Here is a 54,734-nt window from a genome sequence, read left to right as displayed (position 1 = left end):
CGATCAGCCCGCGCTCTCGCTGTTGTGTTCCCAGAAGGCTGGCTGGGAGCTGACGACCGAGGATTTCGAGGGACTGGGGAGCGGCCCCGCGCGGGCGCTCGTGGCCGAAGAAGAGGAATTCCGCCGCGTCGGCTACACCGATGCGTTCGATCTGACGGCGCTGGCGGTCGAGACCGAACTCGAGCCGACCGAAGCTGCGGCCGAGCAGGTCGCTGACCTCGCCGAAGTCGAGACGAGTAGCGTCTTCCTGCTCGCGTACCGAACCGCGAGTCTCGTCGGGAGCATCACGAACGCCGCCCGGACCGCCGAACTCGCCACCTTCCGGCTCGCCGAACTGGGCTACGATCCCCTCGACATCGTCTCGGCGACCGGTCGCGCCCCGGTCGCGCCCGTCGCGGGCGACGAGCGGACGGCCATCGCGCGGACGAACGACGCGATCGCCTACGGCGGGCGTGCCCATCTCACCGTCCGGGAGGACGCCGATTTCTTCGACTCGGTGCCGTCGACCGCCGCCGAAGATCACGGTCGCCCGTTCGGCGAAGTCTTCGACGACCTCGACTGGGTGTTCGGGGAAGTGCCGTCGGATCTCTTCGCGCCCGCGACAGTGACGATCGACGTGATCGGCGGCCCGACGTACGTCTACGGCGAGACAGACGAGGAACTACTCGTCGATTCCTTCGATCTCTGAGGCGCTCGAGGCCAGATAACAGGGTCGATTATTTTGTACGATCCCGCGCCCACGCGGGCGAGGCGATAAATCAGGCGAATTGAGTGGAGAGAACCGAGACGAAAACAGAGCGTCGCTAGTTATCGGAGAGCCGACCAGGCGTCCACTCGCCGTCGAACTCCTCGTGGGTGAACGGTTTGGCGTCCTCGCCGGCGTAGGTGGCCACGAGCTGGCCGTCGCCCTCGAGGTGGTACTTGTAGGTCGTCAGTCCCTCGAGGCCGACGGGACCGCGGGCGTGGATCTTGCCCGTGCTGATGCCGACCTCGGCACCGAGCCCGTACCGGTAGCCGTCGGCGAAGCGCGTCGAGGCGTTGTGGAAGACGCTCGCCGAATCGAGGCTGCGCATGAAAGTGCTCGCGCGGTCGGCGTCTTCGGTCACGATCGACTCGGTGTGTTTGGAGCTGTGGACCGTGATGTGGTCGATCGCGGTCGTAAGCGAGTCGACGACTTTGATCGAGACGATCAGGTCGCCGTACTCGGTGTCCCAGTCGGCGTCGGTCGCGGCCTCGGCGTCGACGATCTCTCGGGTGGCTTCGTCACCGCGCATCTCGACGCCGGCGGTCTCGTAGCGGTCGGCGATCGCCGGCAGGAACTCGTCGGCGACATCCGTGTGGACCAGCAGCGTCTCGACGGCGTTACAGACCGCCGGATACTGGACCTTGGCGTCGTAGGCGATGTCTTCGGCCATCGAAAGGTCGGCGTCGTCGTCGACGTAGACGTGGCAGATCCCCTCCGTGTGGCCGAGCACGGGGATGCTCGTGTTGTCCTGGATGTAGCTGACGAACTCGGAGCTGCCCCGGGGCATCAGCAGGTCGATCGCGTCGTCCATCTCGAGCAAGGCGTTGACGTCCTCGCGGGCCTCGATGTGCTGGGCCCAGCCGTCGGGAACGTCGGCTTCGGCGGCAGCCTCCTCGATGATCTCGAAGAGGATCCGGTTGGAGTGGAGTGCCTCGCTGCCGCCTTTCAGGATCACCGCGTTGCCCGATTTCAGGCCGAGCGCGGCGATCTGGACGAGCGCGTCGGGTCGGGACTCGAAGACAGTCCCGACGACGCCGATCGGGACGGCGACCTTGTACAGTTCGAGGTCATCATCGAGTTCGCGGGCCGACAGTGTCTTGCCCAGCGGGTCGTCCTGGCCAGCGACGCTGCGGACCATCTCGGCGATGTCCTCGATCTTCGATTCGGAGAGTTTGAGCCGGTCGACGAGCGCCTGCGTGTACTCGCCGTCCTCGAGCAGCCGCTCGCCCTCGGTGACGTCTTTCTCGTTTTCCGTGAGGATCTCGTCGGTTCGGGCCTCGAGCGCGTCGGCGATCTCGTGAAGCGCCGCGCTGCGATCCTCGTCGGAAAGTTTCGCGAGCTCCAGGGCCGCGGTCTGTGCCTCCTCGACGTCGCGTTCGATATCTGTTTCAGTCATCGCTCACACCGTTGATAGGAACGAATATGGTTCCCACGGGTTTGGCAGTAGCGATCTTCTCGAGGACGTCGGGCTCGGTGGACTTCGCAATAACTGCCGGGGTGCCGTGTTCGCTGACGTCACGTGCGCCCTCGACTTTCGTCTGGATGCCGCCGAATCCCTCGGAGGTGGTCTCGGAGATGATATCCTGCACCGTGTCGTAGTTGGTCCCGACGGCCTCGATGCGCTCGGCGTCGTCGTTGCGTTTCGGGTTGCCGGTGTAGACGCCGCCGACGTCAGTCAGCGTGACCAGCAGATCGGCGTCGACACCGATCGCCGCCGCCGACGAGAGCATGTCGTTGTCGCCGATACGGATCTCCTCGGTCGCGACGGCGTCGTTCTCGTTGATGATCGGGACGACGCCCCAGTCTAACAGCGTCTCGATCGTGTTCCGGAGGTTGGTAAAGCGCTCGGGATTCTCGAGGTCGTGCTGGGTCAACAGGAGCTGTGCGACCTTCCGGTCGTAGCGGTCGAAGCTCTCGGTGTAGCGGTGCATGAGGAGGCTCTGGCCGACGGTCGACAGCGCCTGTGTTTCCTCGACAGTCCCGCTCGACTGTTCGATCCGGCCCGTCCCGGCACCGACCGCACCAGAGGAGACGAGGATAACCTCCTTGTCCCGCGAGAGGAGGTCCTCGAGGTCGTCGACGAGCTTGTCGAGCTTCTCGATGTCGAGATTCGAGTCGTCGTCGGTCAGGGAGTTCGTCCCGGCCTTGACGATCACGCGGTCAGCGTCGGCGGCGAGTTGGCGTGCCTCGTCGACGGTCGCCTCCTCGAGTCCCTTACTCATCGGTGAGCTCCCCAGCGAGTTCCGCAGAACGTTCTTCGGCCGCGTTCACCGCCGCGGCGACGTCTTCCTTGGCGTTGCTGTCCCAGAGGACTTCCATGCCTTCGATGGTCGTCCCGTTAGGCGAGCAGACGGCGTCGATCAGGTCGTCGAGATCTTCGTCCGAACGGAGGACTGTCTCGGCAGCGCCTTTGAACGTCTGGGCGGCCAGCGTCTCGGCGTCGTCAGCAGCGAGCCCGCCGTCGATGCCCGCTTCTTTCATCGCCTGAATGAGATAGAAGACGAAGGCGGGGCCGCTGCCGTTGACGGCGGTCGCGATGTCCATCTGACTCTCGTCGACCTCGGCGAACTCGCCGACGTCATCAAGCAGTTCCAGAACCTCGTCTGGCACGTCGTCTCCGGTGACGGCTGCAGCCATGTTCCCGGTTTCGGCTGCGAGGTTCGGCATGATCCGGACGACGTTCGCGTCGGTTCGCGCGCCGACGTAGTCGGTGGAGACGCCCGCAGCGATAGAGACTAGCGTCTGCTCGGGCGAGAGATCGAGGTCCTCGAGCACTGCGCCGACGATGTCTGGTTTCACTGCGACGACGACCACGTCGGCCTCGGTCGCCTCGGAAACGTCCGTCGTCGTGTGATCGACGTAGTCGGCGACCGCCTCGAGTGCGTCGGGGTCGAGATCACACGCGGTTACCGTGTGATTGCCCGACCGATGGAGGCCCGTGATCAGGGCGCTCCCCATGTTGCCACAACCGATAACGCTCGTCTGTACCATCTTATTCTAGCCCAGGAACCGAGGCGGACATACCAACTTTGGTTTCGTTCTGCCGGGGGCGGGTTAGACGAGGCCGAGAATCACGGTCGTGATTCCATCGACGATCGTCTCCCAGATCGAGAATCCGGTCAGGATCTGCAACACCGTATCGAGCCCGAAGAAGAGAAACAGCGCTGCGCCGGCGAAGTGGGCCAGCCGAGCATCGAAACGGTGTGAGAACCGGTGGAAGAAGTACGCGTTGATCGCACTCACAGGGATGATTGCGAGCATCTCGCCGGCCCAGATGGCGGGGTGGGCCCCGTACTTGACAGCGAGTCCGATCGTGACGAGCTGGGTCTTGTCACCGAACTCACCCACGGCCATCAACGCGAAAATCGGAACGAACCCGCTGAGATACGGCGGGATATCGTACCCGAAAAGCGAGATGTCCATTACGTCGCCCATCACCGTCCCGCCGTTGGTCGCGACTGGCTGGGAGCTCGTCTCGGGTGCCGACCTGATGAGCAACACCGCAAAGAGCAGGAACAACCCTGCCGTAATCGCGTCGAGATAGATCGGTGGCAGTGCGCCCCTGATCGCCGCACCGAAGAGGATCTCGAGGGCCGTCCAGCCAGCGAAGGCACTCCCCGCGGCGGCGACGACGATCCGCGGATCGTACTGTGTCGAAAGGCCGGCGATGATGAACTGGACCTTCTCGCCGGGTAGCACCGACAGCTGGAGAACGAACGCAACGATGAGGATCTCGAGCCAGCCGGTCATGGCTCGAGCGCGGTGAAAGCGCGCTGTCGTTCATACTGTCGGACAGACAGAGCGACCGCTGTTCGATCGTCTGCGTGATCGAGCAGCCGCAATGACGGATGGGAGACGATATCGATAATGCCGCCAGTCATGTTATGGATTAGCCTCGTCTAATGTATACGATTTACGGAGCAAAATACGGACGTCGATCGACGCGATCTCACAAGATCGGCGATCGCACTCGATACTATCGGTCACTCCATTGGCGAGACGTCGATGACCGTCCCGACGCCCTTGCTGCGACCCTCACGGAAGACGAACTTCTGGCCCTCCTCGATAAGATATGGGCGGAACTTGAACTCGACGGTGGTCGTTCCCGTGTCTCCTGGCAGGAGGCGGCCGTTCTCGGGGTGGAAGACGGCAGCCTCGCCGATCGTCTCGAGGTGGACCACCGGTTCGTAGCCCTCGCCGATGCGGGTGGGATGGTTGAGCACCATCACTTCGGCTTCGAACTCTCGGACCGGGTCGGGGTCAGCATCCCGTGGCAACAGGACCATGCCGCGCTCGATGGCGCTTTCTTTAATCCCTTTCAGCGCGATGCCGACGATCCGACCCGCCTGTGCCTGATCGACCCGGTGGTAGTGCATCTCGATCGAGCGGACCTCGACCTCCTGGAAGCGGCCGTCAGGCATGGGACCGATCAGGAGTTCGTCGCCAGCCTCGACCTCGCCGGCCATCACCGTTCCCGAAGCGACCGCACCGACGCCAGTCACCGAGTAGCTACGGTCGACGTACATCCGGAACTCGCCGGTATCCTGGGATGTCTTGGGGAGTCGGTCGAACAGTTCGTCCAGTGTCTCGAGGCCGTCCATCGTGATCGCGCTGGTCTCGACGATGGGGACGACGCGTTCGCTGATTTCCTCGACAGCGGCGTCGACGCCGTGGCGGCTGATCCGCAGCGGCGACTTGTCGACGTCACGGAGGAGTCGTTCGACCTCACGTTCGACTTCCTCGACGCGCTCGGCATCGACGGCGTCGGTTTTCGTGATCGCGACGATCGTCGGGAGCTCGGTCGCGAGCAACACGCCGAGGTGTTCCCGTGTGGTGCGGGTGGGACCGTCGTCGGCGGCGACGACCAGTAGGCCGTAGTCGAGTTTCTGACCAACGAGTCCGCGGATCGTCGTCCGAAGCCACGGCTCGTGACCAACGGTGTCGACGAACGAGACGAGTCGATCGGCCTCCTGGACGACTTCGGCGCGGTCTGCCTTGCGATTCGGGTTCCGAACCCGGACCGGCCCCTCGTCGTCGAAGCCATAGACCGCGTAGGACAGATCGGCCGAGAGGCCGCGTTCGACCTCGTGGGGCTGGACGTCGAGGAACGCCCGCGTCGCCCCGTCGCCGTCGTCGGCTTTGCCCGTCACGAGCGAGCCCACGAGCGTACTCTTCCCGTGGTCGACGTGGCCCGCCGTCCCGACGACGACGTGTTCGTCGTCCGTCTCGAGGACGCCACCCTCCCGTACCTGTGCGACGCCGACCAGTCCGTCAGCGATGCCCCACGTCTGGACGTCCTCGATGTGTGCGTCGGCCTCTTCGGCCAGTAACGAAAGAACGTCCATCGTCTCGGAGAAGGTGTCGGGATCGATGCCAGCGAGGCCGCCGTCGTCGGTGACGCCGACGACGTACGTCGCTTCGCCATCACCGGACAGCAGGCGGTGTCGAAGCTGTGCAGCTAGACTCTCGCGTCGTCCACCCTCGAGGTGGACGTCTCGTGACAGTCGCTCCTTGAATTCGACGTTGCCACCGTCCTGTTCGCCACGGTCCAGGGCTCGCTCGAGGAGAGCCCGGTCACGGCTCATGTGCCCCGTTAGAGGCCCACACAGCAAAAGGCTTCCCGTGGATTGCCACTGTCTGACACAGTAGGGCTCCCGAGCGGGGAGTCGACAGTGCGTGTGTTCCGGGCGCGCTTTCAAGCCCCTCGAGCGTGTACCCCCAAGCTATGAGCGTCAGCGGTCTCTGTCAGATCTGCGAATCGCGCCCCGCCCAGCAGCGATGTCCAAACTGCGGCACGCTCGCCTGCGACGTTCACTACGACGACGAACTGGGGCTGTGTGCCGACTGCGCCGCGCAGGCTCAGCCGGGACAGCGCGACGACGTTGATATCAACCGGTTTTGAGCGTCGACCGAGCCGACCGGCTCGGTGGAAAACGCGAAGAGCGGCGATCTAGCTATCGCGGTACTGGTTGAGCCGCTTCTTGAGCCGCTTTGCGGCCTGACCGCTGGCGCTGGCAAAGTCTTCGCCCTCGTCTTCGCCTGCAAAGATGATCCCGCGCGAGGAGTTGACGAGCCCGACGCCGTCTGCCAGCCCGTACTCGACGGCTGCCTCGGCGTCGCCACCCTGTGCGCCGATACCGGGGACGAGGAAGGGGAGCTCTGGAACCTGCTCGCGGAGGTCTTCGAGTTCTTCGGGCTGGGTTGCACCGACGACGAGTCCGACGTTGTCGTTTTCGTTCCAGAGGTCCGCCAGCGCCGCGACGCGCTCGTAGACGGGTTCGCCGGTTGCGAGTTCGAGGTCCTGAATGTCGGCACCACCCGGGTTCGATGTCCGACAGAGGACGAAGACGCCCGACTCCTCGTCGGCCAGGAACGGCTGCAGCGAGTCCCGACCCATGTAGGGGTTGACGGTGATCGCGTCGACCGTCTCGAGGGCTTTCGCATACTGGCGGGTCGTGTTTCCAATGTCGGCTCGCTTGGCGTCCAGCAGGACGGGTACGTCCTTGCCGTGGGCGTAAGCGATGGTCTCCTCGAGTGCGCGCCAGCCGTCGGGGTCCTCGTAGAAGGCCGCGTTGGGCTTGTAGATGGCGGCGTGTTCGTGGGTCGCGTCGATGATGCGGCGGTTGAACGCCCACCGGGGGAGGTCGTGTTTCTGGAGGTGATCGGGGATGCGCGACGGGTCAGGATCGAGCCCGACGGAGACGACGCTGTCGACCGTTCGGATGCGGTCGTGCAAGCGGTCGAAGAAGTTCATGCCGGAACTGGCCTCGGGACGGTCGAAAAGGTTGCTATCCACGGGCCGGTCGATCGGCTCGCGCCGACGCTACGACGCAGCACAATGCGAGTGAGACGGCGTCCGTCCGGTCTGCATCCAAATACCTTTGACAGTAACTACTTCATTCGTGTTCTAGTTGCCTACGGTATGGGAATCCGACGGAACGCGACGACGATCACACGCCGTCTTCACGACCAGGTCCGGTCGGCACTGTTGAACAAACGAGATACAACGGAAACCGAGACACCTCGAGACGACGGCGAAACGGGAACCAACGTCTCGACGGCAGTTGGGAATCTCTTTCACTGCTCACGGTGTCGCATCGTCTATATCGCCGCGGAAAAACGCAGGTGTTCGCAGTGTGATGGCGATGTCGAAGAAGTGAGATCGACGCTGGCCTGTCGAGGGCCGTAACACGTCTGCTCGATCAGACCACGTGTTCTCGCTCGACTCAGGCCTCGAGAATTTCGATCAGGTTCCCCTCTGGATCGCGCAGAAACATGAGTGTGGTGCCACTTTCGGTGGTCTGTGGCCCGCTGATCGTCGGCACGTCGTCGGGAAGTGACGCAGCGAACGACTCGAGGTCGTCGACCGAGAGGCCGATATGTTTCGCCCCCGGTTGATTGAGCTCCGACGCCGCCGTGTCCGTCCCTTCGGGTTCGTATTCGACGAGTTCGATCCGGACGCCGTCGGCCTCGAGGTGGGCGAAGTCGGCGCTTGCACCCTCGACCCCGACCGCGTCGGAAAACGCCTCGCCGCCGACGCTGAACCGATTCGCAACCGACAGGTCGAGCACGTCCCGGTAGAACGCGAGCGTCTCCTCGAGATCGGTGACGGTGATACCGACGTGGTGTGCGCTGAGTTCGGTCATCCGTCGTGGATCGACGCTGCACCGACGAAAAACGTTCGTCTGCGCGACGACGCCGTGTGCTCACTGTGGTTCGAGCGCCCGGTCGCGGACGGTCCGAGATCAGTTCGCGAGCAGATCGTCCACGAGGTCGGGAAAGATCTTGTCGGCGAAGTGAGTCGCGAGAACGACGACGATCGGACCGAGGAACAGGCCATACCAGCCGAACGCGAGCGTTCCGAGGAAGTATCCCAGCAGGACCAACCCCATGTGGATCCCACTGCGGGCGGACAGGAACGACCGAGCGAAGAAGTCGGGGACGGTATCGACGACGACGAACGTAAGGACCAAAAACGCGATCGGATGCCAAAGCGGCGTCGGCGTCGTCACCGCGAGCCCAAGCAAGAGCAGGCCGTACGGGACGTATACGATCTTCATTCCGACGGCCGGAATCAGCGTTCCGATCCCGATAAGCAGGGAAAGCAACACTGGTGTTCCAACGACGGGCCCGCCCGATGCGAGGAAGTTGAGACCGTAGTACGTGGCGACGGCGACGATAGCCGCCACCAGGATGACTGCGAGGTTACCGACGAAGACCGTCTCGAGGTCGTCATCGACATCGTTTGCGTAGTCGACGATCCGCTGCTCGTGGTCGATGCTATCGTAGAACCACTGCCGTAACCGGTGATCGTCTCGCAGGAGATAAAAGAGGATCGTGAGCATGAGGAAGAGCCGGGCGAGGACTGAGAAGACGAAGCCGGCGATCGACGCCAACTGCTGGACGGCACTCGGGAGGCCCTGGCGGAGTACCCCCGTAACCGAGCTACCGGCGCCGGACCTGAACGATCTGATCAGCTGCTCGATGTTTCCGTGGTGTGCCAATCGAAGGTATGGCTGGAAGGGCGCCCGATACGCCTCGAGGTTGCTCGCGGCGAGAAACTGATCGAGTTCTCTGAGCGCGACGATACCTGCATAGCCGATGATGGCCACCAGTGGGATGATGACGAACAGGATCGTGATCGTTGTCGTCACGTTCGGATGGTCGATGTAGCGGTCGAGCCAGCGGTAGAGTGGCCGCGTCGCGTAGTAGACGAAGATCGCAAAGAGGAACGTCCCGACGTACCGGAAGAGGGCGAGTCCGATCAGCGCCGCGATGACCAGCCCGAGTCCGGTCCAGACGAGGCGCTTGCCATCACGTCCGCGAAAAACACCCATGCACAGGTCCATGGGACTTGGCGGCAAAAGTGCCTGTCTTGAATACCAATGCGGTGCGATCGACGCGAGACTATCGCGTCATAGTGATGGCGATGGTTTTGTGCTGTGCTGCCGTTGACCATGCCATGGCACGAACTGCTGTCATCGCCGGCGTCGGCCCCGGACTCGGCGAATCGATCGCCAGGAAATTCGTCGCCGAGGACTGTCAGGTGGGGCTATTCGCCCGCTCAGCGGAGTTCCTCGAGTCGCTGGCAGCCGATCTCGGTGACGACGCGCTCGCCGTCCCAACCAATATCACCGATCCCGAAGCCGTCGAGGCCGGATTTCGCGAGGTTCGCGACGCGTTCGGCCCCGTCGATATCCTCGTCAATCACGCAAGTGGCGGCGCCTGGAAGGGGCTCCAGGACATCTCGCCGGACGAGTTCGAACAGACAATGCGCGTCTCGGCACAGGGGTCCCTGTTGTGTGCACAGGAGGCCGTCGACGACATGCTCGCCGATGACGGTGGAACGATCATCTTCACCGGCGCGACGTCGGCGGTTCGCGGTCGCGGCGGCGCGCTCGGCTTCAGTGCGGCCAAGTTCGCCGCCCGCGGGATGGCCGAGTCGATGGCTCGCGAGCTCGGTCCCGAGGGGATCCACGTCGCCCACGTCGTGATCGACGGCCAGATCGAGCCACCGCAACGTCGCGAGACACAGCCGGATCGGGATAGGGCCGAGTTCCTCGATCCGGACGCGATCGCCGACTCGTACTGGCAGCTGGTCATGCAGGACCGGTCGGCGTGGACACTCGAGCTCGATCTGCGGCCACACGTCGAGGAGTTCTGACCACCACGAAGTGTCCGTCTCCGATGAGAAAGACCGCTCGAACTGATCCGAACGAGCCAGTGTCTCTCGCTGGAACCAGCGGTTCGTTTATTCTCCACGGGGTTGACGGACCGATATGACGCGCATCGCACTGATCGCCCACGATCGGAAGAAGTCAGACCTCATCGAATTTGCACAGACCCACGAGTCACAGCTTCGGGAGTACGACCTGATCGCGACGGGAACGACGGGAAAGCGGCTGCGCGAGGAGACCGACCTCGAGGTCGAGCGCATGGAGTCCGGACCCCACGGCGGCGACCTGATGATCGGTGCCGAAGTCGCAGCGGGGAACCTCGATGGTGTCGTCTTCCTTCGCGATCCGCTGCGAGCCCAGCCCCACGAGCCCGACATCTCGGCACTGTTGCGGATCTGTGACGTGCGAGATACGGCGCTGGCGACGAATCTCGCCTCCGCGACGTTTCTCATCGAGGGGTTGGCCGAGTAGCGACTGACTGACCTCCAGGAACGGCCACGTCCGATAGAGTGAACGGGTCATGCCATTTATTGCCGCGCGGTCCACTCGTTGTGGTATGACCATCTACGAGAGCGACCTCCCCGGCGTCGGGAAGAAATTCGAGGTCGAACTCGAGGACGACTCTCGGCTCGTCATCGTGACCCACAACACGGGGAAACGAGAGGTGTACCTGAAACCGGACGCGGACGCTGACGGCGACAAACTGTTCGAAGTCTCGGATCGGCTCGCCCGGAAGATCGGCACGATTCTGGAAGGGGCATACTTCCAGCCGGTCCAGGCCGAGGCAGTCGAGACCATGCTGTCCGACGAGACCTACCTCGAGTGGTACACCGTCACAGAGACAGCCGAAGTCGCCGGTAAGACGCTCGCTGAGTCGGACGTCCGTGATCGAACGGGCGTCTCCATCGTCGCTATCCAGCGCGGCGATGAGTTGATCTCACCGCCAACGCCGGAGACGGTCCTCGAGGCCGGCGACACGGTCGTCGTCATCGGCGAGCAAGAGGACTGTACACAGTTCGAAGCACTGCTCGGAGACGGGTTCGAGGAGTGATCTAAACCGATGTCTCCGTCGGAGGTGAGCCATAGTGGCAACTGAGACGGCACTCGTCGACGTGGGAATACTCTTTGCCGCGGTCGCACTCGCCGGCATCGTCGCGAATCGGATCGACCAGTCCGTCATTCCGTTGTACATCATCACCGGGATGGTGCTGGGACCGAACGTCCTCGGCGAACTCCCCGACCTCGCCGGCAGCGAGGTTGCCGTCGGCGGCGTCGACCTCCTGGCGGCGCTCGGGGGGCTCGCACTCGGCGACACGGACTTCGTCGTCGTCGGTGCGGAGCTCGGAATCGTCCTCCTGTTGTTCTTCCTCGGTCTCGAGTTCAATCTGGAGCGGCTACTCGCGAGCAAGGATCGGATCGGCAAGGCGGGCACGATCGACCTCGCGCTCAACTTCGGGATCGGACTGCTGTTCGGCTATCTCGTCTTCGGGAGCGCACTCGCGGCCATCCTCACTGCCGGCGTCGTCTACATCTCCTCAAGCGCGATCATCACGAAGTCGCTGCTCGATCTGGGCTGGATCGCTAACGCCGAGTCGGAACCGATGTTGGGGACGCTCGTATACGAGGACCTGTTTATCGCCGTCTACCTGGCGATCGTCTCCGCGCTCGTCCTCGGCGGGGGCGATCTCGGGGCGGCCGCGGGCCAGATCGCGATCGCGATCGTCGTCATCCTCGCGCTGCTCGCGCTGGTCACGTACGGGACCGACTTCTTCCAGCGCTTTCTCGAGGCCGACACCAACGAGTTCGTCGTCGTCCGAGCGCTCGGCGTCACGGTCCTCGTTGCCGGCATCGCACTCGCGTTAGGCGTCAGCGAGGCCGTCGCCGCCTTCTTCGTCGGCATGGCCTTTTCGGGAACCGATCACGTCCACGACCTCGAGCGGCTGCTCGAGCCGCTTCGGGACGCCTTCGCGGCGATCTTCTTCTTCTGGATCGGGCTCGTCACCGATCCGGGGCTGTTTACGCTCTCGGTCGTCGGGATCATCGTTGCCGCTGTGATCGTGACGACGCCGCCAAAGCTCGTCAGCGGCTACCTCGGAGGTCGGATCTACGACCTCGACGAGCGCCGGTCGCTGCGCGTCGGGCTCGGCATGGCTACCCGCGGCGAGTTCTCGCTGATCATCGCGAGTGTCGCGCTCACCGGCGCCGGCAGCGGGATACCCACAGAGACCGCCGAGACGATCTACGCCGTCGCCGTCGGCTACGTCCTCGTCATGAGCATCCTCGGCACGTCACTCATGCAGTACTCGAGCCGGCTCGAACCCGTCTTCGTCTCGCTGCTCGAGCGGGGACGCAGCCGAACTGGCCGAGCGAGCGACGACTAAGTCGACCCGGCAGAACAGAAAGCTTCAACCGGCTCGAGCCCCCTCTCATGGCTATGCCACAGGCGGTCGTCTTCGATCTCGATTACACGCTCGCCGTTCCCCAGCGGGATCGGGCGACCATCCTCGAAGAGGCCACGGCCACCACGGGTGCGCCATCGCTTACACGCGAGGCGTATCTCGCGGCCCATCGGCGAAACCTCACGACCGAAACGCGCGAACCCATTTTCGCCGACCTGCTCGCGGACACCGACAGCAACACCGACCCGGCCGCCGTTGCAACAGCGTATCGCGAGACGATCGCCGACGCCCTCAAGCCCCTGCCCGGCGTCGAAGCCATGCTCGCGGACTTACGCGGCGAGTATCGAGTTGGCCTGCTTACGAACGGCCCCGTTCGCGCCCAGCGAGACAAACTCGAGACGCTGGGCTGGGAGGGGGCCTTCGACGCCGCCGTCGTCACCGGCGAACTCGAGGCGGGGAAACCCGACCCTCGTGCGTTCGAGGCGATCACTGACGAACTGAACGTCACACCCGCCGAAGCGGTCTACGTCGGTGACGAGGTCGAGGCCGACATCCAGGGCGCGACCGAGGCCGGATTGACCGCGGTGCAGGTGCTGCTCGAGGACGGCCCCGACCCCGATCCGCGCGCCGTCGCACACGTCGAGCAAGAAGCGGTTGCGACGGCTGTTCCGGCGGTTGTCGCCGGGCTCGAGTGAGACGGGCACCTATCAGTTAGTTCCGGCGCACCCGCGACCTGTCCTGCGGGTGCACCGGTAACCAGTGATAGCAGACCGTATGAGACGATAACTCGATATTTGAAAGACAGCAGTAACGCTTGCGTTTACCTGCCGAACGAGTGCTCGACTGGGCGATATCCACACCCGATCACGGTAGTTCTCAGAGCGACCGGCTCACAGCCTGAACCACGTCCGTCACCCGCTTGACTTCCGCGCCGCTCTCGACGAAGACGAGCGTTCGCGGCGGCGTCGTCGCCTTCGGTCGAACTCGGAGGTCGGCGTCCGACGCGGCATCGGCTGCGACATCTTGGCCCGTTTCGAACTCGAGGTGTGCCCGGTCCTCGTGAAGAAAGACACGGGCGATTCGCTCGTCGCTGCAGGTGACGTCGTAGGCACGCGCGCCTTCGGCCGTCGGTTCGACGTCGCGGTCGGCGTTCGTCACGGCAACGGCTGCGAGGTCGCCGTCCTCGCGACCGTCGAGTTCGCTCGAGAGCAGTTCGGCGATCCGTCGACCGTCGGTGATCCGATCTTCGACCATACGCGTGGCTCAGGCCGTCGAGACTAACTGTCTTCGGTGTCGCGGAGGGCCGCGCGGGCGATCGGGACGAGCTCGTCGACCTCGAAGCCCTCGCGGCGGGCGTAAACGACTGCTGCGGCCTCGATCGTGAGCCCGAGTTCCCCTTGAAGGGTGTTGATCGCGCCGACGGCTTCGTGTTTTTCCATCCCCTCGGCGACCAGCGAGTCGAGGACGCGTTCGAACGCCGACCGCTCCCGCAGGAGGTCCTCGTCGGGCATGAACTCCTCGGGTACCGTCACCTCGGCGGGATCGAACGTTACGTCGAGCCCGTCGTCGGTTCGCTCGAGCAGCCCCTCTTTCGTCGCGACATCGATCAGTCGCTTCGATTGGTCGGGCGAGAACCAGTCTCGGTCGAGCGAGAGGGCAACGACGAACTCGTTTTCCTTGAGGCGACGCGTGCCGTGTTGGATGAACGGGGCGGCGACCGCGACGCGGAGACTCATCGGGGAGGAGTTGCTCGAGCGGTGAGAAAACGATGACGGTTCGGGCCGGCCCTCGCCGCCGGATACGGCTGCCGTCGAGCGATCAGTCCGAGGCACGACCGCCGCCGGGGCCGTTGCGGTCGGCTCGAGACGGTGGTGGGAATTCGGTGGCAGCGCTCGGCTCCGGCGTCTCGGGGAGGACACATCGATCGGACGTTCGGTTGACGTGGCGGTACTGCTCCGGTGCGTTCGCAAGCGGGTGGGCAGGGTTTTGATCGCTGTCGATGCGAGCGGCCCGGACCTCGTCGAACCCACAGAGACGGGCCTGAATGCCCCGCCAGTGATACCGTGTCGCAGCCGGGACTGAAATCGGGCGGGGTGATTTCCCGTCGGGGTGTTGAGCTGCGAGGATGGCGTTGTTGACGTTGCTGGCGAGCGCGTCGTGGTCGATCAGGACGCCGACGGCGGCGTCTCGTGGCGCTCGCGCGGCGAGCACGTCGAGTCCGAGATGCAGCGCCCGATACTCGGCGACGTTGTTGTCCGGCGGCGTGTCCGTCGTCGCGACGCGTGCGACGCGGGTGCCGTCGCGCGTTTCGATAACAGCGCCCAGTCCACCGCCCGACTCCCGGAAGGACCCGTCGGTAGCGACGTAGAAATCACGATGGTGGGTCCGAGGGGGATGGGCAATGTGGGGTGTGGGCGACTCGTCGAACAGGTCCCGCAGTGCGGACCGGCCGTGAGCGGCCATACACCCGAGTATGTCGGTCCACCACTTAATTATGTCGTCTGAGATAACATATGTCACAGTACGTCTCGGGAGCCCCTCGGTCGGCTCCCGAGTGGGTTGGTACCCCACCGGAATACACCCAGCGTGAACCGTCATTTGTGCTAACGGTATCTGCTCAGACGGCATCGACAGACGCTAACTCGACCAGCTTCGACAAATATCGATCTCTGAGAGGCAGGTCGATCGATCGGGACCCAATCTGTGTTGGCAGTAGGTGTAATACCACTGGGTGCTTGGTCGATGTATGAGCCCGACGAACGCCAGTCGGATGGAAGCGGCCTGTTCCCTGCTTGCCGAATCCGAGCGGCGGTTTCTGCTCTACGAGTTAGCGGACAACCGGACCGCCAACCTCGAGGACCTCGTCACCCAGATCGCCGCCTGGGAACTGGACGTCAGTACCCACGCACTCGAGAAGGAAACCCGACAGCGCGTCTACGTCTCCCTCGTCCACAACCACCTGCCACGGCTCGCTGATTACGACATCATCGAGTACGACCTCCGAAGCGGTGACATCGTCCTGGCGGAGGGGTTCGACGACATCAAACCCTTACTCGAGCAGTTCCGGACGACGGAGGACGAGCCCGAGCTCCGCGGACGACCGCCGCTCTGAGAGGGAGAGGGCGGTCCACAACCGACGACGTGCAGTCGTACTGACCGTCGTGGCGCGCTCTACCGCACGCTGACGTGACAGTATCACGCTCGAGTCCGATTCAGGTCGGATAGTCTGAATCGAAATACAAAGGGTGGCTCACCTCCGAGAGAGCCGCTGTGAACCGGTATCGAAATCTCGGGCTGTTCGTGACGCTCGCGACGCTGTGGGGCGGTGCATTCGTTGCGATCAGTGCAGGGCTTTCGTATTTTCCGCCGCTTCTGTTTGCGGCGTTTCGATACGATATCGCTGGTGTCGTGATGCTTGGCTATGCAGCGATGGTCGTCGAGCCGTGGCGGCCTCGAAACCGAGCCGAGTGGGGACAGGTCGCCGTCGGTGCCATCCTGTTGATCGCGGCCTATCACGCGTTCCTGTTCGTCGGCCAGCAGCGCACGCCGGCAGCTACCGCGGCCATTCTGGTGAGTCTCTCACCGGTGTTGAGCACCGGCTTCGCGCGGCTGCTCGTTCCGACCGACGCCCTCTCGCCGGTCGGCGTGATCGGTGTCCTCGTCGGCCTCGCCGGCGTCGCAGTGATCGTCCAGCCGACCCCGTCGAACCTGCTCGCAGCCGACGCCGTCTCGAAGGGACTCGTCTTCTGTGCAGCAGCGGCGTTCGCACTCGGCAGCGTCCTCACCCGCCGCCTCGATGCCGCGTTGCCGATCGAGACGATGGAAGCCTGGTCGATGCTCGGCGGCGCGGTCGTTCTCCATCTCGTGAGCCTCGCGATCGGCGAACCGCTCGAGCCGACCGCGTGGACTCACCCGGAAGCGATCGGGGCGCTCGCCGTCCTCGCATTCGGCGCGAGCGCAGTCGGTTTTCTCATCTATTTCGACCTGCTCGAGCGACTGGGTGCCGTCGAGATCAATATGGTCTCGTACGTGGCCCCGATCGTCACCGCGATCGTCGGCTGGCTCTATCTCGACGAAGCAATCGAGACCGTGACGCTGGTCGGGTTCGGACTCATCGCGGTCGGCTTCGTCCTCGTCAAACGACGCGCGATTCGTCGGGAACTCACCTGGGGGCTGTAAGTCGAGAGCGCGAATCAACCCGACGGGCTCGTCGATCGGCGAACGGCAACCCTGCCCGAAACCGATGTGAAGCGCCTACTGGTGATGCGGGTGGCCGACGTACAATGCGAGGCAGTTCCCGACGACCAGACAGACGAACAGGATGCCGTCGAACGAAGACGACAGCCCGGTCGCGAGCAGCGGCAAATAGAGAAACGGCATGGCGATCGCTGTCCAGAACCCGACCGCGCGGATCGAGGTGACGAGTTCCGGTGTCACTCGCTCGAGGACGCCATGAGCGTCGTCAGCGGACTCTGTCGTCGAACTCGAGCCAGCGGATCCCTGGTCGGAGATCGAAGGTGGACTGGCCATCGGAATCAGTGGACGGCGTTTTGTTCGTCTGCCAGCAGCAAATAGCGACGCGACCGTTTCGATCGGTTACGGCGGATTCAGCGGAGTCAGCCGCACTGAACGAATCGTTTATCCGTCGAAACGGTCGGCTGTCGGCCAGAGCAGCGGGGATGGGCGAGAACGAATGACCGAGCGCGAAGCTTACTGTTCGTGACCGGATCGATCGGTCGTTGGCTGGGGCGACGACTCGAGGACGACGGTTTCTCCGGCAGTCATCGAGTCGCCGATGTCGACAGCGACGTCCTCGCGGTCGACCGTCGGCGGAAAGAGCAGATCGACGCGGCTGCCGAAGGCGATGTGACCGATGCGGTCGCCACGCGAGACGTCGTCACCGGGGTCGGCGTAGGGATGGATGCGACGGGCGAACGCGCCGGCGATCAGTGTGACCGCAGCATCGTGGCCCGGTCCGTCGACCGCTGTCGTGGAGTCGTCTCCGGTCGTCGCTGCCTCGGCAGGTGCCGACGGCAGGTTCGCGGAGTCCGACGCGAGACGGACGTGCACGCGTTCGTTTCGGTCAGATTCCTTCGAGAACGCGGGTCGATTCGCGCCGGGGACGTGTTCGACGCCGGTCACGTGGCCCGCGAACGGAGCGCGAACGACGTGAACGTGCCAGACGTTCATAAAGACGCCCAGCCGGACCCGATCGCCTTCCTCGCGAAGGACGGAGACGGTCCCGTCGGCCGGCGAGACGACACCGGTCGCTGGCGGCGTCCGCTCCGGGTCGCGAAAGAACGCGAGGGTTCCCGCGCCAAGCGCAAACGCGACGAGCCCGACGGTGGCGCTATAAAGAAGCGCAAACGGCGCGGCGAGCAAAGGGACGATGGCGTACTTCCAGGCCCCCGGTGCGAATTTCATAGCGGGGATGACGAGAGCAATCCGTATGGCCGTTACGGATCGGCAACTCGCGCCGATAGGCGCTCGAGCGCTCACACTGCCGTTCACGGGACACGACAACCTCGACCTACAGGTCTCGTACGGCGAGGGTTACGAGACGCAGGCACGGTGCCTGCAGTCAGTCCGAACTCACTACTCGATACGGCGGCCCTGTAACCCGTGTATTCGAAGACTATGTGGAACGGCAGCGCCCGATCACGGAAGCCGATGCGTTCCCGGCGTGCATGCGATGTGTGCCGTGTTTTCCCGACTCTATGACGTATAACACGCTGTTGACAATCGAGAATAACAATATACTGCACCGTGGCGCAAGCGGTCGCCAGCAATGAAACGACGAACGTATCTCAGCGCCGCTCTCGTAGCCGCTCTCGCCGGCTGTTCGACGTCCGAAGAATCGGGCGACGGCCCCAGCTCTGACCAGCCGACGACCGAACAGTTCGACGATTTCGAGAACGTGGACGCGTGGGACGTGCCACTCGGGACGCTCACCGCCGATCAAGAGCGTGCGTACACCGGCTCGCAGTCCGCACGGCTCGAGTCGGGATCCGACAACCAGTTCCGGATCGTCCGGAAACTGGACGAGCCACAGGATTTCACGGGCGTGCGACCGACCATGGCGATGGCGACGGAACACGAGGCTGACATAGTCATCCAGTTACTCGACGGGGACGAGAATCGGATGATCTTCAGGCAGCGAATGCACAAGGACACGCCGCTCGTCCACAATAATTTCGGCGTCGACAGCGTCGACGGCGAGCCCGACCTGACCGCGATCACCGAGGTCCAGATCATCCGCTGGACCGCCGACGACGACAAGGGGTCGATCTGGATCGATGACCTGCGGTTTGCCCCCACGCCGGACGTCGGCAAGGTCATGGTACACTTCGACGGCGGCCACGAGTCCATCTACACGCACGGATTCCCGATTCTCGACGAGTACGGGTATCCCGCAACGTCGTTTATCGTCCCGAGCCGGGTTCGCGAAGACGAAAGCGCGACGGGCAACCACCTGCTCTCCGACCAGATCACGGAGCTGTCCGACGCCGGCTGGACGATCGGGAGTCATTCGATGCACGGCCAGAATCTCACCACCCTGTCGGGACGCGACCCGGAAACGGAGGTCAGCGACGCGAAAGCGTGGCTCGAGGACAACGGCTACGAGGAAGGCGCGCGCTACTTCTCGTATCCGGTCGGCCAGTACAACGGGGAGGTCCTCGAGGCCGTCTCAGAGAACCACAGCCTCGCGTTCGCCGGTCGCTACCCATCACAGGGTGCCGCGATGAATCCACAGCTCTGCTCGCGAGTCACCGGCCTCAGCGCCGAGGAGGCGCGGACGGCGCTCGATCTCACCGCGGAGCTAGGCGGTATCACGTCGCTGGCGTTCACCCGACTCGACGGAAGTTCCCAGTCGGAGCTTCGAGAGACGGTCAGCTACCTCAACGAACTGGAATCCGCTGGCGAGCTCGAGGTGATCACTCCCACGGAGATGGAAGAGTCGTTCGTCGCCCAATGACCGGTCAATCCCAGAACGACTGGGTCCGGGCGTACTCGCGTTCTTTCGAGAGGATGTCCCGGTAGAACTCAGCCTCGTCCTCGCGGAGCTTGTTGATGATCTGGGCAGCGTTGTGTGGGCCGACACCGCGGGCAGCCATCGCGATCACCGCCTGCTTACCGTGGCTCTGGACGAGACTCGCGGCCCGGAACGCGCGCTCGGTCATGTCCCGTTGCTCGTCGTCCTTTTCCTCGGCACGAACCGCCTGAACGACCTCGTCAGCCCACGGATTCAGCGACGCGATTCTGGTCGAGCCACACTCGGGACACTCGGGCTGGTCGGGGACGCGCTTGACTTTCGTCTTCACTTTCCACTCCGTGCAGTGGGTACAGAGCAGAATGACCCGGTCGTCGTGAATTCGATCGCGAACCGTCTCGATGACGCTCGCGTCGGCGTTATCGGGTGCGAGCAGTTCCTTGCCACCCGATGACCGGCCACCCTGTCCGACCGGCGTCCGCCCGCGGTGGGTCACTACTTCGAGTTCGCCCGACTGAATCGTTTCGAGTACCGCACTCGCACGGTTGATATCCAGATCCTCGTGGAACACCTCTCGAATCGCCTCCTCGTACATCGGGGTGTCCTCGAGCGCTGCCAGCAACCGGTCGTTGGAGATCCGACCCGAGCCCGTGTTCTGCCAGCGCTTGAGCGCGCCGAACTTCGCCGAGACCTGTGCGAGCCGAAACGCGAGCGCGTCCGAGCGCTTGAGCCCGAGTTCGACGATCGCCTCGACGTGGTCGGGGTCGGTCTCGGAGAGCACGTCCAGCACATCGCTGGTCGCGATCGACGTCGGCACCTCGAGTTCGATCCGGTAGGGGTCGGTCTCGAGGCCGACCGACGAGCCGGCCCGCTGGCCCAACAGGGCAGAGAGCAGCCGCCCGAGTGTCTCGTTTGCCATGTGGCCGAACGGTGCATTCAGGACGATCGTCCGCCCCTGGCGCTCGAGGACGAGCCGGTCGGTCGTCGGCATCGGCGCGTCGGCGTCGACCTGTCGCTCGAGTTGCGTGCAGGCCTCGGTCAGCGTGTACTCGTCGCTCGGGTACCGGCCAGCGAGTTCGCGCCCGACTGCGGCGGCGTCGGCTCCCGACTGAAGCTGTGGCTCGGCGACGGCCCGGAGCTCGCCGACCTCGCCGGCGACCGCGGCAGGGACGGGTATCTCCTGGCCGATCCACGACGGCACCTCGCCGGCGGGATCCTCGATCGGGCTCACCTTGACCCGGGCCTCGTCGTCGTCGATCTCGGCGATCCGCCACATCTCGCCGCGCTGGATGAACACCTCGCCCGGCTGGGCGAAGTTGACGACGAACCGCTCGTCTAGGGTCCCGATCTGGCCGCCCGAGGCAATGTCGTGGACCTCGTAGGTCTCCTCGTCGGGGATCATCGAGAGATTCGAATAGACATACTGCCAGGTGCCGCCGGTGGTCTCGATGCGGTCCTCGCCCTCGTCGAACCAGATGATCCGGTTGCGGTCCAGCTCGGAGACGATCTCGCGAATCGTCTCCGCAGACACATTTCGAAACGGGTACGCGCGCGTGATGGTTTTGACGGCTTCGTCGACGTCCGTATCGCCGCGACTCTGCACGATCGCCGGCAACTGATTCGCCACCACGTCCAGACTTCCCTCGTGGATCGCTGCCGGTTCGACCTCGCCGTCGCGGGCCCGGCGGGCGATCGCCAGTGCCTCGAACGTATCGTCGGGGCGGGTCGTGACGATCGTCCCGCTCGAGACCGCATCTTGGCGGTGGCCCGCCCGCCCGATCCGCTGGAGGAGCCGCGTGACCTGCCGGGGGCTCTTGTACTGGACCACGTGATCGACCTGGCCCACGTCGATGCCCAGCTCCATCGATGACGTACACAGCAGGCCGTCGAGGTCGCCGGCCTTGAACCGGTCCTCGACGTCGATCCGGGCCTCCTTCGAGAGCGAACCGTGGTGGACGCCGATCGGCAACTCGAGCTCCTTGAATCGCGAACCGAGCGCCTCCGCGGTCTGGCGCGTGTTGACGAAGATCAGCGTCGACTCGTGGGTCGCGACGAGGTCACGGATCAGCCGGACGTGACTGGCCGTATCCGGCTCGGTCATCAGTTCCCCCGCCAACCGCTCGTCCTCGTCGGTAATCTCTGGCTGGCGAACCGTTACATCGACATTACTCCCCACATCGATCTCGCGAATCTCGCATGGCCGCCCGCCGGTGAGGAACTGCCCGACTTCGCCGGGGTCACCGACGGTCGCCGAGAGGCCGATCCGCTGGAACGGCCCCGCGAGATCGCGGAGTCGCTCGAGGCCGATCGCTAACTGTGCCCCTCGTTTCGAGGCTGCGAGTTCGTGGACCTCGTCGATCACGACGTGGGAGACGTCCGCCAAGGCCTCGCGCAGGCGTTCGCCGGTGAGCATCGCCTGGACGGTCTCGGGTGTCGTGATCAGCACGTCCGGCGGATCCTCGGCCTGTTTGCTCCGCTGGTACTGGGTCGTATCGCCGTGGCGGACGTCGACCGCGAGGTCGAGGTAGTCCCCCCACCACTCGAGACGCTCGCGCATGTCGCGGTTGAGCGCCCGCAACGGCGTGATATAGAGCGCGCCGAACCCCTCGGGTGGCCCGTTGTCGGAGGACCCCTCCGACGTGGATCGCTTCGCTGTGCTCGCCTCTCCCTCGTCAGCGACCAGGTGATCGAAAACGGGCAACATCGCCGTCTCGGTCTTGCCGCTCCCGGTCGGTGCGATCACGAGCGTGTTCTCGCCGGCAGACAGCGGTGGGATCGCCAGTCGCTGCGGTGCCGTCGGCTGCGAGAAGCCGCGTTCGGAGAGCGCCCCGCGAACCGTTGCGCCGAGGTGGGTAAACGCCGCGACGTCCCCGTCAGTCATGGAGCCAGGGTAGGGACGAACGGCGCATAAGGGCCACGTTTCCGGCGACCTCGAGGCACGTTCGGCTGTCACTCCGCGATCGCGTCAGGGGTCAACCGACGGCGTCAGACGGTCTGCTGTCCCGAGTGACCGGTGGGCCCGCCGGACGGTCGCGGTCCCACCAGCACTGACCGACAGGAGGCCGTATCAAGCCTCGAGATGTTCGACCCGGGCGTAGCGACCGGCCCGCCAGCCGGCGACGACCGCGACGATGGTCCCAGCGACGAACGCGAGTGCGAACCCGCCAGCGTAGATATCGGGTGGTGTCTGCAGGAGTTGCTCGAAGCCGAGCACCGACGCCGAGAACCGGTTCAACCCGAGGACGGCCAGTGGCGTCGCCGCAACGGCGAGAACGCCACCGAGCAGGCCGATGACGAGTCCCTGCGTGCCGATCGTGCCGGCGAGCAGGCCACGCGAGAGCCCGATCGCCCGCAGCGCCGCGAGCTCCTCGCGTTGCTGGTGAGCCACGAGCGCGAACAGGTTGGCCGTCAGAATGATTCCGCCGAGGATAGCCAGCCCGACCAGCGTCGCGCCGCTTGCGAGCAGGGCCGTGCGTTCCTCGAGCATCGACTGTACCTGGTTGTCGCTGGTCCGGACATCGTACTCGGGGTACTGCTCGCTGAGGTCTGCTGCGACGGCGTCGCGGTCGGCGTCTGCGGCCACGTCGGCGGTGATGAACGTCGCCCGATCGGTGCCCGATGTCCCGGCGACGGCCTGTAAGTCGCCGAGCGGGACCGTCACCGTCGGCGAGCCCAGATACTGCGAGTAGTACCCCGAGATGCCGACGACAGTGAACTCGTTGTTCGCTGCCGTGTGCCGGCTGGTCCCGATGTAAATCGTCTCACCGACCGACACCCCCAGTTCGTCGGCGACCCGCGGATCGAGTACGAGCTCACGGCGCTGGGGATCGTCCGGTGGGGGACTGGCGGCAGCGTCGTCGTCGATGTCGAATCCGCGCCCCGCCTGGAAGTCGAACCCGTCGTGGGTCGCCTGGACACCGACTGCGGGCCGGCGCTCGAGGTCGGATGGACTCGAGCCGACGTAGACATCGTACATCGCGATCGGAGAGGCCGACGCGATATCGTCCCGTGCGGTGAGTTCGGCAGCCACGCCGTGTGAGCCGGCGATCGGGTTTTCCGCGCCACTGGCCGCCGGATCGACCGGTGATCGAGAGATCCAGATGTCTCGGTTGGCGTTGTCCAGCCCCTGTTCGCTCTTTTCGATGACGCCCGCGCCGAGGCTCGCAAGCACCGTCACCGAGAGCACCGCCAGCGTGACCGCGAGCACAGTCAGGACGGTTCGTCCGGGCGATCGGCGCAGCTGTGCGAGTGCAAGCCCGATGACCGCACGCAGCCGCACGACCGCTCGGCTCACACTCATCGGCCCACCTCCGACAGGACGGACGTTCGCGCGGCCACTGCCAGGGGATAGGGAACGGCGACGAGCCCCGACAGCACGGCGACGGCGATCCCGTAGGGCACGAACAGCGGATGGAACTGTGCGACCGCGCCCGGCGCGACGGTCGCGCCCGCGACCGCGTTGACACCGGCGATTCCTGCCGCGCCGAGCCCGACACCCACGACCGATCCGACGAGCGTCGTAATTCCCGTCGAAATCGCGATCACGGCGAGACGGCCCCGCGTGGGGACGCCGATCGACTCGAGGACGGCGAGCGTCCGTCGATCCTCGTCGACAGTCATCCCCATCGTCGTCGCGACGAACGACGCACAGATCGTCACGCCGACGATCAGCGCGATCGCGCTGGTCGCAAACGCCAGCCCGTCCTCGAACAGCGCGGTGGGATCGGTCGTACCAGAGACCGTGACCGACGCCTTTGGATAGGCATCGGCGGCAGCCGACTGCGCGATCTCGGCGTCACCCCAGACCACCACCCGATCGGCGAGTTCCCCGTCGGCGGCTCCGGACAGCGACTGGAGTTCGCTCGCGTGGACGAGCGCGACCGGTGCGCCGTCCTCGCCGCCGTCAGTATCCGCGACCGCCGTCACCGTCACCGAGAGGTCGCTCGACCGAATCGGTCCCATGGAGACAGTCACCTCGTCACCAGCGGACGCACCGAGCCGGTCTGCAGCGGTGCGCGAGAGCACGATCTCGCCCGCTCGTGGGCCGTCATACGAGCCGTTCGCGTAGTGTGGATCCCCTTCCTCGAGGCGGTCCAGCGGAAGCCCCGCAACGGTCCGCGACGTGCCATCCGGAACGACGCCGATGAGTTGGACGGTCTGTGGGTCGCCACCTGCCTCGAGACGGCCCGTTTCGATCAGTACCGGCGAGGCGTGTGCGACGCCGTCGTGTGCGCGAAGCTGTCTGGCCCGCTCGTTGGTCGCCCCGAGGCGCGGTCCCTCGACCCCGTCGACGGACGACAACGTCTGCTGTTCGTCCGGTAGAATACGGACGGTCGCGTCGTCGGTGGTCGTGACGCCGCCGTCGGCCAGCGCAAGCGCGATCCCTGTCACCACCAGCAAGAACGCAATCGTCAGCGCGACGGCGGCGACAGTCGAGACGATCCGGCCCGCCGTCGTCCCCGTCGCTCGCTGCCACCACCGCGAGACCGTCAGGGAGACCAGCCCAGTCCACCGCCTGCGTCGCCGCGTCTCGAGGTCGTCGGACGGGTCGTCTGACTCATCGGACATCGTCCACCCGACCGTCACAAAGCGTGATGACGCGATCTGTGACCGACAGCGTGGCCGCGTCGTGTGACGCGACCAGCACCGCCCGATCGCGGCCGATGTCGGTGAGCAACTCGAGGACGTCCGTCCCAGTTGCCGTGTCGAGTTCGCCCGTCGGCTCGTCGGCGACGATCACGTCCGGATCCGTCGACAGCGCCCGGGCGATCGCGACGCGCTGGCGCTCACCGCCGCTTAATTCGCCGGGTAAGTGTGTGCCGCGATCCCCCAGTCCGACCGCCTCGAGCAGCGCCGTCGCACGTGCTCGCCGGTCGGAACGCGAGATGCCGGCCTGCACGAGCGGTAACGCGACGTTCGCGCGAGCAGACAGCGACGGCAGAAGGTGAAACCGCTGGAAGACGATGCCGATGTGACGCCGCCGCATCCGGGTCCGCGCCGCGTCGGACAGTGTCGTGAGGTCGGTCCCGCACAACAGCACGCGACCCTCCGTCGGCACCAGCAGCCCCGCGACCGCGTGCAAGATCGTCGACTTTCCGCTCCCGCTTGGCCCCTCGAGTCCGACGATAGCGCCCATCGGCACGTCGAACGACACGTCACGGAGCGCAGTCACCGTTCGCTCGTCGCTCGAGCGGAGCCGACCACCACTCGATCCGTACTGGTGGGTGACAGCCTCGAGACGAACCGCCGTCGTCGAGTCACGAGCGTCCGCCTCGGTCGCCGACGAGTGCGAATCCTGTGCTGATCGGTTGAACATCTTCACGGGGTCTCACGACAGGCGACGGCACACCGACTCATTGTTTCGACCCGGTTTACCCACACAAGACGGCTGTTACGTGCGACTGGGGACGGATAGGCTGACACAACAGGCGGGATTCAACGGCTGTCAGGTCGGTCGTGTGGAACTCACGGACTCGAGAGACTAGCAAGCAGTAGGGACGGCTTGTCGACTCGTCGGCGACTGAAACGGCCACGTACAGGTTAGTGCGAGAGCAGGTCACGAAATCGTGACCGATTCGCGTGCCCGAAACGCGCTCGAGCCATGTGTTCGGAGCAGGCCGAGGACGTTCACCGCACTCCCACACCCTCCGTGAGAGACCCGACCAGCGCCAGACGGCCCGGGACTGCGATCGCCGCCTCCAATCACTGCCCACTGCAGCTTTTTGTAACGACACTGTGCTAGTTCTGGTATGGAATCCGTGTCGCTCCACGGTGTCAACGTTCCAGCACTCGGCCTCGGCACCTGGCCGATGACGGGAACGCAGTGTACCGAGGCCGTAACGACCGCACTCGAGTTCGGCTATCGACATGTCGATACCGCCCAGATGTATGACAACGAAGACGCGATCGGGACAGCAATCGCCGACTCGAGCGTCGATCGGGACGACGTCTTCGTGACGACGAAACTCCTCCGAGAGAACCTGCGACGCGACGACGCACTCGCGTCGTTCCAGCGATCGCTCGAGCGTCTCGGGACGGAGTACGTGGACCTGCTGTTGATTCACGCGCCGAACCCGGACGTCCCCATCGACGAGACGATCGCGGTCATGAACCGACTGCAGGACGAAGGTTCGGTTCGGCATATCGGCGTGAGTAACTTCTCGATCGCGCACTTGCAAGCGGCGGTGGCCGCCTCCGAGACGCCGATCCTGACGAATCAAGTACTGTACCATCCCTACCGTGATCAGTCGGCCCTGCTCGAGTTCTGCCGGGACAACGAGATCATGCTGACCGCCTACAGCCCGCTGGCTGAGGGGCAAATCGCGACCGACGAGACGCTGGCCGAGATCGGCGCGACATACGACAAGACGGCAGCACAGGTCGCGCTCCGCTGGCTGCTCCAGCAGGAGCAGGTGTCGACGATTCCGAAAGCCTCGTCCCGCGAGCACCTCCGCGAAAACATCGACGTCTTCGATTTCGAGCTGACCGACGCGGAGATGGATCGTATCTTCGCACTCTGAGTCACTCTCAGCTAGTCATACAGCATCGGTGTCGGTGACGCTCCGGTGCTCCCATCAACGACCGAAAAGACGAGAGCGACCTCGAGCCGATTATGTAGCGGTGAACCCGAGGTCGTTGATCGTGTCGGCCAGGTTCTCGAGATCGAGATGGTCGTCGCCCTCGATTTCGACTGTTCCCTCAATGTGGTTTGCGCTGACTCGTTTGACACCGTCGGCGTGGCGCAGCTCGTGCTGTATCGTGTCTTCGCAGCCGTTGCACATCATGTCAGAGACCTGTATCTGGTGGGCTTTTGCTGTTGCCATGAGCGCAGGACCACACGCTAAGCGTCGATATAAAGCTATCATACTACATAAAATTAACACAATTGGACGACGGCCAGTGATGGACCACGGAATCAGCTCACATGCGACGGAGGTGTCTGTCAGACGATGTCACCCGTATCATACGGCCACGGCAGCCCGGAGAGTGACGACTCACGTGCCACGTCTCTGCTATGGAATTCGCCAGAGGGCGCGGACCCCCAACAAGATCCTTGTTCCAATCAGAATTTGCGGTCGTCTCGAGCGGGGTAAAATCGCAAGACGGCGGGCTATTCGGTGTCTGCTGTACTTCGACGAGAAAGGAAGTCCGCCCTCCCCGATTTGAACGGGGGACAAGTCGATCTACAGTCGACTGCTCTACCAGTCTGAGCTAAGGGCGGGCACTTCGCACTCAAACGTAGCCGCCGTAGTGCACATAAGGGTTATTATTCGAAGCGGCGAGAACGTGTTGGAAATGGCAAACAGCAGCATGATTGATATAGGTGGCGTGACAACACCAACGTAATTCGCCGATGAGTAAGATCACGTTCCGTGCCGACGACGACCTCGTCGCGCAACTCGAGGCCCTCGAGGCGTCCAAGAGCGAAGCCATGCGGGAGGCACTTCGCGCATATCTCGAGGACGAGGTGACTCGGGGGAGTGACACACGCTCCGATGCGGAACGGGAGCACGCGGGTGCGATCGACGACCTCGTGCGTGATCGCGTCGACGACCGACTCGATACGCGATTACGGGAGTTAGGACTCGATCGCGCGAGCACGCGAGCGCGCGATTCGCCATCACCACAGGACGTCACCATCTCGATCTCGCTCGACAGTCCGACAGACGCGTCGGACGAACTGAGTGCGGTCGATGTCGACCGGACCCGTGAGACAGCGGGTGACGACCAGCGACCAGATCAGTCACACGAACGGACAGCGTCCCAGCCACGTGACGACGGTGTGCAGTGCAACCAGTGTGGCGACCACCTTGAGGGCGACCACGTCTACTGTCCCAACTGCGGCGAAAAGGCGTCGCGACGATTGTTCTGTGAGTGTGGCGACGAGATCCGGTCCGACTGGTCGTTCTGTCCCAGCTGCGGTCGTCGGACGCCCGCGGCGGACGTTCTCGAGTCGGACAGTACGCAGTACTGACCGGTGTAAGACACAGAAAATAAATCTCGGCGAAAACTTTATTGTCCAAGACAATCATCGACTTATTTGCGTAAGACGGATTGTCTTACAGCCGTCGACAGGACGGAAAACCGCCCGCTTGCGGTCGGTTTGGATGTAAGACACACTGCGTCTGACAGGGGCGCGGGACCGTCTTACCCCAACGGGGAATACAACCATGGAGCGTGTGACACTGCGAATCCCAAAGCAGCAGATCGAGGAAGTAGAGCAACTGGTCGACTCGGGCGAGTTCCCGAACCGGAGCGAGGCGATCCGGTCGGCAGTCCGTGAGATGATCAACGAACAGGCCGACGGCCCCACCGAGCAGTCCGGCAAACGCAACTGGGCGAAGGTGTAACGATGCAGGATATCGTCCAAGACGCCTTAGAGAACGCGGAAGAGGAGGCCCGAGAGATGGATGTCTCGATGGACGATGACGAGTTCGGGGACCCCCGAATCGTGATCGTCGGCTGTGGCGGTGCGGGTAACAACACCATCAACCGGCTGTACAACATCGGCGTCGACGGCGCCGACACCGTCGCGATCAACACGGACAAACAGCACCTCAAGATGATCGAGGCCGACACGAAGATCCTCGTCGGCAAGTCGCTCACGAACGGGCTCGGTGCTGGCGGCGACCCGTCGATGGGCGAGCGTGCGACCGAGATGGCCCAAGGCACGATCAAAGAGGTCCTCGGCGACGCGGACCTCGTGTTCGTGACCGCCGGGATGGGTGGTGGCACCGGCACGGGTGCCGCCCCCGTCGTCTCGGAGATCGCCAAAGAGCAGGGTGCGATCGTCGTCGGCATGGTCTCGACTCCGTTTAACGTCGAGCGTGCCCGTACGGTCAAAGCCGAAGAAGGCTTAGAGAAACTGCGCGAGCAGGCCGACTCGATCATCGTCCTCGACAACAACCGGTTGCTCGATTACGTCCCGAACCTGCCGATCGGCAAGGCGTTCTCGGTGATGGACCAGATCATCGCCGAAACCGTCAAAGGCATCTCGGAGACGATCACCCAGCCCTCGCTGATCAACTTGGACTACGCCGACATGTCCACGATCATGAACCAGGGTGGCGTCGCCGTCATGCTGGTCGGCGAGACCCAGGACAAGAACAAGACCGACGAGGTCGTCAAGGACGCAATGAACCACCCACTGCTGGACGTCGACTACCGCGGCGCGTCGGGCGGACTCGTCCACATCACCGGCGGCCCCGACCTCACGCTCAAAGAGGCCGAAGGCATCGCCGACAACATCACCGAACGCCTCGAGGCCTCGGCGAACGTCATCTGGGGAGCCCGCATTCAGGACAACTACAAGGGCAAAGTACGCGTCATGGCGATCATGACCGGCGTCCAGAGCGCGCAGGTGCTCGGTCCGACGACCCAGAAACAGGCCGACAAATCCCGTCAGAGCATCGAGGGCGTCAGCGATACCGACTTCGACGCGAGTAACCACATCGAGGACGGTGGCACCGGACGCGGTGCCCACAGCGACGGCGGTCGCAACGAACTCGAGCGACAGAACGGCGTCGACGTGATCCGGTAACCCGCACGCGGCATCTGACACACCACCGCCGCACGCGGCATCTGACACACCACCGCCGCACGCGGCATCTGACACACCACCGCCGCACGCGGCATCTGACACACCACCGGATCTCCGACGACCCGCCGTTCACCGATCGGATCCACTTTTTGCGCGACCTGATACCGAAACCCCCCGTATCAGCATCAGCTGTATCGATCCACCGACAGTCGGACTGATGATGAACGCATCTTCGATACCTGCCGAGAGCCATGTTTACGGACGTATACAGGCCAGACTCGGTTATACCGTCTGTAGAATACTCGAGGACAAAGGCGGTGTGTCCGACAGCGCGTCACGCCCCAGTGTTGGCGTTCCGACGAATTAAACGAGCGACTCGAGCAGCGTACACTTCCGACAAACCTCGCGAGTAGTCGTCGAGCCACACTCGACACACTCCTGGAGGTCGGCGCCATCGTCGCCGCTGAATTCCTTGGAGAGGATGCCGGCCAGTTCTTCGTATCCCGAGAGAATCGAGTGGCGTGTGCCGGGGTGGTTCTCCTCGAGTCCGTAGAGGAGTTGCTGGATCTCGCCGCGGTAGGCCTCGCTCGAGTGGGGACACTCCGTAATGTGGGCAGGAAGGTCGTTGACGTGGGCGTAGAGCGCGACTTCCTTTTCGGGGATGTCGCGCAGCGGTTTCGCACGCGGGACGAACTCGTCCTGTTCGTCCCGCTCGGAAAGCGGGCCGAGGCTGGCATCGAAGTGTTTCGCCATCTGCTCGACGTCGCCCTCAAGGAAGTTCATCAGCGCCGACTGAGCCTCGTCGTCCAGATTGTGGCCCGTCAACAGGAGGTCGGCCTCGAGTTCGTCGGCGTATCTCGAGAGCAAGTCTCGGCGAAAGACCCCACAGTAGGCACAGGCGGCCATGTTTTCGGGGTCGTCCTCGACGACGTCGTCCATCCGGACGCCGAACTCCTCCTCGTAGCTGACGACTTCGTGGCGGATGTCGAGGTCGTCGGTGAGGTCCACGCAGGCCTCGAGGCTCTTGTCGCGATAGCCTTCGATCCCTTCGTGGATCGTCAACCCGACGAGTTCGATGCGGGGATCCTCAGCAAAGGTGTCGTGGAGAATCTGCGTGAGGACGACGCTGTCTTTGCCCCCGGAGAGGCCGATCACCCAGGTCTGTGGGTTCTCGGGCGTCGCGTCGTGTGGGACGAGATCGTCTCGGCGCACGCGGCGGCGAACCCGCTTTTCGACCGATTCGCTGAAATGATCCGCACAGAGGTGGGCCCCGGAGTAGGCGGCATGCATGATCGCCTCCTCGTCACACCGGTTGCAGTCCATCGCAAAAGCGTTGCCGTCGGACGCGTATGTCCGTTTCGTCTCCCAGACTCCAGCGGCACCGTCGGCTCGAGAAGGCTGCGAACCCCGCCCGTCGGCGTCAGGCAGGAACCGTCGGTCGCTCCTCGACGGCGTCAGACCCGTTCTCGAGGGCGTCAAGGACGAGATCAACGTACCGATCGCGGGCGACAGTGGAGAACAGCTCGTGGCCGCCGTCGTAGAGGACGACGTGATCGGCGGGGACGCGCTCGCCGATCGGTCGGAGGCTGATGACGGGATCGCGAAGCGAGCAGAAGACGACGGCGTCGTGGTCGATCGTCAGCAAGTCCTGCTGTGCGCGACGGGTTTCCCGGACGAACGCCGGCGAGACCCACGAGGGCAGCGTCGCGAGCTGGTGGTCGGTCGCCCGCTCGCCCAGCGCCTCGCGGTCCATTCCGCCGACGGGCAGACACGGGTACGTGGTCGGTACCAGCGAAACCGCCTCGAGCACCGGCTCCGGGAACGCGTCGCCGTAGCCCCACCACGGACTCATGTAGACGTGGTTGTCCGCGCCATCGAGGGCCTGGGCGATGAGTGCACCCGCGCTGTGACCGAGCAACTGGTACCCCTCAAGGTCGCGGACGTACTCGGCGACTGGCTCGAGCCAGTCGGCTTTGAAGTCATCGATATCCGTGGGGAGCTCGAATGCATGGACCCGATAGCCGGCCTCGGTCAGCTGTCCGAGGAGCCAGCTGACGTTCTCGTGGGTCCAACGGTTGCCCCAGCCCATGACGAAGACGAGGTCCTCGTCGCCGTCGTCGTTGAAGATCCGGTGTCGCATACGGGTCCGTACATCGGGCGGTGGTAAAAATCTGCATGCGTGACACGATGGCAGCCAGCGGGGCGACGCCCGGGGCCGAATGTGCCATCGATCACGACGGCACGACGCCCTCGTCGCCACCGACAGCCCACTCCCGGGCACGACGCCGACAGACGGAAAACCGTTTTGCGACTCGAGCGCCCACCACCGCACGATGAGTGGATTCGCCCGGGACGCCGCGGTTGACCGCCTCGAGCGACTGGTCGACACCGTCGAAGACGAGCGGCTACCGGTCCCCGTTCGCGAGGTGTGGGCTGTCGGCGACGTAGCGCTGGGACTCGACCCTGTCGAGCGACTAGATGTCTACCTCACGAAGGACATCCTCATGCGTGACGACAGCGAGTCGGTGACCGTGAACGCAAGCGATGACGACGCGGACCCGGACAGCCAGTTTCGCGAGTCTCACGGCATCAAAGGCGTCGGCAAGACCGTCCGGGCCGACTGGGCTCGCGAGTACCCACACTATCTCCGGGCCAACGCCAACGGCCACGCTGCACCCGAGAAGTGTCTCGCCGCCCACCTCCTCGAGGACGACGAACCGATCCACCTCGAGGTCTGTAACGCGCCGTTCGAGGACAACGTCACCCAGCGGCTCCGCGGGGCACAACTGCGTGAGGACTACACGCAGTTGCTCGATCCCCGTGGGGTCTGTCTCTGGGCCGACGGCACCAGAAGCGACGACGCGTTCCGAAAACTCCGCGACAGCGAGTTGGCGCTGCCGACGCTGTCTGCCGCACTCGAGATGCTCGGACTGGACGCCGACGAGGCCACGGACGCTGCCCGGGAACTTCACGCCTGGCGAGACCGTCAGAACGGCGTGACGGTTCGTGGTGACGTTGTCTGAGACGGGCTGCTGTACCGAGTGACCGGCCCGACCGCAGGGCGGTCGCGGTCCCACCGGCATCCACTGACAGGAGTCTGTATGACGCAGTCGTTATCGGTCGCTCTGCACCTCTAGAGTAGATCTTCGATCATCGATTGCACCGCTTCAAGCCGTGCCGCAAGCGTCTGAGAATCGATGTATACGTGTCCCCCTTGCGGATCGTAATCGACGGGCTCGAGACCGTCCAGTTTTGGCAGGTGAACGTGGCGAAGTTCCATCGCAACGCCCTGCCGGTCGGACACCTCGTCGACGACACTCGAGTCGCGCTCGATGACGAACTCGACGAGGGTCTCGTGTGTCACGATGTCCGCATCCGTTTGCATCATGTACCGACAGAGGAATCGTCGACGCGGGTGGCTTAAAACGTCGAACCACGCGTCGATCGAGTTAGATCCCAGATTCCCCTCCGCATTCCGGTTAGACATTGTCCTATAGTGGACTAGTCTGTCGGATAGGTGTGTGGCGTAAGTATTCACGTCCTTTATATAGTTTATAATGATTATTGATTAGGGCCGTACCAAAACGCGCAAAGGGAGCGGGTTCGTATCGGTACCAATCATTGGCATGCTGCTCACGACATTCCGGATCGACTATCCTATTTTACGAACGGCGCTCACGCATGCATCCGACATCGAAATCACGTGGGAACGATCGGATCTCATTGGCGACGGAACACATCGAATGCTCGTCTGGGCTGATGGTCCCGCGTTCGGCACGTTCGAATCCGGGCTCGAGGCAGATCCCACCGTCAAGTCGCCGACGCGGGTGATCGAATTCGACGAACGACGGCTCTACCAGCTCGAGTTAACGGCCGAAGGACGCCGCGCTAGCGTCTATCCAACCGTGGTCGAGACGGGAGCGATCTTACAGGATGCAACGGCGACCGACGAGGGATGGGACATCCGCGCTGCGCTCCCGGACGAGGAGACACTCGATCAGTACCATACGTTCTTTATGAGTCGTGATTTCGACGTCGAGCTCAAGCAACTGTACGAAGACTGGAAACCGAGCTACTGTTCGCAGCCGCGATTCGGGCTGACGGATCGACAACACGAAATACTCGTTGCGGCCGTCGACGAGGGGTATCTCGACATTCCGCGCTCGTGTTCGCTCGCCGAACTCGGAACACAGTTCGACATCTCGTCGAACGCAGCATCGGAGCGGTTCCGCCGCGGCACCAAAGCACTCATCGAGAACACGGTGTATCCGAACGACCACCCAACGTAACCGTGATCGAACGACCGCGCTTGCAGTCATACGGTCTGCTGTAACGAGTTCCCGGTGCACCCGCAGTGCGGGTCGCGGGTGCACCGGAACCGACTGACAGGAGTTCGTATCACGCGATGTCGGTACGTGTAAACCACAGCTGGGCAGCAACGAAGAGGGCAACGGTCATCGCAACGAGGATTCCCGCGTCGGCGACGTTATACGTTCCCTCGAGCAAGATCGCGTTTGGATCGTAGTAGCGCATGGGCGCGATCGCGCCGACCGCTTCGGCGTCGGTCCCGGTCAACAGCGACTCCGAGAGAAACAGCGCGAACGTCACACCGAGGGCGACTCGCTGGGCGATGCCCGCTCGATCGAAGCCGACAGACGCAAGCAGGCCGATGCCGGCACAGGCAAACAGGTAGGGGATCGAGAGCAGATGGACCGCAAGCACGTCCGTGGCAGCGAGTGACTCGTCGATCAACTGCGCGCCAACGTAGACGACGACCGGTGGCAAGATGTTCGCCCCGACGATCGGGACGGCCATCGCAGCGAAGCGCTCGCCGAGCAGTCGCCGGCGGGAGATCGGCAACGACAACAGCACGTCCATCCGACCGCGGTCGACGTCGTCGGCGATCGTCCCCGCAGTACTGTAGGCCAGATAGAGGCCAAGCAGGATGATCCACCCGAACGTGTAGAGTTCGAACGAGAGAAAGCCGTCAAGACTCGCCATCGTCTGGACCCCCATCACCTGCACGATCGGCTCCGGATACGCGGCGATGAGCTGATCCAGATCGACCTCGGTCCTGAACGATGGATACACCCAGATAACCATCGCAGCGAGCAGCGACAGGCCAACCGAAAGGTAGAGACTGCCGCGAACCCGGTGGTGGGCGTCGTAGCGTGTCAGCTCAAACACCGTCGTCACCTCCTGTGCCCCCGGCAACCACGCGATTGGCCCCGTTGCTGTCGGTGTCACTATCAAGCCCCTCACCATCGTAAAACCGCATGAAGACTTCCTCGAGCGGCGCTTCCTCGAGCGACAGATCGAGAAGTCGGTACTCCCGCAGTCGCTCGAGCAGCTCGTTGACGTCGCCGGTGAAGGTAAAGACGTACTCGGTTCCGCCACTCGGCCCTGCGCCGGCGTCGGCCTCGAGGTCGTGGACGCCGTCGAGTTCGAACGCCTGTCTCGGGATCGACTCCGCAGCATGGAGGCGGACGAACTTGCCGCTCCGGTCGAGTAACGACTCGACCGGCTCGACCGTGACGAGTCGGCCATCGCGGATGATGCCGACGCGGTCGCACAGCTTTCGGACCTCACTGAGAATGTGCGAAGAAAAAAACACCGTCAGCCCCTGGTCCCGTTCGGCCCGGACGAACTCGTTGAATCGCTGTTGTAACAGCGGATCGAGCCCGCTGGTCGGCTCGTCCAAGATCACGAGGTCAGGATCATGCATGAACGTCGCGACGAGCCCGAGCTTCTGGACGTTCCCCCGCGAATACTCTCGAATCTCCCGGCCGAGCGGCGGGTCGAACAGCTCGAGCAACTCCTCGCTTCGCTCGTCGCCTTTGATCGCGGCGTGTAACTCGAGGACCTCCCGGCCAGTCGCCGTCTCATCGAACGCCGGCGTATCGGGGAGATACCCGAGCCGGCGCTTGGCCTCGAGCAGTTGCCCCTCGTCGGTGATCTCCTGGCCGAGCACTCGCGCCGTCCCCGCAGTCGGTGATAGCAGGCCGAGTAGCGTCCGGATCGTCGTCGTCTTCCCCGCCCCGTTCGGGCCGAGATAGCCGAAGATCTCGCCCCGTTCGACGTCGAACGTGACGTCGTCGTTGGCGAGGACCTCGCCGTAATCTTTCGTCAACCCCTCGAGTTCGATCGCGGCCATACAGGGACTTGATGGTGGAACTACAAGACGATAGTGGCACTTTTCGCCGCGTCACGGAACACGACCGACCGTGACGTGAAACGGCACCGCTTCCTCACGGCGGTACTCGCGGGCCTGCATCTGCTCGATCACGTCTCGGCCCATCTCGCGCCACGAGCCCCGAAGATCGTCGTACTCGCGTTCGGTCAGCGATCCCGACAGCATCGTCTCCCGATCGTCGGCCAGCCCGTCGCCGGTCGCCTTCCGACGAGCGGCCCGTAACGCGGCGTCGCTGTAGGGCGGTTCGACCGTCCGCACGTGATCGTAGCGACGCGTCGCGAGCACCTCGAGGCCCGCCTCTGCGAACGCCTCGCGGGCGTCGGCCCCAAGCGCAACGTCTGTGCTGGCACCGTCGAGGTAGGCCCGCCGGGCCCGGCGCTCAAGGGGCCCTTCAGCGTTGACGCTCGAGTCGATCTCGACCGCGGCGTTGTCGGGTTCGACGGCTGCGACGAGATCGGTCGAGACGCGGGCGAACTCGGTCAGCGCGACCGCGGGCTCGGGCAGGTTGATCAGCAAGGCCTGACAGACGACGAGATCGAACGTCTCATCGGGAAACGGCAGCTGATAGGCATCACCAGCGACGGCGGGGACGTACTCGGCGGCGGTCGCAAGCAGATCGGGGTCGGCGTCACACCCGATCACCTCGCCGGGCGACTCCGCGGCGAGGACGCGGCTCAGTTCGCCAGTGCCACAGCCCACGTCCAGAATCCGGTCACGCGAGTCGAGGGCCAGCGGCTCGAGTGCGTCACGAGAGTCGGCCCACATCCCCTCACGGGTCCGGCTGAGGTAGTCTTCGGAGAACTCGCGCACGACCTCCGATAGCGGCGTCTCGAGTAAAAACGAGTCGATCTAGACCGCTATTCGTCGTCGCGCAGCGCTTTGACCTTCTGGATGTTCCACGCGAAGCCACGCCCGTCTTCCGTCGGCGTCTCGAGTGCGAAGGGCAGGTCCCGCAGCTCCGGGTGGTTGACGATCGCCTGCATACCGTCCTCGCCGATATAGCCCTCGCCGATGAGGGCGTGTTCGTCCTTGTGGGTCCCGACGTCGTGTTTCGAGTCGTTCAGATGAATGTACTCGAGGTACTCGAGCCCGACCACGTCGTCGAACCGACCAACGGTCTCGTCGACCGCTTCGGGCGTCGTGAGGTCGTTGCCCGCGACGAGCGTGTGTGCCGTGTCGATACAGATCCCGATGTCCGTCTCGGTGCGGTCGATAATCCCCGCGAGGTGGTCGAACTCGCCGCCGAGTTTCGTGCCGCTGCCGGCGTCGGATTCGATCAGGATCTGAACGCCCTCGGGCACCTCGAGGTCGTCGATGACGCCAGCGGCGTTGTCGAGTCCGCCCTCGACGCCCGCACCGGTGTGGGCTCCGAGGTGAACGTTCACGTATGGAACGCCCAGCGTTTCGGCGGCGTCGAGTTCCGCCTGCATGCTCTCCTTTGACTTGCGGCGCAGGTCCTCCTTCGGGGTACAGAGATTCACCAGATACGAGGAGTGGATCACCCACGGCCCCTCGAGTTTGGCGTCGCTTTCCTCACGGAAGCCGTCGGCGGCCTCCGCGGAGATGTCGGGCTGGGCCCAGACCTGTGGCGACGTCGTAAAGATCTGCCCGCAGTTCCCACCGAAGGCCGTCTGTCGGCAGACGGCGTTGCGGATGTCGTCGTACGGCGGCGTTTCGTCGTCTGAGGAGACGCGCGAGCCGGAGATCGAAACGTGTGCGCCGACCTTCATCGTCATGGATTCCCGTCAGTACCGGGCCGTGATAGGTACTTCGGAGCGTCTCGAGTAGGTGTCTCGCTGCCACTCGATTACTGCTCGTCCGCCGCGAGTACCTCCCGGTCGCGAATCCACCCGTCGCTTCCGAACTTCCGGGCAGCCAGCTCGCGGGCGGCGTCGAGTTCGCCGTCGCGCCACGTCGATTCCGTAGCATCCGACCAGTCACCCAGCGCTCCCGCGATCGCATCGACGGCGTCCTCGCGGTCGATCCCCACCTCGTCGCGGATGCTCGTCACCCGATCGGTGAACGTCGACGCCTCGAGGTCGGCATCGAAGACGCCAACGTGGTTGTGCGGCTCGAGGTCGTAACTGATCGATCCATGCTGGATGACGACGTCACGCTGGCGGTACTGGGCGTTGCCGCTGATCTTCTGGGCATCCACGCCCGCATCCGCTGACGCGACGATGTCGTGTGCCGGATTGATATCGCGTAGATAGCACGACGGCTGATAGATCGCCTCCTGTTCGGCCGAGGCGAATGCGGCGTCTACCTCCATCCTGTCAAAGGCTTCGAGGATCGGCTCGCAGAACAGCTCGTAACAGTCCATCAGGTCGCCCGGCACCTCGTCGGCTGGCGCGACGATCGTATACGAGATGTCTGCGTATCGGTCGTGATAGATCCCACCCCCGCCGGTCTGGCGGCGCGTAACGTCGATTCCTTCGCGTTCGCAAAAGTCCCAGTCGACGGTGTCGGCGTCCTGTCGATACCCAAGCGAGAGCGTGCTCGGTTCCCACGAGTAGACGCGGACGGTCCGCAGGTCGTCTTCGAGTGCCGTTCGTGCAGCGATCTCCTCGAGCGCCATCTGCGTCGCGCCTGCGCGCGGGTCGTCCCGAATCAGTCGCCAGTCCCGATCGGCAAGCGTTATCATGTACGACTCAACACGGACGAGACGCAAAGCGATTCCGGCATCGGCACGATTCTGTATATCGATATGTGATTCACGAGGGGTTGAACGAGCGTCTCGAGTCGACACACGCCGGTCGCGACGGCGCATATCGCTGGTATTCGGTCGGAGTCTCACGACGACCGGGATCGACCGCCGCTGTCCGTCACGCCGTTTTTACGTACTCACTGGTTATCGATGGCTATGGTGCGAAACGTCGCCGGATTGCTTCCGGAACTCGAGGACGAAGACTTCTATCTCCTCTCGGGGGTCGAACAAGGGATGCGCTTTTCCGAGTGGGTCCAGCGCGAAAAGCTCCCGAAGTTCGCCAATCTGACCGAAGAGGAGGTCGACTATCGCCTCGAGCGCTGTCTCAAACGCGGACTGATCGAAAAGAAGACCATCCAGTACGAGGGCTACACCCTGCAGTTCGAGGGCTACGACGTCCTCGCGTTGCGGGCACTCGTCGAACAGGACACCATCTCGGAGTTCGGATCGCCACTTGGCGTCGGCAAGGAAAGCGACGTCTACGAGGTCAAATCGTACAAACCGCTCGCGCTGAAGTACCACCGCGAGGGCTATACGAACTTCCGGGAAGTCCACAAAGAGCGCGATTACACATCGGACAACGAACACGTCTCCTGGATGTACACCGCCCGAAAGGCCGCCGAACGCGAGTACGACATTCTCGAGGAACTCTACCCCGACGTCGCGGTCCCCCAGCCGATCGGACAGAACCGCCACGCCATCGTCATGGAAAAGATGGACGGCGTCGAACTCTCGCGAACCCGACTCGAGGACGATCAGGTGCTTGGGGTCCTCGATCTGCTCGTCTCCGAAATCGATCGCGCGTACGCACACGGGTACGTCCACGCAGACATGAGCGAGTACAACGTCTTCGTCAACGAGGCGGGTGTGAAGATCTTTGACTGGCCCCAGGCCGTCCCGACGGATCACGAAAACGCCGACGAGTTCCTCCGGCGGGATCTGACGAACGTCGTGGGCTACTTCCGCCGCAAGTACCCCCAGCACGTGCCCGACGACCTTCCGATCGACGAGGTGGCCGACGCGATCACTGCCGAGTCGTTTGAAACGGTTACCGAGTTCGTGTGACCACCAGCTGGTTCGTCAGTGTCGTCCGGGTCGGTCGCCGACCGATTTGATTCGCAGTCGCACTCGCGCTCGAGGTGGCTACTCACCGTGTCGCTTCCGAGCAGCGTAGTCACCGGTTTCGCCACCGCTAGATACGTTTCTGATTGAATTCGACGGTAGCGGACTCGAGACGTGTCGTGAACGCCACACGGACGAAACCGATATCCGACCATCATACATTACATACCGATATACGGAATTGGAACGACGGTGGGAGTGTCGTTCGCAGTGGAACTCAGGCAGGCATGCCGGCAGAGCCCGGTCGGGCATCGGCGTCGGCGGGTGGCTCGAGGCTGCGAAGCTGGTCGTATGCGCGGGCGGTGGTCGCGAGCGTGTACACCGTGACGACCGCGGCGACGAGTTGCGTGAGCACGGGGCCGGCAACATCGCCGAGGAAAACCGCCGGAATCCCGGCGGCTCCAGTGACGGCGATACCGACGAACAGGACAGCCACTCCCAGTCCGAACAGCCGAAGGCGGCGACCGCGGGTCAGCGTCCAACTGCTGCGAAAGCCCTGCAGGAAGTTCTGGTCGTCGACCGCGACGAAGACGCTCCAGTAGTAGAGGCTGACGAGCACGAACAGCCCCGGCACGAGCAGGAAGACGCTACCGACGGCGACGAGCAACACGTAGACGATCGTGCCGACGAAGACGTTGAGCGTGGCGAGGCCGATCCGTCGGCGGCGGAACTCGCGGGGGATCGTCTCGGTTTCCGCCGACGCGAACGTCCGGAGTGCGACGATGGCTGTCGCGATCGTCACGATTCCGACCACTAGCGAAACGAGTCCGGCAGAGAGGACGATAGCTCCGGATACAGGCACCGTCCCGGTAGCAGGATCGAATCCTATGGCAGTCACGAGTGCGTTCAGGACTGCGAGAACGGCGAATACGGCGATGAAAACGAGTCCGTTTCGCTCGGTGGTGCGAGAGAACCCGTCGGACATCGCGTCAATGATGCTGAAGGCCATACTGTAGCAGACGCGCTCGAGGTAGATATACTCGCACTGTCATGTGGGTTTACGAAGCGGAATGTCACGGCTTAGAAGCAGTTTAAAATACGCATTCGAAGTTAACAGAATAAGAGTATGTCTCATAATGTCGGCCACGTCGACGGTAGTATGGCAGACGGTTGAGAATCCGCATTCGTCCAGTGGTCGATCCAACTGGGTGACGATCGGTCACACTGATGGAACTAGTGCCACACGCTACTCTCACTGACACCGGTGAATGCTTGAATTAATCAGCCTTGCATCCGTAGCTCCATTCATGAGTGTTAGCACTGAACACGAGCTCGACGGCGTCGGCGTGTGGGGCGGTGGCGTTACGGGCGGGTTAGTCGCCGGTATCGCCATGGGGCTGGTGCTTCACTTCGGCGGAGACCAGATCGAACTGCTGGGTGGTCTCGCAGTCGAACCCGAACTCGCAGTCGGGGCTGGCTGGGCGATTCACCTGATGATAAGCATCGCGTTCGGGCTGGTGTTCGCCGCCCTCGTCTCGAGGCCAGCAGTCCAGCAACTGGTGACCGATTTCAGCGACTATATTATCGCGGGGCTCGCCTTCGGTGCCGTCATCGGTCTCTTCGCCAGCGGCGTCCTGTTCCCGTTCGCGATGGAACGCGTCGGGGTGGCCACGTTGCCAGTGCCGTTTCTGTCGGTCCCGGGGCTCACAGCGGAGCTGTTCGGTGCACTCCTGTTCGGGTTCGGCCATCTCGTGTACGGGCTGGTGATTGGGGCCGTCTTCGCGACGATCAACGGCATCGCACCGAGCGGCGTTCGCGAGCGCGTTCCAGTGCGGTAACGCGCTCACGGAGTTCGAAGCCCTTATACTCGAGAGTTGGGTAGGTCCGGTAGACTCGCTGGTTCGCGGGCATCAGCGGGCACCTGCACGGTATCGGGCCGCAGGTCGGGATGTGATCCGCGGGGCATGTGCCCCGGTCGGGATTGAACCAGAAAACGCCCGCGGGTGAATACGATGGCAAAAAGCTTCTATTCCCACATCAAGGACGCATGGAAAGACCCCGACGACGGCAAGCTCGGGGAGCTGCAGTGGCAGCGCAAACAGGAGTGGCGCAAGCAGGGTGCGATCGAGCGAATCGACCGCCCGACGCGACTCGACAAGGCGCGCGAACTCGGCTACAAGGCCAAACAGGGCATCATCGTGACCCGGGTCTCGGTCCGTAAAGGGACCGCCCGGAAGCAGCGACACAAGGCCGGTCGGCGCTCGAAGCGTCAGGGTGTCAACCGCATCGGACGACGCAAGAACATCCAGCGCATCGGTGAGGAGCGCGTCTCCCGGAAGTACCCCAACCTGCGCGTGCTCAACAGCTACTGGGTCGGGGAAGACGGCTCGCAGAAGTGGTTCGAGATGATCCTCGTCGATCCGAACCACCCCGCGATCGAGAACGACGACGACCTCAACTGGATCTGCAGCGACGACCACCAGAACCGCGCGTTCCGCGGGCTCACCAACGCCGGCACGGCAAACCGTGGGCTCAACAACCGCGGTAAAGGTGCCGAGAAGGTCCGCCCGTCCAACACCGGCGGCCAGGGCCGCGCGAAGTAACACGCGGCGACACAACAGTCGATTTCACGCCGATTTTTCTGCGACTCGAGTCGAGAGCGGCGCGTACGACAGCCGCAGCTGGCCCACGCGACGCTCATCGATCACGACTTACCGTCTGCCAGCCTGCGGGCGCGTTCCCGCGGGGTTGCCCCAAGAGGTGGACTTATTCCACGGGCAGACGTACCGCCGCGTATGGCACGGCACGTTCTCGTGGCAGTTGACGACTCGGCGCAATCGACTGACGCGCTCGAGTTCGCCTGCTCGGAGTATCCGGACGCGACGATCACCGCGCTCTACGTCCTCGATCCGGGTGATTTCTACGCGGTAAGTGGCGTCGAAGGGACAGCGATGGCCAACTACGAGGAGGTACAGCGCCACCACGAGGAGCGCGCCGATGAGATCTTAGAAGAGGCTCGCGAGCAGGCCGCCAACCACGGCGTCGAGATCGAGACGGACCACGTCGTCGGCAGCGTCTCGCGGTCGATCGTCGACTACGCCGACGAACACGATGTCGATCATATCGTCGTCGGCAGCCACGGTCGGACCGGGGCGAGCCGAATTCTTCTCGGCAGCGTCGCCGAGACGGTGGCTCGCCGGTCGCCGGTACCGGTGACGATCGTCCGGTGACTGCCAGCCAGTATGCGGTATCGGTTACGATCAGCAACTGCTACTGCTGGTCGATAGAAAACGGCGAAAAGCAGCGGCGTCGCGGCGATTACGCCGAGACGGTCTGGCTTTCCTGTTCGGACTCACTCGAGCGCATGTCCAGATCGGCCCGCAGGGCCTCGATGGCATCTTCGGGGTCGGTCTCGGAGTCGAAGACTCGGTCGAAGCCCAGTTCGCGGAAGAACTTGCGAGTCTCCTCGAAGTCGTCCTGCCCGACGGCGAGATTGCCACCGATGTAGGTCGTCACGTCGAGATCGGAATCGGCGATGCGCTGGTGGAAGCCCTCACAGTCCTGTTTCGCATGACCGTAGAGTGACGAGACGAGTACAGCCTCGGCGTCGTTGGCAGATGCCGCTTCGATGAACTCTTCCTGGGAGGTCTGCACCCCGAGGTTGACGACATCGAATCCAGCTGCCTCTAGTGCCTGTTCCAGGATGGTAATCCCGACAACGTGAGCGTCCGAGCCGATCACGCCGAGGATGACTGTCTTCGTCATGTGCGTACCACCACAAACTGCGGGCACCACCATAAACCTAATGATTAATAATGTGGCACTGATTCACATGGTGATCCCAGGCGGGAGTTACACGCGAGCAGCCGTAGACGAGTCGCTCGCTGGAATACGCTGGCGGTTACGATCGTTCCTCGAGGAGAGACTGTCGGAGAGAACTGGTCGACTCAACAATTAAACGGTCGTCAGCGCGCCGACCGGCGCGTCGGTGTGGTTGCGGGCACGCTGAATCCCGTCTTCGCCGGCTGCGATGAGCGCGAAGACGCCTGCAACGTCGGCCTCAGCGGTGTGAGCGATGTCGAGTAGCAGTTCCTGTGTCTCACCCGATCGGATGAGGTCGTCGACGACGAGCACCGACTCGCCGGGGTCGATCGCGGAGGCGGGCAGGTAGTAGGTGAGTTCGATCCCCGACTGCAGGCGCTGGCGGGCCTCGATGAACTCCTCGACGGCGGTCTCCTTGCGCTTTTTCGCGTAGGCACAGCGGACACCGTAGTAGCTCGCGAGCGCAGCCGCAAGCGTGATGCCGTCGGTCGCGGCGGTGAGCACGACATCGGGGCGCTCGAAGTCGAAGCCGTTGGCGACGACCGGCGCGGCCAAATCGAGAAACGGCTGATCGAAGACGGTCGCGGAGTTGTCGACGTACCCATCGTCATCGACGCGAATGCGTGCGTCGAGTTCCTCGGCCAACGCCTCTCTACCGAGGTCTTCGACGACCTCTCGCGCGCGGTCAGTGCCGGGGAGAACGTGCCCGTTGACGTACCGATTGAGATCGCCCGCCGGCAGCCCTGTCGTCTCAGCAAGTTCGTCGTAGGTCCGGGTTTCTTTCAACATTCGCAACACGTCGACGGCCCGCAACTGGAGGGCTGCCTTCTCGGCTCTGTTCATACAGATATGCACGATTCCGCAACCATGGCTATTACGATCGGGTTTGGACCGCAGAATCAGCACGAACATGGTGTAATCCCGCACGACGATTGGCGAACCCGAAATCAGGCGTTGGTCAGCGCGAAAACAGGGGTCGAAAAAGGTCTAGTCCTGCAGGAAGTCCGGCTCCGTCCGCTGTTCGTCGCGTTCGGCCTCGAGGTGGGCGCGGAAGTCCTCGATTTCGACGTCGTACTCCTGATCCTCGAAGCGGTCGCGAACCGAGATGTTGCCGTCTTCTTCCTCGTTGTCGCCGACGATGATCTGGTAGGGCACGCGGTCGTCGTGGGCCGCGCGGATCTTCCGCTCGAGCGTCGAGTCGCGGCCGTCGACCTCGACGCGGAAGTCGTCGAACTCGTTTGCCACGCGGTGGGCGTAGCCGAGGTTTGCGTCGGAGATCGGCAGCACGCGGACCTGTTCGGGCGCGAGCCACAGCGGGAACCGGCCCTCGTAGTGCTCGATGAGCATCATGAAGAACCGCTCGTAGCTGCCATACAGCGCGCGGTGGATCATGACCGGGCGGTGTTCCTCGTTGTCCTCGCCGACGTAGTTCAGGTCGAACCGCTCGGGCATGTTGAAGTCCAGTTGCACCGTGGGGCCGTCCCACGAGCGACCGATGGCATCCTCGAACGCGAAGTCGATCTTCGGCCCGTAGAACGCGCCGTCGCCCTCCTCGATCTCGTACTCGTGGCCGTGGGCCTCGAGCACGCTCTCGAGTTGCTCCTCGGCGCGCTCCCAGATTTCGTCGGAGCCGACCGACTTCTCGGGGCGGGTTGCGAGGGCCATCTCGTAGTCGAGATCGAACGTCTCGAGGACGTCCGTGATCATGTCCATGATCTCTTCGACTTCGCGTTTGATCTGGTCGGGGCGGATGAACAGGTGGCCGTCGTCGATCGTGAAGGCCCAGACCCGCGAGAGGCCCGAGAGCTCGCCGCGTTGCTCCTTACGATAGACTTTGCCGTTCTCGGCGTACCGGATCGGGAGGTCGCGGTAACTCCAGGAGTGATCCTGGAAGATGGCGGCGTGGCCAGGACAGTTCATCGGCTTCAGGCCGAACTCGTCGTCGCCGACGTCGAAGATGAACATGTCATCCTGGTAGTTCTCGTAGTGGCCCGACCGGTGCCAGAGATCCGTCTTGAAGACGTGGGGCGTCTCGACGTAGTCGTAGCCCGCCTCCTTATTGAGGGTCTCGACGAAGTCCTCGAGTTCCTTCAGGACCGTCTTCCCGGCGGGGTGATACAGCGGCAGCCCGGGGCCAGTGACGTCCTGAATCGAGAAGAGATCCATCTCGTTGCCGATCCGGCGGTGGTCGCGTTTTTCGGCTTCCTGCTTGCGCTCTAAGAAGTCCTCGAGATCGCTTTCGTCCTCGAAGGCCGTCCCGTAGATCCGGGTCTGCATCGTGTTGTCCTCGTCGCCGCGCCAGTACGCGCCGGCGATCTCGAGCAGTTCGATCGCGCCGATCTCGCCCGTCGAGTCGACGTGCGGGCCAGCACAGAGGTCTTCCCACTCGCCCTGGCTGTAGAACGTGACGGTCTCGTCTTCCTCGGCGAGTTCCTCGAGGAGTTCGAGCTTGTAGGGCTCGTCTGCAAGCCGCTGCTCTGCGTCCTCGATCGAAACCTCCTCGCGCTCGATCTCGTAGTCTTCCTCGATTATCTCCTCCATCTCGGACTCGAGGTCGGCGAGGTCCTCCTCGTCGACGTCGAGATTGTCGAAGTCGTAGTAGAAGCCCTCGTCCGTCGGCGGGCCGATCGCGAGTTTGACCTCCTCGGCGTCGTACAGCCGTTCGACGGCCTGTGCGAGACAGTGGGCCGCGGAGTGGCGCATGACGCGGAGATACTCGTCGGACTGGTCCGTGATGATCTCGAGTTCAGCGCCGTCGTAGGCCGGCTCTTCTTTGGCGACGAGGTCGCCGTCGAGTTTGCCGGCGATCGTGTCGCTGCCGAGGCCGGGGCCGATCTCGTAGGCACAGTCCTCGACCGTGGCATCGGCGTCGACCTCGAGTTCCGATCCGTCGGGCAGTACGACCGCTATCTGCTGCTGTGAATCTGATTCTGACATGGCTGTGGATGTGGTGAAAATCCCGGTGGCGTGTCCGCGCCGCGTCCCGCACACTGGTCGACCGGAGCCGACACAATACACGGTAGGTGGGAGTTAGAAACGGGCAAACGCCCCTGTAAAGCGGACACCTACCATCGTAGCTACGCGTAGTCTCGAGCGGAATAAAAGCATTGTGATGGGGCGCCACCGGCAGAACGGTTTTCGCTCCGAACCGGCTACGTCACGTCGTGGACTTCGATCCGCCGGGAGACGACGATCCGCTCGAAGACCCGTTCGGTGATGACCCGCTCGAGGATCCGTTCGAGAGCGATCCACTCGAGGACCCGATCGGAGACAGGAGCGGTGACGACGATCTCGAGCGGACGTTCAGCGAGATTTCGCGATCGACGCTGCTCGCGTTCGTCGTCGTCGCGGTGCTCGTTCACGCCGGTCTCTTCGGCGCGAGCCTCGGCGTGATGCTGATCGGATTCCGGAGCCAGTGGGTCGGCGGCGGCGCGCTCGCGATCGGCGGGACCCTCGCGCTGGTCGTCGCTGTCGTGGTGTACCGTCGGTACAGTGCCCGCACGTGAGTCACGACGCGGTGACTCAGTCGTCAGTCCTGATCGGCCAGCAGCTCCTCGGCGGTGACGAGCGCCTCCATCTCGACGTCCGCGTCCTCGACGTTCTCGCGACCGCCTTCCTGCCGATCGACGACGACCAGCGCGCGCTCGACGGTCGCGCCGGCGTCACGGAGTGCCTCGATCGCGTCGACGAGACTCGTCCCCGTCGTCACGATATCCTCGAGAACGACGACTTCTTCGCCCTCCTCGAGCCGGCCCTCGACCAAGTTCGCGGTGCCGTAGTCCTTGCGCTGCTTGCGCGCGATGACGTAGGGAACGTCGGCTTCGACGCTCGTCGCGGCGGCAAGCGGGACGCCGCCCAGCGCGACGCCGCCGAGTTTGTCGTCGCTCTCGAGTTTGTCGGCGAAGGCTTCGGCGATCAACTCGAGACAGCCCGGATCGGTCTCGAAGAGGTATTTGTCGACGTAGTACTCGCTGGTGCCGCCGTGGGAGAGTTCGAATTCGCCAAACTGGACGGCATCGGCCCCACGCAGGGCGTCGATGAGCGCTTGGTTCGTCATTACTCGAGAACGCGGCCCCGACTGAAATAAGCGGTGTGAAACGGGACGCCGAACGCGCGCGTAGTAATTTGCTACCAGGGTTCGTTCTTCAGACCGAGCTTGTACGCGATCACGTTCGTCGTCACGTGCAGAATCGGCGTCACCACGACGACGACGAGGATGACCTCGAGCGTAAACCAGGTCAGGAACCAGTCGGTCGCCAGCAGCGCGGTCAGCGGCAGGGAGACGACGACGAAATCAAGCTGGTCGAGGCCGGGAAACATCGCGCCGCGCTGGCGGCCGCTGCGGCGCTTGAGAAACGAGGCGAGGATGTCACCGAACATCGCACCGCCGGCGAGGCCGAGCGCCGCGAGGGGTTCGAATCGCGGGACAGCGAAGCCGAGGGCATCACTGACAGTTGGTTCGATGACGGTCAGGACGACCGCGAGTGCGACGCCAGCGACGATTCCCATCGCCGTCCCACGCCACGTCTTGCCGTCGCCCAGCACGCGCCTGTCGCCCCACGTCCGACCGCCGTCGATAGGCCGACCACCGCCGGCCAGTACCGCGGCGTTGTTGGGAACATAGGCGGGCAACATCGCCCAGAACGCGATCACGATAGTCTCGAGTATTGCCATATCCGGCGGGACGAACCGACGTGTCTTAACCGCCGGTGGTTCGGCGGAACGACGGCGGGGTTGCGGAGTCAGACGACATGCTCGGCGTGACTGCTGTGTGCCCGCTCACGACGGACGCCGCACATCTGTAAACAGTATCTGTTCCCAAGATACACGAAAAGCTTTTGCCTATTCTGGTTGATGCGTTTCGGAGAGGGCTTGTTAGCATGCCACGAGAGCATATTTTCGACGAAGCCGAGTACGAGCGACGGGTCACCCGGACCAAAGACCGACTACGCGAGGAGAACCTCGACGCGATCGTCGTCGCCGATCCGGCGAACATGAACTATCTGACGGGCTACGACGGCTGGTCGTTCTACGTTCATCAGGCCGTCGTGGTCACGCCCGAGCGTGACGAACCCGTCTGGATCGGGCGCGAGATGGACGCCAACGGCGCGCGCGCGACGACGCATCTCTCCGAGGCGAGTATTCGATCCTACAGCGACGACCACGTCCACTCACCGTACGACCTCCATCCGATGGACTACGTCGCGGGCGTCTTAGAGGACCTCGAGGTCGCCGACGGGCGGATCGGCCTCGAGATGGACGCCTCCTACTTCACGGCGAAGTCCTACACCCGGCTGCAAAAGAACCTCTCCGAGGCCGCGTTCGAAGACGCGACGCTGCTGGTCGGCTGGGTCCGGATCAAGAAATCAGAGCAGGAACTCGCGTACATGCGCGAGGCCGCTCGCATCTCCGAGCATGCGATGCAGGCAGGGTTCGACGCCATCGAGGAGGGCGTCCCCGAGTACGAGGCCGCGGCCGCGATCTACGACGCGCTCATTACCGGCACCGAGGCGTACGGCGGCGATTACCCATCGATCGTCCCGCTGATGCCGTCCGGCGATCACACCGGCACGCCACATCTGACCTGGACCGATCGGCCCTTCGAGGACGGCGATCCCGTCATCATCGAACTCTCGGGCTGCCGTCACCGGTATCACTCGCCGCTGGCTCGCACGACGTTCGTCGGCGATCCGCCCGCGAAACTCGCAGAGACTGCCGAGATCGTCGTCGAGGGGCTCGAGGCGGCGCTCGACGCCGCCGAACCCGGCGTCACCTGCGAGTCCGTCGAGAAAGCGTGGCGCGAGACGATCGCCCAGTACGGCCTCGAGAAGGAGGATCGGATCGGCTACTCGATGGGGCTTGGCTACCCGCCGGACTGGGGCGAACACACTGCGAGCCTGCGTCCGGGCGACGACACGGTGCTCGAGGAGGACATGACGTTCCACATGATTCCGGGCATCTGGACCGACGAACTCGGCGTCGAGATCAGCGAGACGTTCCACGTGACGAGCGACGGTGCTGAAACGCTGGCCGAGTTTCCGCGACAACTGTTTACGACGTAACGTCGTCAGGGATACACATGAGCACGCCACCAGCCGCGGACGAGGCGGTATCGGACGACGAGCTCGACTCGGCGCTGACCACCGCTCGCCGGCAGTTAGAGCGCGCGGCGACCCACGTCGACGTCGATCCCGGCGTCGTCGAGCGGCTGAAACACCCCACGCGGGTCCAGCAGGTGTCGGTACCCTTAGAGCGCGACGGCGGCTCCGTCGAGGTGTTTACCGGGTATCGGGCCCAACACGACGACGTGCGCGGACCCTACAAGGGCGGGTTGCGCTACCATCCGGAAGTGACTGCCGACGAGTGTATCGGTCTCTCGATGTGGATGACCTGGAAGTGTGCGGTGATGGACCTCCCTTTTGGCGGCGGGAAAGGCGGCGTCGCCGTCGATCCCAAGTCATTGAGCGGCGACGAAACCGAACGGCTCACCCGCCGGTTTGCCGAGGAACTGCGCAACATGGTCGGGCCGACGAAAGACGTTCCGGCCCCGGACATGGGCACCGACGCCCAGACGATGGCCTGGTTCATGGACGCCTACTCGATGCAACAGGGCGAGACCATCCCCGGCGTCGTCACCGGCAAGCCGCCGGTCATCGGCGGCTCCTACGGTCGCGAGGAGGCACCCGGCCGGTCGACCGCGATCATCGCCCGTGAAGCCGTCGACCACTACGATCGCGAGCTCTCGAACACCACTGTCGCCGTCCAGGGCTTCGGAAGCGTCGGGGCCAACGCCGCCCGCCTGCTCGAGGACTGGGGTGCGACCATCGTTGCCGTCAGCGACGTCAACGGCGCGATCTACGACCCCGACGGGATCGATGTCGACGCGATCCCGTCCCACGACGAGGAGCCGGAAGCCGTCACGAGCTACGCGACCGAGCTCGCCGACGGAGACAGCGCTCGCCGACTCTCGAACGCGGACCTGCTCGAGTTAGACGTCGACGTCCTGATCCCCGCGGCCGTCGGCAACGTCATTACTGCCGACAACGCCGACGCGATCCAGGCCGACATCGTCGTCGAGGGCGCGAACGGTCCGACGACGTTCGCCGCCGACGCCATCTTAGAGGAGCGAGACATCCCGGTCGTCCCAGATATCCTCGCGAACGCGGGCGGCGTGACGGTGAGCTACTTCGAGTGGCTTCAGGATATCAACCGCCGCCAGTGGTCGCTCGAGCGCGTCAACAGGGAGCTCGAAGAACACATGCTCGATGCCTGGAACGACGTCCGTGCGGAGGTCGAGGACGGCGGGTTGACGTGGCGCGACGCTGCGTACGTGGTAGCGCTGTCCCGGGTCGCCGAGGCGAAAGAAACTCGCGGGCTCTGGCCGTAGCCGGTCGCGACACCCGACTCGAGCGGGTCACCGTCACGCCGATCGCTGAGCGCAGACTGCCGGACAACACGGCGGAGGGCGTCGCTGCCGATCGCACTCGAGACGCGATGGGGTCGTTCCGGACTGTTGTCCAGCGGGAAAGGAAAGGGCTCATGTCCCACCGACTATATGATCGGATAATGGCGTCGTGGAAGCGAGTCTTCGCAAGCGGGCTGATCCTCATCGGGCCGATACTCGTCACGCTGTACGTCGTGTATCGAGCCTACGCGATCGTAGCCGGGCTCACGCCGACAGCCGTGGTCGATGCACAGGCCCTGCAGGGTGTGATCGCCCACGAGCCGACCCGCTCGCTCGTCACCCACGTCCTCCGGCTCGCGCTCTCGCTGTCGGTCTTTTTGCTTGTGACGATCGTGATCGGCACCCTGACCCGAACGACGGTCGGTGATCTCTTCGCCCGCGGCGTCGACGGCGTCGCGAACCGCCTTCCGGGACTTCGAGTCCTCTACAACGCGTCGAAGATCGCCGCCGAAACCACGATCGGCGAGGAACAGGCCCTCCAGGAACCCGTCAGAGTCGAGAGCTGGGACGGGAAGGAGATGCCGGCGTTCAAGACCGGCCACACGACCAGCGACGGACGGACAGTACTTTTCATTCCGACGGCACCGAACATCTCCTCCGGATTCGTCGTCGAAGCCGAGGACGATCGCATCACCGAAACGGACGAGCGTGTCGACGAAGTGCTCGCGCGGGTCCTGAGCGGCGGGTTCGGTGAGTCGACACATCCACAGTTAGCCAACCGATCGGACCGATCCGAGATAGCCGACGAGGAGTGATCGGCCCGCCGACCTCAGTTCGAGTCGGGCCGGACCACCGCGTTCTCGAGATCGCCGTCGGCCTCGAGCGCCTCGACGTTGTGTGCGACGATGTCGGCCAGTCGATCCCAGTGTTTCGGCGTGTGACCGCCGGTGTGAGGCGTGATCAGACAGTTCTCGAGATCCCAGAGTGGGTGATCGTTCGGCAGCGGTTCGGGGTCGGTCACGTCCAGAGCGGCCCCGCGGATGCCGTTGAACTGCAGCGCCGAGACGAGCGCGTCGGTGTCGACGATCCCACCGCGGGCCGCGTTGACGATGACCGCGTTCGGGGGAAGCGTCGCTAACTCGTCTTCGCCGACGAGCCCGCGGGTCAGGCCGTTCAGCGGACAGGCGAGGACGACGTAGTCGCTGCGGGAAAACGCCTCGTGGACGTCGGCCTCGTCGAAGCCGAGCACCTCGTCTGTCGGGCCACCCTTGGACGGCGTATACCGGATGCCGATCGTTTCGACCTCGAACCCCTCGAGTCGTTTGATGACTTCCTGGCCGATCGAGCCGAGGCCGACGATCGTGACGGTGCTATCGGTGAACTCCGAGGACTGGAAGTGGCGCCACTCGTCGTGTTGCTTGCGTCGCCAGCCCTCGTGGAGCCGGCGTGCGAAGACGAGCATGTTGCCGATCGTCTGCTCGGCGATGCCGGGCGCGTGGATGCCGCCGGCGTTCGTCACGGCGACGCCGTGGTCGGCCAGTTCGTCCACCGGCACGTGGTCGGTGCCGGCGAAGGTACACGCGAAGAGTTCGAGCCGATCGGCACGCTCGAGGAGGTCCACCTCGATCGTGATGCCGGTCACGACCTGCGCCTGCGGGACCAGTTCGCGCTCTTCGTGAGGCGTCCGCGCGAGCGCGACGGTGTGATTCGGCAGCCGCTCGCGCAGCGTGTCGGCGTACGACTCCATCGACAGCCCTTCCGTCCCCTCTCGCAGAACGACGATATCTGGATTCGTGTACATGTGGATCGTCCTCGCGCCACAACGGCGCGTTGTGCGACGATTGTCAGCAGCTGACTTATCCTTTTTGTGTATCCATCGTCAACGACAACTGTGTATAGTTAAGGGAGTTGGCCACGTCAATGATACACATGCACGAACCAGTACGGGATCGCCTCGTGTCGCTGCGACGGAATCTCCACCGCCACCCCGAACCCGCGTGGCGCGAGTTTACCACCACCGCCCGGCTCGTCGACGAAATCCGTGCGATCGGCGTCGACGAACTCGCCGTCGGTTCGGAGGCCTACGACCCTGCCGACCGAATGGCCGTCCCCGACGCCGATCTCGAGCCCTGGCGCGAACGCGCCCGCGAGCGTGGCGCCGACGAGGAGCTGCTCGAGCGGCTGGCCGGCGGCACCACCGGCGCGGTCGCCGTCCTCGAGCGCGGCGACGGGCCGGCGATCGGCCTGCGCGTCGACATCGACGGGCTGTTCATCGAGGAGTCGAGCGACGCTGACCACGACCCCGCAGCCGGGGGCTTTCGCTCGGAGATCGACGGCACGATGCACGCCTGCGGCCACGACGCCCACATGACCTGGGGACTGGCCGCCCTCGAGGCGATCGCCGAGAGCGACTTTTCGGGACGCCTCGTCGTCTTCTTCCAGCCTGCCGAGGAGACCGGCGGCGGCGGTTGTCCGATGGCCAAAAGCGAGTACGCCGACGGGCTGGACTACCTGCTCGCGGTCCACGTCGGCCTCGATCATCCGACCGGCGAAGTGGTCGCTGGGATCGAGAAGCCGCTGGCGATGTGCCACGTCGACGCGACGATCGAGGGGACGTCCGCACACGCGGGCAAAGCACCGAACGAGGGGGCAAACGCCATGCACGCGATGGGAACGGCGATCGAGAACGCCTACGGCATCCCTCGCCACGCCGACGGGATGACCCGCGTGAACATCGGCAAAGCAGAGGCCGGCACCGCGAGCAACGTCATCGCCGAGCGCGCCCACATGGAAGCCGAAGCCCGCGGCGAGACGACCGAACTGATGGAGTTCATGAAACGACGCCTCGAGCGCACGATCCGATCGGCGGCGGAGCTACACGGTTGTCGGGCCGATGTCGACGTGGTCAGCGAGTCGCCCCGCGCCGACAGCGACCCCGAACTGCAGTCGCTCGTGAGCGAGGTCGCCGGCGGCGTCACGGGGATCGAACGCGTGCTGCCGGCAGCCGACTTCGGCGCGAGCGAAGACGCGACCTTCCTGATGGAACGCGTCCAGGACGACGGCGGCCTGGCCACGTACCTGATCGTCGGCACCGACCACCCGACGAGCCACCACACGCCCACCTTCGACGTCGACGAGCGCAGCCTCGAGCATGGCGTCGACGTGCTCGTCGAGACGATCCACGAACTCGAGC

Annotated in this window: 59 protein-coding genes and 1 tRNA gene (2 of these 60 cut by a window edge); 26 read left to right on the top strand and 34 right to left on the bottom strand. The window is 64.0% G+C overall.

Translation table 11 applies throughout. The features are described 5' to 3' along the window. On the top strand, positions 1-688 hold the 3' portion of the coding sequence (gene mch / locus ACERI1_RS14860; protein ID WP_373619178.1) for a methenyltetrahydromethanopterin cyclohydrolase. The gene continues 245 nt to the left of window position 1, outside the view; the window shows 688 of its 933 coding nt (coding positions 246-933); its start codon lies off the left edge, out of view; the stop codon is at positions 686-688. 115 nt (positions 689-803) lie between these two features. Here mch and ACERI1_RS14855 read toward each other — a convergent pair whose 3' ends face one another. The 5 genes from ACERI1_RS14855 to ACERI1_RS14835 all read right to left on the bottom strand — a co-directional run bounded on the left by ACERI1_RS14855 (position 804) and on the right by ACERI1_RS14835 (position 6,330). Beyond that, positions 804-2,141 (bottom strand): glutamate-5-semialdehyde dehydrogenase, encoded by a 1,338-nt coding sequence (locus tag ACERI1_RS14855; protein WP_373619176.1) that lies wholly within the window; start codon positions 2,139-2,141, stop codon positions 804-806. After that, positions 2,134-2,967 carry a glutamate 5-kinase gene (gene proB, locus ACERI1_RS14850; RefSeq protein WP_373619174.1) on the bottom strand — a complete coding sequence of 278 codons (834 nt, stop codon included), beginning with the start codon at positions 2,965-2,967 and terminating at the stop codon, positions 2,134-2,136. The genes ACERI1_RS14855 and proB overlap by 8 nt, the downstream gene beginning before the upstream one ends. Then, positions 2,960-3,736 (bottom strand): pyrroline-5-carboxylate reductase, encoded by a 777-nt coding sequence (proC, locus tag ACERI1_RS14845; RefSeq protein ID WP_373619173.1) that lies wholly within the window; start codon positions 3,734-3,736, stop codon positions 2,960-2,962. The genes proB and proC overlap by 8 nt, the downstream gene beginning before the upstream one ends. Positions 3,737-3,799: 63 nt before the next feature. Continuing rightward, a complete protein-coding gene (locus ACERI1_RS14840) occupies positions 3,800-4,495 on the bottom strand; it encodes a TMEM165/GDT1 family protein (RefSeq protein WP_373619172.1) in 696 nt (231 codons plus the stop codon). Between the two features lie 233 nt (positions 4,496-4,728). After that, positions 4,729-6,330 carry a GTPBP1 family GTP-binding protein gene (locus tag ACERI1_RS14835; RefSeq protein ID WP_373619170.1) on the bottom strand — a complete coding sequence of 534 codons (1,602 nt, stop codon included), beginning with the start codon at positions 6,328-6,330 and terminating at the stop codon, positions 4,729-4,731. A gap of 140 nt (positions 6,331-6,470) precedes the next feature. On the opposite strand from ACERI1_RS14835, the gene ACERI1_RS14830 reads away from it, so the two are divergent. After that, the gene (locus ACERI1_RS14830; RefSeq protein WP_171052365.1) at positions 6,471-6,647 is read left to right on the top strand and encodes a hypothetical protein; all 177 of its coding nucleotides are present in this window, start codon (positions 6,471-6,473) and stop codon (positions 6,645-6,647) included. A gap of 48 nt (positions 6,648-6,695) precedes the next feature. Here the strand turns inward: ACERI1_RS14830 and pyrF are convergent, their stop codons facing one another. Beyond that, the gene (gene pyrF / locus ACERI1_RS14825; RefSeq protein WP_373619168.1) at positions 6,696-7,499 is read right to left on the bottom strand and encodes an orotidine-5'-phosphate decarboxylase; all 804 of its coding nucleotides are present in this window, start codon (positions 7,497-7,499) and stop codon (positions 6,696-6,698) included. Between the two features lie 168 nt (positions 7,500-7,667). On the opposite strand from pyrF, the gene ACERI1_RS14820 reads away from it, so the two are divergent. Next, positions 7,668-7,934 carry a hypothetical protein gene (locus tag ACERI1_RS14820; protein ID WP_373619166.1) on the top strand — a complete coding sequence of 89 codons (267 nt, stop codon included), beginning with the start codon at positions 7,668-7,670 and terminating at the stop codon, positions 7,932-7,934. Between the two features lie 37 nt (positions 7,935-7,971). On the opposite strand, the gene ACERI1_RS14815 is transcribed toward ACERI1_RS14820, so the two are convergent. Further along, entirely contained in the window at positions 7,972-8,391 is a 420-nt protein-coding gene (locus tag ACERI1_RS14815; protein ID WP_373619165.1) for a VOC family protein, read from the bottom strand. A gap of 99 nt (positions 8,392-8,490) precedes the next feature. After that, the gene (locus ACERI1_RS14810; protein WP_373619163.1) at positions 8,491-9,582 is read right to left on the bottom strand and encodes an AI-2E family transporter; all 1,092 of its coding nucleotides are present in this window, start codon (positions 9,580-9,582) and stop codon (positions 8,491-8,493) included. 125 nt (positions 9,583-9,707) lie between these two features. On the opposite strand from ACERI1_RS14810, the gene ACERI1_RS14805 reads away from it, so the two are divergent. From ACERI1_RS14805 to ACERI1_RS14785, 5 genes are all read left to right on the top strand, one after another. After that, positions 9,708-10,409 (top strand): SDR family NAD(P)-dependent oxidoreductase, encoded by a 702-nt coding sequence (locus ACERI1_RS14805; RefSeq protein WP_373619162.1) that lies wholly within the window; start codon positions 9,708-9,710, stop codon positions 10,407-10,409. Between the two features lie 115 nt (positions 10,410-10,524). After that, complete coding sequence (locus ACERI1_RS14800; RefSeq protein WP_373619161.1) at positions 10,525-10,893, top strand: methylglyoxal synthase; 369 nt, start codon at positions 10,525-10,527, stop codon at positions 10,891-10,893. An 85-nt stretch (positions 10,894-10,978) separates the two neighbouring features. After that, positions 10,979-11,473 (top strand): cation:proton antiporter regulatory subunit, encoded by a 495-nt coding sequence (locus ACERI1_RS14795; RefSeq protein WP_373619158.1) that lies wholly within the window; start codon positions 10,979-10,981, stop codon positions 11,471-11,473. A gap of 34 nt (positions 11,474-11,507) precedes the next feature. Next, positions 11,508-12,803 (top strand): cation:proton antiporter, encoded by a 1,296-nt coding sequence (locus ACERI1_RS14790; RefSeq protein WP_373619156.1) that lies wholly within the window; start codon positions 11,508-11,510, stop codon positions 12,801-12,803. 53 nt (positions 12,804-12,856) lie between these two features. Next, entirely contained in the window at positions 12,857-13,516 is a 660-nt protein-coding gene (locus tag ACERI1_RS14785) for an HAD family hydrolase (RefSeq protein WP_373619154.1), read from the top strand. A 181-nt stretch (positions 13,517-13,697) separates the two neighbouring features. Here the strand turns inward: ACERI1_RS14785 and ACERI1_RS14780 are convergent, their stop codons facing one another. From ACERI1_RS14780 to ACERI1_RS14770, 3 genes are all read right to left on the bottom strand, one after another. Continuing rightward, complete coding sequence (locus ACERI1_RS14780; RefSeq protein ID WP_373619152.1) at positions 13,698-14,075, bottom strand: hypothetical protein; 378 nt, start codon at positions 14,073-14,075, stop codon at positions 13,698-13,700. A 23-nt stretch (positions 14,076-14,098) separates the two neighbouring features. Further along, complete coding sequence (locus tag ACERI1_RS14775) at positions 14,099-14,557, bottom strand: DUF2240 family protein (protein WP_373619151.1); 459 nt, start codon at positions 14,555-14,557, stop codon at positions 14,099-14,101. A gap of 82 nt (positions 14,558-14,639) precedes the next feature. After that, entirely contained in the window at positions 14,640-15,284 is a 645-nt protein-coding gene (locus tag ACERI1_RS14770) for a ribonuclease H (protein WP_373619150.1), read from the bottom strand. Between the two features lie 283 nt (positions 15,285-15,567). Here ACERI1_RS14770 and ACERI1_RS14765 point away from each other — a divergent pair, with 283 nt between their 5' ends. Then, the gene (locus ACERI1_RS14765) at positions 15,568-15,933 is read left to right on the top strand and encodes a hypothetical protein (RefSeq protein WP_373619149.1); all 366 of its coding nucleotides are present in this window, start codon (positions 15,568-15,570) and stop codon (positions 15,931-15,933) included. Between the two features lie 158 nt (positions 15,934-16,091). Then, the gene (locus ACERI1_RS14760) at positions 16,092-17,000 is read left to right on the top strand and encodes a DMT family transporter (RefSeq protein ID WP_373619148.1); all 909 of its coding nucleotides are present in this window, start codon (positions 16,092-16,094) and stop codon (positions 16,998-17,000) included. Positions 17,001-17,075: 75 nt separating this feature from the next. Here the strand turns inward: ACERI1_RS14760 and ACERI1_RS14755 are convergent, their stop codons facing one another. Then, a complete protein-coding gene (locus ACERI1_RS14755; RefSeq protein ID WP_373619146.1) occupies positions 17,076-17,351 on the bottom strand; it encodes a hypothetical protein in 276 nt (91 codons plus the stop codon). A gap of 180 nt (positions 17,352-17,531) precedes the next feature. After that, on the bottom strand, positions 17,532-18,245 hold the full coding sequence (locus ACERI1_RS14750) for a protein sorting system archaetidylserine decarboxylase (RefSeq protein WP_373619144.1): 714 nt from the start codon (positions 18,243-18,245) through the stop codon (positions 17,532-17,534). Positions 18,246-18,609: 364 nt separating this feature from the next. On the opposite strand from ACERI1_RS14750, the gene ACERI1_RS14745 reads away from it, so the two are divergent. Beyond that, complete coding sequence (locus tag ACERI1_RS14745) at positions 18,610-19,797, top strand: polysaccharide deacetylase family protein (protein WP_373619142.1); 1,188 nt, start codon at positions 18,610-18,612, stop codon at positions 19,795-19,797. A gap of 4 nt (positions 19,798-19,801) precedes the next feature. On the opposite strand, the gene ACERI1_RS14740 is transcribed toward ACERI1_RS14745, so the two are convergent. From ACERI1_RS14740 to ACERI1_RS14725, 4 genes are all read right to left on the bottom strand, one after another. Then, positions 19,802-22,693 (bottom strand): DEAD/DEAH box helicase, encoded by a 2,892-nt coding sequence (locus ACERI1_RS14740; RefSeq protein ID WP_373619140.1) that lies wholly within the window; start codon positions 22,691-22,693, stop codon positions 19,802-19,804. Positions 22,694-22,879: 186 nt separating this feature from the next. Then, the gene (locus ACERI1_RS14735; protein ID WP_373619139.1) at positions 22,880-24,112 is read right to left on the bottom strand and encodes an ABC transporter permease; all 1,233 of its coding nucleotides are present in this window, start codon (positions 24,110-24,112) and stop codon (positions 22,880-22,882) included. Further along, positions 24,109-25,380: an FtsX-like permease family protein gene (locus ACERI1_RS14730; protein ID WP_373619138.1), complete on the bottom strand. Its 1,272-nt coding sequence runs from the start codon at positions 25,378-25,380 to the stop codon at positions 24,109-24,111. Before ACERI1_RS14730 ends, ACERI1_RS14735 begins: the two co-directional genes overlap by 4 nt. Beyond that, a complete protein-coding gene (locus ACERI1_RS14725; protein WP_373619136.1) occupies positions 25,370-26,128 on the bottom strand; it encodes an ABC transporter ATP-binding protein in 759 nt (252 codons plus the stop codon). Before ACERI1_RS14725 ends, ACERI1_RS14730 begins: the two co-directional genes overlap by 11 nt. Before the next feature lie 433 nt (positions 26,129-26,561). Here ACERI1_RS14725 and ACERI1_RS14720 point away from each other — a divergent pair, with 433 nt between their 5' ends. Beyond that, positions 26,562-27,332 (top strand): aldo/keto reductase, encoded by a 771-nt coding sequence (locus ACERI1_RS14720; protein ID WP_373619135.1) that lies wholly within the window; start codon positions 26,562-26,564, stop codon positions 27,330-27,332. 90 nt (positions 27,333-27,422) lie between these two features. Here the strand turns inward: ACERI1_RS14720 and ACERI1_RS14715 are convergent, their stop codons facing one another. Together ACERI1_RS14715 and ACERI1_RS14710 are read right to left on the bottom strand one after the other, a co-directional pair. Then, the gene (locus tag ACERI1_RS14715; RefSeq protein WP_373619134.1) at positions 27,423-27,635 is read right to left on the bottom strand and encodes a heavy-metal-associated domain-containing protein; all 213 of its coding nucleotides are present in this window, start codon (positions 27,633-27,635) and stop codon (positions 27,423-27,425) included. A gap of 324 nt (positions 27,636-27,959) precedes the next feature. Continuing rightward, positions 27,960-28,033 (bottom strand) — tRNA-Tyr (locus ACERI1_RS14710). Between the two features lie 132 nt (positions 28,034-28,165). Here ACERI1_RS14710 and ACERI1_RS14705 point away from each other — a divergent pair. From ACERI1_RS14705 to ftsZ, 3 genes are all read left to right on the top strand, one after another. After that, positions 28,166-28,786 (top strand): zinc ribbon domain-containing protein, encoded by a 621-nt coding sequence (locus ACERI1_RS14705; protein ID WP_373619133.1) that lies wholly within the window; start codon positions 28,166-28,168, stop codon positions 28,784-28,786. Between the two features lie 196 nt (positions 28,787-28,982). Continuing rightward, on the top strand, positions 28,983-29,162 hold the full coding sequence (locus tag ACERI1_RS14700; protein WP_008011422.1) for a ribbon-helix-helix domain-containing protein: 180 nt from the start codon (positions 28,983-28,985) through the stop codon (positions 29,160-29,162). 2 nt (positions 29,163-29,164) lie between these two features. Next, positions 29,165-30,352, top strand: coding sequence for a cell division protein FtsZ (ftsZ, locus tag ACERI1_RS14695; RefSeq protein ID WP_373619131.1), 1,188 nt, complete (start codon positions 29,165-29,167; stop codon positions 30,350-30,352). A gap of 363 nt (positions 30,353-30,715) precedes the next feature. Here ftsZ and ACERI1_RS14690 read toward each other — a convergent pair whose 3' ends face one another. Both ACERI1_RS14690 and ACERI1_RS14685 read right to left on the bottom strand, forming a co-directional pair. After that, on the bottom strand, positions 30,716-31,675 hold the full coding sequence (locus ACERI1_RS14690; protein ID WP_373619129.1) for a TIGR00269 family protein: 960 nt from the start codon (positions 31,673-31,675) through the stop codon (positions 30,716-30,718). A 97-nt stretch (positions 31,676-31,772) separates the two neighbouring features. Next, on the bottom strand, positions 31,773-32,492 hold the full coding sequence (locus ACERI1_RS14685) for an alpha/beta fold hydrolase (protein WP_373619127.1): 720 nt from the start codon (positions 32,490-32,492) through the stop codon (positions 31,773-31,775). Positions 32,493-32,685: 193 nt separating this feature from the next. Here ACERI1_RS14685 and ACERI1_RS14680 point away from each other — a divergent pair, with 193 nt between their 5' ends. After that, complete coding sequence (locus ACERI1_RS14680; protein ID WP_373619126.1) at positions 32,686-33,375, top strand: hypothetical protein; 690 nt, start codon at positions 32,686-32,688, stop codon at positions 33,373-33,375. Positions 33,376-33,485: 110 nt separating this feature from the next. Here ACERI1_RS14680 and ACERI1_RS14675 read toward each other — a convergent pair whose 3' ends face one another. Then, positions 33,486-33,839 (bottom strand): hypothetical protein, encoded by a 354-nt coding sequence (locus ACERI1_RS14675; RefSeq protein ID WP_373619125.1) that lies wholly within the window; start codon positions 33,837-33,839, stop codon positions 33,486-33,488. A 139-nt stretch (positions 33,840-33,978) separates the two neighbouring features. On the opposite strand from ACERI1_RS14675, the gene ACERI1_RS14670 reads away from it, so the two are divergent. After that, the gene (locus tag ACERI1_RS14670; RefSeq protein ID WP_373619123.1) at positions 33,979-34,641 is read left to right on the top strand and encodes a helix-turn-helix domain-containing protein; all 663 of its coding nucleotides are present in this window, start codon (positions 33,979-33,981) and stop codon (positions 34,639-34,641) included. 109 nt (positions 34,642-34,750) lie between these two features. Here ACERI1_RS14670 and ACERI1_RS14665 read toward each other — a convergent pair whose 3' ends face one another. The 5 genes from ACERI1_RS14665 to ACERI1_RS14645 all read right to left on the bottom strand — a co-directional run bounded on the left by ACERI1_RS14665 (position 34,751) and on the right by ACERI1_RS14645 (position 39,189). Beyond that, positions 34,751-35,539: an ABC transporter permease gene (locus ACERI1_RS14665; protein ID WP_373619122.1), complete on the bottom strand. Its 789-nt coding sequence runs from the start codon at positions 35,537-35,539 to the stop codon at positions 34,751-34,753. Further along, positions 35,532-36,506 carry an ABC transporter ATP-binding protein gene (locus tag ACERI1_RS14660; RefSeq protein WP_373619121.1) on the bottom strand — a complete coding sequence of 325 codons (975 nt, stop codon included), beginning with the start codon at positions 36,504-36,506 and terminating at the stop codon, positions 35,532-35,534. The genes ACERI1_RS14665 and ACERI1_RS14660 overlap by 8 nt, the downstream gene beginning before the upstream one ends. 51 nt (positions 36,507-36,557) lie before the next feature. Beyond that, positions 36,558-37,355, bottom strand: a complete 798-nt coding sequence (locus tag ACERI1_RS14655; protein ID WP_373619120.1) for a class I SAM-dependent methyltransferase — start codon at positions 37,353-37,355, stop codon at positions 36,558-36,560. A gap of 47 nt (positions 37,356-37,402) precedes the next feature. Then, positions 37,403-38,275, bottom strand: coding sequence for a deoxyribonuclease IV (locus ACERI1_RS14650; RefSeq protein WP_373619370.1), 873 nt, complete (start codon positions 38,273-38,275; stop codon positions 37,403-37,405). Positions 38,276-38,352: 77 nt separating this feature from the next. Further along, entirely contained in the window at positions 38,353-39,189 is an 837-nt protein-coding gene (locus ACERI1_RS14645; RefSeq protein WP_373619117.1) for a biotin/lipoate A/B protein ligase family protein, read from the bottom strand. A gap of 219 nt (positions 39,190-39,408) precedes the next feature. On the opposite strand from ACERI1_RS14645, the gene ACERI1_RS14640 reads away from it, so the two are divergent. Further along, positions 39,409-40,317 (top strand): serine/threonine-protein kinase RIO2, encoded by a 909-nt coding sequence (locus ACERI1_RS14640; protein WP_373619116.1) that lies wholly within the window; start codon positions 39,409-39,411, stop codon positions 40,315-40,317. Between the two features lie 274 nt (positions 40,318-40,591). Here the strand turns inward: ACERI1_RS14640 and ACERI1_RS14635 are convergent, their stop codons facing one another. Then, a complete protein-coding gene (locus ACERI1_RS14635) occupies positions 40,592-41,323 on the bottom strand; it encodes a hypothetical protein (RefSeq protein WP_373619115.1) in 732 nt (243 codons plus the stop codon). A 298-nt stretch (positions 41,324-41,621) separates the two neighbouring features. Here ACERI1_RS14635 and ACERI1_RS14630 point away from each other — a divergent pair, with 298 nt between their 5' ends. From ACERI1_RS14630 to ACERI1_RS14620, 3 genes are all read left to right on the top strand, one after another. Further along, complete coding sequence (locus ACERI1_RS14630) at positions 41,622-42,152, top strand: hypothetical protein (protein ID WP_373619114.1); 531 nt, start codon at positions 41,622-41,624, stop codon at positions 42,150-42,152. A gap of 174 nt (positions 42,153-42,326) precedes the next feature. Next, a complete protein-coding gene (locus ACERI1_RS14625; protein ID WP_373619113.1) occupies positions 42,327-42,917 on the top strand; it encodes a 50S ribosomal protein L15e in 591 nt (196 codons plus the stop codon). A gap of 192 nt (positions 42,918-43,109) precedes the next feature. Next, positions 43,110-43,544 carry a universal stress protein gene (locus tag ACERI1_RS14620; protein WP_373619111.1) on the top strand — a complete coding sequence of 145 codons (435 nt, stop codon included), beginning with the start codon at positions 43,110-43,112 and terminating at the stop codon, positions 43,542-43,544. A gap of 88 nt (positions 43,545-43,632) precedes the next feature. On the opposite strand, the gene glmS is transcribed toward ACERI1_RS14620, so the two are convergent. The 3 genes from glmS to thrS form a co-directional block, all read right to left on the bottom strand. Continuing rightward, positions 43,633-44,079 (bottom strand): methylaspartate mutase subunit S, encoded by a 447-nt coding sequence (gene glmS, locus ACERI1_RS14615; protein ID WP_373619110.1) that lies wholly within the window; start codon positions 44,077-44,079, stop codon positions 43,633-43,635. Positions 44,080-44,268: 189 nt separating this feature from the next. Then, positions 44,269-44,979: a phosphoribosyltransferase family protein gene (locus ACERI1_RS14610; protein ID WP_373619109.1), complete on the bottom strand. Its 711-nt coding sequence runs from the start codon at positions 44,977-44,979 to the stop codon at positions 44,269-44,271. 144 nt (positions 44,980-45,123) lie between these two features. Next, a complete protein-coding gene (gene thrS / locus ACERI1_RS14605) occupies positions 45,124-47,073 on the bottom strand; it encodes a threonine--tRNA ligase (RefSeq protein ID WP_373619108.1) in 1,950 nt (649 codons plus the stop codon). 227 nt (positions 47,074-47,300) lie between these two features. Here thrS and ACERI1_RS14600 point away from each other — a divergent pair, with 227 nt between their 5' ends. Then, complete coding sequence (locus ACERI1_RS14600; RefSeq protein WP_373619107.1) at positions 47,301-47,642, top strand: hypothetical protein; 342 nt, start codon at positions 47,301-47,303, stop codon at positions 47,640-47,642. A 23-nt stretch (positions 47,643-47,665) separates the two neighbouring features. Here the strand turns inward: ACERI1_RS14600 and pyrE are convergent, their stop codons facing one another. Together pyrE and ACERI1_RS14590 are read right to left on the bottom strand one after the other, a co-directional pair. Then, complete coding sequence (gene pyrE, locus ACERI1_RS14595; RefSeq protein WP_373619106.1) at positions 47,666-48,193, bottom strand: orotate phosphoribosyltransferase; 528 nt, start codon at positions 48,191-48,193, stop codon at positions 47,666-47,668. A 71-nt stretch (positions 48,194-48,264) separates the two neighbouring features. Further along, complete coding sequence (locus tag ACERI1_RS14590; RefSeq protein ID WP_373619104.1) at positions 48,265-48,810, bottom strand: CDP-2,3-bis-(O-geranylgeranyl)-sn-glycerol synthase; 546 nt, start codon at positions 48,808-48,810, stop codon at positions 48,265-48,267. A 206-nt stretch (positions 48,811-49,016) separates the two neighbouring features. Here ACERI1_RS14590 and ACERI1_RS14585 point away from each other — a divergent pair, with 206 nt between their 5' ends. From ACERI1_RS14585 to ACERI1_RS14575, 3 genes are all read left to right on the top strand, one after another. Continuing rightward, complete coding sequence (locus ACERI1_RS14585) at positions 49,017-50,198, top strand: M24 family metallopeptidase (RefSeq protein ID WP_373619103.1); 1,182 nt, start codon at positions 49,017-49,019, stop codon at positions 50,196-50,198. Positions 50,199-50,215: 17 nt separating this feature from the next. Further along, positions 50,216-51,523: a glutamate dehydrogenase GdhB gene (gene gdhB, locus ACERI1_RS14580; RefSeq protein WP_373619101.1), complete on the top strand. Its 1,308-nt coding sequence runs from the start codon at positions 50,216-50,218 to the stop codon at positions 51,521-51,523. Positions 51,524-51,702: 179 nt separating this feature from the next. Further along, complete coding sequence (locus ACERI1_RS14575) at positions 51,703-52,356, top strand: DUF502 domain-containing protein (RefSeq protein ID WP_373619099.1); 654 nt, start codon at positions 51,703-51,705, stop codon at positions 52,354-52,356. 14 nt (positions 52,357-52,370) lie between these two features. Here ACERI1_RS14575 and ACERI1_RS14570 read toward each other — a convergent pair whose 3' ends face one another. Further along, positions 52,371-53,342 carry an NAD(P)-dependent oxidoreductase gene (locus ACERI1_RS14570; RefSeq protein WP_373619098.1) on the bottom strand — a complete coding sequence of 324 codons (972 nt, stop codon included), beginning with the start codon at positions 53,340-53,342 and terminating at the stop codon, positions 52,371-52,373. A 128-nt stretch (positions 53,343-53,470) separates the two neighbouring features. Here ACERI1_RS14570 and ACERI1_RS14565 point away from each other — a divergent pair, with 128 nt between their 5' ends. Beyond that, positions 53,471-54,734: the 5' portion of an amidohydrolase gene (locus ACERI1_RS14565; RefSeq protein ID WP_373619096.1), read on the top strand. 47 nt of this gene lie beyond the right edge of the window; only the first 1,264 of its 1,311 coding nucleotides appear in the window; it begins with the start codon at positions 53,471-53,473; the stop codon falls past the right edge of the window.

Source organism: Natrinema sp. HArc-T2, from assembly GCF_041821085.1.
Taxonomy (GTDB): Archaea; Halobacteriota; Halobacteria; order Halobacteriales; family Natrialbaceae; genus Natrinema.
This window is presented reverse-complemented; position numbering and strand designations above follow the sequence as displayed.

Excerpts from the sequence above, each read along its gene's own strand:
- ACERI1_RS14680 (WP_373619126.1), top strand. The coding sequence starts at position 32,686 with ATGAGTGGATTCGCCCGGGACGCCGCGGTTGACCGCCTCGAGCGACTG.
- ACERI1_RS14645 (WP_373619117.1), bottom strand. The coding sequence starts at position 39,189 with ATGATAACGCTTGCCGATCGGGACTGGCGACTGATTCGGGACGACCCG.
- thrS (WP_373619108.1), bottom strand. The coding sequence starts at position 47,073 with ATGTCAGAATCAGATTCACAGCAGCAGATAGCGGTCGTACTGCCCGAC.
- ACERI1_RS14745 (WP_373619142.1), top strand. The coding sequence starts at position 18,610 with ATGAAACGACGAACGTATCTCAGCGCCGCTCTCGTAGCCGCTCTCGCC.
- ACERI1_RS14630 (WP_373619114.1), top strand. The coding sequence starts at position 41,622 with ATGAGTGTTAGCACTGAACACGAGCTCGACGGCGTCGGCGTGTGGGGC.
- ACERI1_RS14780 (WP_373619152.1), bottom strand. The coding sequence starts at position 14,075 with ATGGTCGAAGATCGGATCACCGACGGTCGACGGATCGCCGAACTGCTC.
- ACERI1_RS14740 (WP_373619140.1), bottom strand. The coding sequence starts at position 22,693 with ATGACTGACGGGGACGTCGCGGCGTTTACCCACCTCGGCGCAACGGTT.
- ACERI1_RS14770 (WP_373619150.1), bottom strand. The coding sequence starts at position 15,284 with ATGGCCGCTCACGGCCGGTCCGCACTGCGGGACCTGTTCGACGAGTCG.
- ACERI1_RS14835 (WP_373619170.1), bottom strand. The coding sequence starts at position 6,330 with ATGAGCCGTGACCGGGCTCTCCTCGAGCGAGCCCTGGACCGTGGCGAA.
- proC (WP_373619173.1), bottom strand. The coding sequence starts at position 3,736 with ATGGTACAGACGAGCGTTATCGGTTGTGGCAACATGGGGAGCGCCCTG.
- ACERI1_RS14585 (WP_373619103.1), top strand. The coding sequence starts at position 49,017 with ATGCCACGAGAGCATATTTTCGACGAAGCCGAGTACGAGCGACGGGTC.
- ACERI1_RS14725 (WP_373619136.1), bottom strand. The coding sequence starts at position 26,128 with ATGTTCAACCGATCAGCACAGGATTCGCACTCGTCGGCGACCGAGGCG.
- ACERI1_RS14660 (WP_373619121.1), bottom strand. The coding sequence starts at position 36,506 with ATGGCCGCGATCGAACTCGAGGGGTTGACGAAAGATTACGGCGAGGTC.
- ACERI1_RS14805 (WP_373619162.1), top strand. The coding sequence starts at position 9,708 with ATGGCACGAACTGCTGTCATCGCCGGCGTCGGCCCCGGACTCGGCGAA.
- ACERI1_RS14610 (WP_373619109.1), bottom strand. The coding sequence starts at position 44,979 with ATGAACAGAGCCGAGAAGGCAGCCCTCCAGTTGCGGGCCGTCGACGTG.
- ACERI1_RS14625 (WP_373619113.1), top strand. The coding sequence starts at position 42,327 with ATGGCAAAAAGCTTCTATTCCCACATCAAGGACGCATGGAAAGACCCC.
- ACERI1_RS14570 (WP_373619098.1), bottom strand. The coding sequence starts at position 53,342 with ATGTACACGAATCCAGATATCGTCGTTCTGCGAGAGGGGACGGAAGGG.
- ACERI1_RS14755 (WP_373619146.1), bottom strand. The coding sequence starts at position 17,351 with ATGGCCAGTCCACCTTCGATCTCCGACCAGGGATCCGCTGGCTCGAGT.
- ftsZ (WP_373619131.1), top strand. The coding sequence starts at position 29,165 with ATGCAGGATATCGTCCAAGACGCCTTAGAGAACGCGGAAGAGGAGGCC.
- ACERI1_RS14750 (WP_373619144.1), bottom strand. The coding sequence starts at position 18,245 with ATGAAATTCGCACCGGGGGCCTGGAAGTACGCCATCGTCCCTTTGCTC.
- ACERI1_RS14650 (WP_373619370.1), bottom strand. The coding sequence starts at position 38,275 with ATGAAGGTCGGCGCACACGTTTCGATCTCCGGCTCGCGCGTCTCCTCA.
- ACERI1_RS14830 (WP_171052365.1), top strand. The coding sequence starts at position 6,471 with ATGAGCGTCAGCGGTCTCTGTCAGATCTGCGAATCGCGCCCCGCCCAG.
- ACERI1_RS14840 (WP_373619172.1), bottom strand. The coding sequence starts at position 4,495 with ATGACCGGCTGGCTCGAGATCCTCATCGTTGCGTTCGTTCTCCAGCTG.
- ACERI1_RS14590 (WP_373619104.1), bottom strand. The coding sequence starts at position 48,810 with ATGGCAATACTCGAGACTATCGTGATCGCGTTCTGGGCGATGTTGCCC.
- proB (WP_373619174.1), bottom strand. The coding sequence starts at position 2,967 with ATGAGTAAGGGACTCGAGGAGGCGACCGTCGACGAGGCACGCCAACTC.
- ACERI1_RS14765 (WP_373619149.1), top strand. The coding sequence starts at position 15,568 with ATGAGCCCGACGAACGCCAGTCGGATGGAAGCGGCCTGTTCCCTGCTT.
- ACERI1_RS14705 (WP_373619133.1), top strand. The coding sequence starts at position 28,166 with ATGAGTAAGATCACGTTCCGTGCCGACGACGACCTCGTCGCGCAACTC.
- ACERI1_RS14640 (WP_373619116.1), top strand. The coding sequence starts at position 39,409 with ATGGTGCGAAACGTCGCCGGATTGCTTCCGGAACTCGAGGACGAAGAC.
- ACERI1_RS14715 (WP_373619134.1), bottom strand. The coding sequence starts at position 27,635 with ATGGCAACAGCAAAAGCCCACCAGATACAGGTCTCTGACATGATGTGC.
- ACERI1_RS14730 (WP_373619138.1), bottom strand. The coding sequence starts at position 25,380 with ATGTCCGATGAGTCAGACGACCCGTCCGACGACCTCGAGACGCGGCGA.
- pyrF (WP_373619168.1), bottom strand. The coding sequence starts at position 7,499 with ATGAACTTCTTCGACCGCTTGCACGACCGCATCCGAACGGTCGACAGC.
- ACERI1_RS14685 (WP_373619127.1), bottom strand. The coding sequence starts at position 32,492 with ATGCGACACCGGATCTTCAACGACGACGGCGACGAGGACCTCGTCTTC.
- ACERI1_RS14855 (WP_373619176.1), bottom strand. The coding sequence starts at position 2,141 with ATGACTGAAACAGATATCGAACGCGACGTCGAGGAGGCACAGACCGCG.
- ACERI1_RS14635 (WP_373619115.1), bottom strand. The coding sequence starts at position 41,323 with ATGGCCTTCAGCATCATTGACGCGATGTCCGACGGGTTCTCTCGCACC.
- pyrE (WP_373619106.1), bottom strand. The coding sequence starts at position 48,193 with ATGACGAACCAAGCGCTCATCGACGCCCTGCGTGGGGCCGATGCCGTC.
- ACERI1_RS14820 (WP_373619166.1), top strand. The coding sequence starts at position 7,668 with ATGGGAATCCGACGGAACGCGACGACGATCACACGCCGTCTTCACGAC.
- ACERI1_RS14675 (WP_373619125.1), bottom strand. The coding sequence starts at position 33,839 with ATGTCTAACCGGAATGCGGAGGGGAATCTGGGATCTAACTCGATCGAC.
- ACERI1_RS14815 (WP_373619165.1), bottom strand. The coding sequence starts at position 8,391 with ATGACCGAACTCAGCGCACACCACGTCGGTATCACCGTCACCGATCTC.
- ACERI1_RS14795 (WP_373619158.1), top strand. The coding sequence starts at position 10,979 with ATGACCATCTACGAGAGCGACCTCCCCGGCGTCGGGAAGAAATTCGAG.
- ACERI1_RS14575 (WP_373619099.1), top strand. The coding sequence starts at position 51,703 with ATGGCGTCGTGGAAGCGAGTCTTCGCAAGCGGGCTGATCCTCATCGGG.
- gdhB (WP_373619101.1), top strand. The coding sequence starts at position 50,216 with ATGAGCACGCCACCAGCCGCGGACGAGGCGGTATCGGACGACGAGCTC.
- ACERI1_RS14720 (WP_373619135.1), top strand. The coding sequence starts at position 26,562 with ATGGAATCCGTGTCGCTCCACGGTGTCAACGTTCCAGCACTCGGCCTC.
- ACERI1_RS14620 (WP_373619111.1), top strand. The coding sequence starts at position 43,110 with ATGGCACGGCACGTTCTCGTGGCAGTTGACGACTCGGCGCAATCGACT.
- ACERI1_RS14800 (WP_373619161.1), top strand. The coding sequence starts at position 10,525 with ATGACGCGCATCGCACTGATCGCCCACGATCGGAAGAAGTCAGACCTC.
- ACERI1_RS14670 (WP_373619123.1), top strand. The coding sequence starts at position 33,979 with ATGCTGCTCACGACATTCCGGATCGACTATCCTATTTTACGAACGGCG.
- ACERI1_RS14700 (WP_008011422.1), top strand. The coding sequence starts at position 28,983 with ATGGAGCGTGTGACACTGCGAATCCCAAAGCAGCAGATCGAGGAAGTA.
- ACERI1_RS14690 (WP_373619129.1), bottom strand. The coding sequence starts at position 31,675 with ATGGACTGCAACCGGTGTGACGAGGAGGCGATCATGCATGCCGCCTAC.
- ACERI1_RS14785 (WP_373619154.1), top strand. The coding sequence starts at position 12,857 with ATGCCACAGGCGGTCGTCTTCGATCTCGATTACACGCTCGCCGTTCCC.
- ACERI1_RS14775 (WP_373619151.1), bottom strand. The coding sequence starts at position 14,557 with ATGAGTCTCCGCGTCGCGGTCGCCGCCCCGTTCATCCAACACGGCACG.
- glmS (WP_373619110.1), bottom strand. The coding sequence starts at position 44,079 with ATGACGAAGACAGTCATCCTCGGCGTGATCGGCTCGGACGCTCACGTT.
- ACERI1_RS14735 (WP_373619139.1), bottom strand. The coding sequence starts at position 24,112 with ATGAGTGTGAGCCGAGCGGTCGTGCGGCTGCGTGCGGTCATCGGGCTT.
- ACERI1_RS14810 (WP_373619163.1), bottom strand. The coding sequence starts at position 9,582 with ATGGGTGTTTTTCGCGGACGTGATGGCAAGCGCCTCGTCTGGACCGGA.